Here is a 57,671-nt window from a genome sequence, read left to right on the forward strand (position 1 = left end):
CGAATCTGGTGTTATGGACGCCTTACAACGTGTTGACCCAGATTTATACGAAATGATAATGGATATATATCAAGATAGGAAAGCACAATTAGATGAAATAAAAGAAAAATGGAAGAAAGGAGAATTAAACGAAGACGAATTACCTGATAGTTGGTTAGATTTATAATTAAACTTTTTTTATCAAAATAGATTATTCTTGTAATTTTTTAAAACATTTAATTGCTAGTTTAATAAGTAAAGTTTTTATTCTATAATTCACCACATATATAATAGGGTTTATACATGAGTGAACAAGTAGATAAAAAAATTGAGGAAGGGATAAAAGAAGCATTCCCGATGGCAGATACTACTGATTGGAACGAAGTTTATCAAAGAATAATATACAGATACAGTACACCACACGGTTTACAACATGTAAAAGAAGAATTATACAAATTAGAAGACGAAGGAGAAATAATAGTACATCATATAAAACCATACAATGACCCCGTTAAGATGCAATCCTTAAATGGAGAACCTAAAATTATTCCAACTAACAAATTATGGCACCATAAAAGCTGTGGACAATGTGGTCACATTCCAGGATATCCTACTTCAGTATTCTGGATGATGAATAAAATGGAGATAGATTATTTAGACGAACCACATCAAACCTCTTGCACAGGATGGAATTATCACGCATCTGGAGCTGAGAATCCAGTAGCATTAGCAGGAGTATATGTAAGAAATATGTGGAGAGCATATGAAACTGGATACTTCCCATTAATTCACTGTGGTACATCGTTCGGGCATTATAAAGAAGTAAGAAATATGATTGTATTACATAAAGAGATAAGAGATAAATTAAGACCAATAATGAGAAAATTAGACATGGATATTGTAGTACCAGAAGAAGTAGTACATTACTCAGAATGGTTATTCACAATGAGTAAGAAAGCAGCAAAACAGAAAAAATATGATTTAAGCAACGTAAAAGCTGCAGTACACACTCCATGCCACGTATATAAGTTAGTTCCAGAAGATACAATTTATGATCCTGAGGTATTCCAAGGAAGAAGACCAGCAGCACCAAGCGGAACAGTACAGAATTTTGGTGCTAAATTAGTTGATTACTCAACATGGTGGGATTGCTGTGGATTCGGATTTAGACACATTCTAACAGAAAGAGAATTTTCCAGAAGCTTTGCATTATTCAAGAAAGTTATTCCAGCAGTAGAAGAAGGACATGCTGACGTATTTGTAACATCTGATACTGGATGTGTAACTACATTAGATAAGAGCCAGTGGGCAGGAAAAGCACAAGGATTCAATTATAACTTACCGGTATTAGCAGATGCACAATTCGCAGCAATAATGATGGGTGCAGATCCTTATACAATAGCTCAAATACACTGGCATGCAACTGATGTAGAAGGATTCTTAAGGAAAGTAGGAGTACCAGTAGATGACTATAAGGAGAAATTCATACAATACTTAGCTGACTTAAGAGAAGGAAAAGCTCAACCACAGTACTTATATACTCCACACAGAAAAATAGACTTCTACATATCAGTACCAGAAAGAGTAAAGTGGTATAAGAAGGAAGTACCAAAATAAAAAAGATGGAAAAGTAAATCTTTTTAATTAATTTTATTAAAAATTAATATGTGGGTGAATTGATTGGCAAATGAAAAAGTTCTCGTAATTGGATCCGGTCCAGCTGGATTATCTGCAACAAAAGAATTGAGAAATATGGGCGTTGATGTAGTTCTAGTAGAAAAAGAAGCTTATCTAGGTGGTACACCTAAAAAATTAAAGTATAGTTTACTATTTCCTGAATTAAGACCAGCTACAGAAGTTCTAGATCCAATGATAAAAAGTGTTGAGGATTCAAAACCAAAGATATATATGGAAAGCATAATAGATGGAGTAAAAGCTGAAGATAAAGGATTTACAGTTTCAATAAAGGATAAAAGTGGAAAAGTTACCACAGAAAAAGTAAATGCTATAATAGCTGCTTCTGGTTTTGAACATTTCGATTCAAGAAGAAAGTATGAATATGGATATGGAATAATTCCTAATATCTATCAAATTTCAGATATAGAAAGAATGTTATCAGAAAATAAATTAGTTACAACAAAGGGAACTCCACCAAAAAGAGTAGCAATATTATTATGCGTAGGTTCAAGAGATGCTACAGTAGGAAATACTTACTGCTCTAGAGTATGTTGTGCAGTATCAACAAAACAAGCAATGGAAATTAAAGAAAGAGTACCTGATGCAGTAGTTCACATTTACTATATGGATATTAGAACTTATGGATTAATGGAAGATAAGTTATACTGGAAATCACAATTAGAGTATAGAGTAGGATACATAAGAGGCAGAATTTCAGAATTCATGAGAGGACCTAACGATACTGTAATAATTAAGGGAGAAGATACTATGAACTTAAACAGAGCATTAGTAATACCATATGATATGGTAATTCTAGCTAACGGTATGGAATTAGGTCTAGGTTCTAAACAAGTAGCAAAAGCATTAGGCCTAGATTTAGAAGAGCATGGATTCGTTAGACCATTAGATCCAGATAGATTGCCAGTACAATCTACAAGGAAAGGAATATTCCTAGCAGGAGCTATAACTGGTCCTAAGACAATATCAGATTCAATAACTGAAGGATATGCTGCAGCAATGAAAGCTTATGAATACGTAACTAAGGGCGTATGGGAGGAATCAGATTTCGCTAAAAAGGCAATCGAGGTGAAATCTCATTAGCCTCGTTTTTTTAAATATAGATTACGTGCGTGAAATTTATAATTCTATGTTAAAAGTAGATGTAAATAACACCGTAGCAGATGATACAAAAAAATCATTGAACTTAATTATTGAAGCAATGAAAATGAAAAGTCAAGAATTAAGAAAACTAGATATCCAAACTGAAGATGATGCAAAGAAACTGTTTGATAATATATTTTACTCCAAGAAACATTATCAAGACGTAATATCTAAAACTAGCATACCAGAATTGCAGATAGCTTACAATTTTTTAAAAAATACTAATGCAGGATACAATGAAAGAGTTGAAACTTTCGTCTCTAAAGTAAAAGGTGGAAATAAGGAAGATTTAGAAGATATGGCAAAAGAAATTATACACTTTTTAGAGCCAGAGAAGTATCCGTTATGGACTAAATGGATATGGAACGAAAAGAGACAAACAGGTTCCATAACTTATATATTGAAAGATGAAACAAAACTCAATTCTCAGTCAGATTTCTTTGCAGCAGTAGATGAATTGAAAAAAGTACTTGATATTTTTGGTTTAAGTAGTTCAGATTATTATTATACTACAGCTTTTTTAGTTTACGCGTATGTGAGGTATTTGGATTACACAATGCATCTCGCGGTAGATAAGAAAGCCGCGGGATTGCTTCCAACTCACCTCACTACAACAGCCCTAGTATTAGGGCTAAAACCATATCTTAAGGTGATCAGATTTGCCAATACCTGAATTAGAAAAACCCATAATTAAAGGTTTAATTGAAAAAGATAAAGTAGTAGTAGATGGAGTAGAGTTAGATGGAACTTGGAACGCCTTCATGATAGAGAGAACACAGACTGGCTACGATCCTTCAGTATGGGACGAAATAGCTAATACTATAGAAGGAGCTACTATCTCATTATGCTGGCAATGTGGAACATGTACATCAGGCTGTACAATGAGAGAATACGATCCAAACTACAGTCCAAGAAGATTCATAGACTTAGCTAGAAAAGGAGATAAACAAAGTTTAATAGAACTTCAAGACAGTCTATGGAGATGCGTATCATGCCAGAAATGCACTCATAGATGCCCCAAGGGAGTATTAGTAGAGGAAGTAGTTCATTCAATACACAATTACTTATTAAAACATCAATTAGTAAAACAAGATCCAGGAACAAAATTCGATGAGTTATTCCTCGATACAGTTATGAAAAATGGAGGAAGAATTTCAGAATTATTGCTAGGAATGGAATCAGCAAAAGTCGGATTCGTGACATTAAGCATAAAAGATTTGATAACAATGAGTGGACCATTACTAAAATCTGGATTAATTAAAGATTTAATGAAGCCAAACAAGGTAAAGAATTGGGATAAAATAAAATCAGTTTTACAAGAAGCAATGAAAGAAGAGGTGACACCAGAATGAGTAACCCAAACCCATATGGTAAAGTAGCATTATATCCAGGTTGCGCATTAGACGGTTTAGGAAAAGGCTATGATGTATCACTAAAACTAGTAGCTGAGGATTTAGGATTACAATACGAAAAAATTGAAGATTATAATTGCTGTGGAGCATTAGAAGTAAAGAACGTTAATACAATGGCTGGATTATTACTACCAGCAAGAAATCTCTCAATAGCAAGACAAATGGGAGCTAATGCAGTAATGTCTGCATGCCCTGGTTGCCATTATTCGTTATCAAGAACACAATACTTTATGAGCAGATATCCAAAATTAAGAGAAAAAGTAAATGTCTACTTAGAGAAGATGGGAGAAAAAGGCTATGACATGCAATTATTAATGATTCATGCAGTTGAATTCTTCTATAATACAGTTGGTCCAGAAGGAATAAAAAGCAAAGTAAAGAGGCCATTAACAGGATTAAAAGTAGCTCCATATTATGGATGTTTATACACAAGGCCAAAGGCATACACGTTAACAGGATATATGAAAATGAAAGATGATCCAGAGAGACCAGTATTTATGGACGAATTATTAAAGGCATTAGGAGCTGAAGTAGTTCCATTTGAAGCAAAGACTATGTGCTGTGGAGGACCACACGTTTACTCTGATGCACCAACGTCAATACATCTAGAGGCTAGAATACTTAAAGAAGCGAAAAGAAACGGAGCAGAACTACTAATTACTGACTGTCCATTAGGTCACGTAGCAATTGAAACTAATATGAATAAAATAACTGATGCTTATGGTCAAGATTTGAGAATGCCATTAGTATACTTTACTCAGTTAATGGCGTTTGCATTTGGTCATTCTCCAGAAGAGGCATTATTAACGGCAAACTTAACAAATCCGATGTCAGTATTAAAGAGATATCTGTAAATATAATTCCTTTTCTTTCTCTTTCTTATTTGTTTCTAAAAATCTTTAATCTTTTTCTAAATGTTTTTTAATAAAGGTTAAAATTATAAGAGAAAGTATACTATTTAGAAATTTTTAGTTTTATGTAATGGAAAAATTTATAGTAATTTCATTTTGAGCATCATATTCCCTAATTCTGTTAAATCTTTAGAATAAAGGAATGGACTATATTTAGAGCAGTCTGAGTATCTTTTTACACATAGTACTTTTATTCTAGAATCGTAAAATCTGGCTGAAAGTAAATCTAAAGGTGAAGAACCAATTACTATGAGATCTAAAGGATCTGCATCTAGTTTAGTGAAAGGCTCTTTTGATGGTTTAGTTTTTCCTGAATTAGGTATATACTTCAAATTTAGGTTAATTTTTTTCAAAATTTCTAATGTAGTTTCTTTATTATATGGTGACATTATAATGATATTTTCTTCTCCAACTTTTTTCAATGTAGAATAAAAGTTACTCCAATCTTCATGTACTTTGAGACTAATTGGTATATTTACGTTTTGATTATTCTTATAAATGGAATATAATGCCTCTGTAGTATCTACATCTAAGATAACGCCATCTAACCATATCGCATATTTCATGGATTTTTTATATATTAAACAAGATTTATAAGTTTTGATTTTTAAATTACTTATATGACCGAAGTTTATGGGTTCAAATTTCCGGAAGACTTGCTATACGATGCAGAAAAACACGTATGGGCTAAAGTAGAAGGAAATGTAATTACGTTAGGAATAACAGATTTGGGGCAATATATGATTGGAAGAATTTTTTCAGTTGAAGCCAAGAGTGTAGGAGATAAAGTAAACTCAAGAACACCAGTATTTACACTGGAAAGCGCTAAGTGGGTTGGAAAGTTTAGATTTCCAATGGAAGGAGAAATAATTGATATTAATAAAGATTTGACTGAACATCCAGAGAAGATTAATGAAGATCCTTATGGTGCCTGGATAGTAAAAGTAAAAGTCGAGAATGTGCCTAATAATTTTAAGCCTTTATCAGAAGTCAAGAACTATTTTGAGAAAGAGGGTCAAAGAATTGCTAAGCGATAAAGATATTGTTCTGTCGGTAGTAGAAACTTTAGGTAAATGGGATATAATGCTAGCAGGAATTAAGGGAAACGAATTGCTGATGGTTATTAAAAATAGAGAAAAGAAGGAATATCCTAAAGATCTAGAAATTGATGGCAAGAAATTTAATATAAATTATTACGATTCAGAAGAGTATTTTACATTATTAAAAGATGACGAATCAATTTTTAGAAGTTATAACATAGTTTATTTCGTAAAAGTCTACATGAGAAAAGTATTGGATACTCTAACTTATTTAGAAGTTGAAAGATTAAGTAATGAATTTCAATCTAACAACGCTTAGTCTAACATTCTTATAGGATTTTTAGAAACTATTCTTTTTAGTAAATTTTAAATCTAATTAATTTATTAAGATGATATGGATAAGTTAAGTAAATTAACTTTCATTAGTCTATTAATAACTTATTTTATAGGAGGATTAGAATTAACAGTAGCTGGAAGTTTAAATCAAGTAATAGCAGATTCGTTACATTCTAGCTCTTTTGCAGGGACTGTCCTTTCATCTTACTTAATAGGAGGAGTTGTAGGTTCATTTTTCTTTGGATTTTTAGCTGATAAATTTGGCAGAAAAAAGACATTAGAAATAGGTTTGCTTCTTTTTGTAATATCATCGGTTATAATAACTGTTTCACAAAATATATTCGAAGTTATTATTCTTTTAGCTATTCAAGGGTTTGCTATTAATGGAGATGGAGTAGCAGGATCTTCACTAATAGTAGAAGAATCACCAACTAGATTAAGGGGTAGGTTATTTGTCGTACTTTCTACTATATGGTTTTTAGGCGATATGGTAGCGAGCTTATTAGGGCTATATTTACTTTCAGCTTTTCCTTCTTATCTAGCCTGGAGGATAAGTTTTGCAATTGCTGGAGTTATAGTTGTTCCTTTCTCCCTCGTTAGATTTATGTTAAAGGAAAGTACTGTATGGGAGAGTTTTGGAAAAAGGAAAGTATCTATTGGAAAAGCAAAAAATCTTCTCTTATCTTTGATAATAATATCTTCTATAGATTCAATTGTAACTTATGTGTTTCCTTTCCTTATTATACCAGACTTTATAGGTCCATCATTAGGTTTCAACACGGTGCAGTCAGCTAAATTCACGGATGAAGCAATTGTAGTTGCTACAATACTTTCTATTATAGGGGGATTTACTGCAGTTCAGTTTTTAATTGATAAACTAAGTAGAAAGAATTCTGTTCTTCTAGGTCATCTTTATATGTTGGGTGGTTTTGCAATAATGTTAATCGGTTTAGGAAGTTCTCTCTTTGTCATAGGTGATTTTGGTTTGATTTCATTCTTATCTCCTTTAGGCTTGTTTGCAATTTCTTTGCTTAGTGTAGAATCATTTCCTTCTTCAATAAGGGGTAAAGTTAATGGATTGGTTTCAGGGATTTCTAGTATAGTGTCTTCAATTTCTCCTCTCATCTATTACTATTTGGGAGGTATTGGAGTGAGAAATTTAGTTTTATCTTTAGTTGGTTTAATAGGTATTGCTGTAATAACAATATTTTTTGCTGAAATTAAAGATACTAGAAAGAATGAAATAAGTGAAATAGAGAAATATTATAACGAAATTAAAACATAAGAAAAACAAAACTGAAGAATACGATACTTAAATCAAAGTTTATATACTTAATTAATTTTTTATAAAATATGCTAAAAGTTAATATAGCTCAATTCTTCGGATATCTTCTAGATTCTTATGATTTTACAATAATTACTATTTTATCTCCATTTTTTGCGAAACTTTTTCTTCCTTTAGGGTTTAGTTTTATCAGTATATTATTATCGTATGGTTTTACAGTAATTTTCAGGCCTTTAGGTTCAATAACTTTAGGAATATTAGGAGATAAAATAGGAAGAAGAGACTCCTTAGTTATTTCCATGTTAGGAATAAGTGCAAGTATTATACTTACTCCTTTTATTCCTCCTTATGATAAGATAGGAATATTATCTTTGGTATTCTTCATTTTAGTAAGGATAATGGTAGGAATATTTACTGGAGGAGAGTATTCTAATGGTTACACTTTTGTGGAGGAATGGAGTAGTAAACAAAATAAAGGAATTTCAGGAGCTTTTGTTCAAAGCGGTTTTGGAATAGGATCAGTATTGGCTACACTTTTGATAATTTTAGCTGAAACTTATTTTGGAAAGAACTTTTTCATTTATGGGTGGAAATATCTTTTTCTCTTAGGTTCGTTAATAGCTATTATAGCTTTTTGGATAAGACTTGATACTCAAGAAACTCCAGAATTTAAAGAGGCTAGAAAAGATAAATATCCATTTAAAGATTCTATAAAACAAGGAAGAAAAATAGGTGTTCTTCTATTTTGGTTTGCTGGAATGATGGCTCTTGCCTTATCTTTCTTCCAATTCACTCCGGTTTTATTGGAAGAAAGTTATGGAAAACTTGGAGAAATAATATATGCTATAGCTATGATTTTCACTTTTCCTTCAGTGATATTATTTGGAAAATATTATACCACAAAACTTATTTCCTATTGGGGTATTTTGGTAGCTATACTAGCAATACCTTTATTCTATTTGTTACATTTTAATAATTTTTTATTAGACTTAGTTGTGTCATCAGTAATAGGAATAACTACGCAAGCAATTTGGGGCTCAGTTCCTTCTTTAGTTACTTCAGCTTTTTCAACTATTATAAGATCCACTTCAACTGGTTTGACAGTTTCTCTTGGAATGGCATTAGGTTTATGGTACACTTTTGCAGTATCATTAACTGGAGACATCTGGATATCATCTGGAATATACTTAGCAGTTGGAGGTCTCCTAGTATTCTTATCCTCTAAGAAATTTTATATCTTAAACTCATAATCTCTGAGAAGACTTCAAGCAATTGTTCTTTATTAAAACCGTAGATTTTAGGATTTTCCTCGAACTTTGAAGAAATAACATTTTCATATTCAGTTAACTTTTTGCCAATTAGCGCTTTTTCTAGCTCAGTTATAAATTCTCTAGGGATTACGAAGAAATCACCTGAAATCTCTACCTCAGAAAACTCATCATCAATGATTTTAACTGTTACACGAATCAACTTATCAAATTTTTTATCAATATGACATAAAAATACTTTGCTAGAAACTTTAAAGCAAGAATTAACATCATTAAGTTTATGTCTATCACCTTGTTCTTTCTTTAGTTCATTAATGAAATTATTCCATGCTTGGAAATCCTCATCTTGTAGTTTGTATTCTTTAGGATTCCAATATTTTTGGAAATTTTGTATAAGTCTCTCTCTAAAATTAACAGTATCATGTAATTCATCAAAAATCCCAGTTATCCATTCGTCCATTGATTTAGCTATTTTATCTTTGAATTTTTCTTCTGAAATTTGTAGACAATCAACATATCTTGTTAAGTCGTTCCTGAGTATAACGCTACCTGTAATTACGACGCTATTTTCTAAAGATACTGCTCCGTTTCCACTAATTTTCTTTTTGTTAACTAAGATATCCTGTCCTCTTAATTCTGCTGGTAATCCAAAATCTCTAATAGTTTGAAGAACTGGTTGTAAATACGTCGAATAAAGCTCTTTAATTGAAGAGAATTTTTCTTTAATTGCTATTCTATAACCTTGTTGATTTTTAGTTATTATCACTGTTCCACCACCGGTTTCTCGCCTAATAACTGGTATTTTCAAATTGTTACAAAGTTCAACGTTGACTTCTCTACTAATGTCTTGATGATATCCTACGCTAATAAATGGAGTATCAGTAGGTTCAATTATCCCTATTATGTTCCCATCAAGTTTTTTACTTAACATGTCAACTAAGCTTGACGCTGTCATCATGTGCCAAGGACTTACTTTAGGAAAGAATGTAATGTACCAATTCACGAATTTAATAATAAGTAATGATATCTAAAAACTTTAGGTTTACTAAAATAGAGAATATTTAAAATATAATCCCAATTCCTTAAATATGTAGAGATAATAAATTATATATAAAATAAACAATAATAAATTACCATTCTCTATTTCAATTTTAACATTTTCTGATTAATTGGATGAAAGTCCGTATCTGTAGTAGTTATGAGTATCACCTTATAGAGTAGTTCACATAAGGTACTAGAGTCTTAGAATTGTATTATACTTATTTTTCCTATCTAGAACATCTTTTAACATTAATGCACTCTAATTTAACACATATCATTTTTAAGTTATATTAGTTTATCTTATTTTTTAGAATAATATTTATATATTAATTTAAGTAACTATTTTATGTGCAGGAATTTAGGTTTATAGTAGAGAGAGGAACTCAAGACAAGATATTAGCTGGAGAAGAAGCATTGCTAGAATCAGTAGCTTCTGGAAATAGCCCAATACTTAGATTTGTTATATTTGATCCAACTGCAGTACTTTTAGGATACCATCAAGCTGCAGAACAAGAAATTCATCTTGATAAGGTGAAAGAAAAAGGTTGGTTAGTAGGAAGAAGACCTACGGGAGGAGGAACTATAATAATGGGTCCAGACCAGTTAGGATGGGAAATATATGCAGAATCAAGTCTTCTAGGGGGAACAGTAGAATCTGCTATCCAAAGATCAGCAGATGGAGTAATAAAAACTTTGGAAAAACTCAATATAAAAGCAAATTTCAGACCTAAAAACGATGTAGAAGTAAATGGTAGAAAAATCTCTGGAATAGGCGCATTTTCTTTCGGGAAGTATATGGCAGTAACTGGAACAATCCTTGTAAATTTCAATGTAGATGATATGGTAAGTACAATGAAGTTAAGCTCTGAGAAAATGAAAGATAAAATAACCAAAGATTTTAAGGAAAGAATAACCTGGATAAATAAAGAATTAAATTCCAATATTTCAATGAATAACGTCATTGAGCTAGCTAAATCCTCCTTCGAAGAATCTATGAACGTGAAATTGGTAGAATCTTCTTATACACAAGAAGAAATTGAAAATATAAAAGATTTACAAACTAAATATTCATCATATGAATGGATATTTGGTTTAAGAAAACCACTAGAAGGAGAAGGATTAAAATATGGAGAAATGAAATTCCCTGGAGGATTAGTAAAAGCTCAGGTAAAAATGGCTGGGAAAGACATAATAGAATCCATACTAATTACTGGAGACTTCTTTGTAGAACCTAAGAGAGCAATATATGATCTAGAAGCAAGATTGAAATGGAGCAAAAAAGAAGAGATTCCTAAGGAAATAGAAGATTGGTATAAGGATGTTAAGATTATTGGAATAACAAAAGATCAATTAATACAGTTTTTGGAGGGAGTTTGTAAATGAAACCAGTATTCTTTTATGCTCCTGCTCTTAAAAAATATGAAACAGACTATATAACTTCAGAAAAAGGTTGGAAACCAATATCAGTTACTGGCAATTATTGTGCATTTAACTGTAAGCATTGTGAAACAAGAGTATTAGAAGGAATGGAAGATGGATCAACTAAAGAGAAATTTTCAAATTTAATGGAAAAAATATATAAAGAAGGCTATGAAGGCGTAATTTTGTCAGGAGGTTCGACTCCTAGGGGAGACGTGCCTATATGGAAATATACTGAAATATTAAAGAAATATCCAATTACAAAGATTGCTCATACTGGAGTAATAAAGACTCAAGAGATTGCAGATAGATTGAAAGAAGCTGGAATACAAATAGCATTACTGGATATGGTTGGAGATAACGATACAATTAAAGATATTTTAGGTCAGCCATTTACAGTAGAAGATTATTTAAATTCTTTCAAATTCTTAAAAAAAGCTGGAATAAAAATAGCTCCTCACGTTATAATGGGGTTAAGTAAAAAAGGATTTGAAGGAGATATGCATGCTTTAGATTTACTAAAAGAAGTAAATCCAGATGCAGTAATAATTGTAGGATTAATGCCATTAGTTGGAACTCAAATGAAAAATGCTAGAGAACCTTCACCTGAAGAATTATCCCTTGCCTTAAAAAAGGCAAGAGACTCATTTAATGTTCCAATCATGTTAGGTTGTGCTAGACCAAGAGGAAAAGCCTATGCTAAAGTGGAAAAAGAAGCCGTAGAAGAAGGAATAGAAGGAATAGCATTTCCAACAGAAGAAACTATAGAATATGCTAAACAAATTGGAAGAAAAATTATTTTAAGTAATGCTTGTTGTGGAAATATTATTCATGACTTCTTATTAAGGGTGTCCGTATCATGAATGTAATAAGTAGTCCGGATTGGGTTAGACTAAGTTTTGGAGCAGATATGGTACTAGGTTTTTCTCCAGGTAAATTCTTAAAAGGGGCATTAAATACTACAATAAACCTACTACAATACTATCCAGACGGATGTAAAGCAAACTGTCTATACTGTGGGCAAGCTAGAGAAGTGGCTAAAGGAGCAGATTGTAAAACATTAATAAGAGTAGACTGGCCATTAAGGCCATTAACGCAAGTTTTAGATAGAATTAAAGAAAGACAAGGAGATCCAGAATACGGCTTACAAAGAATTTGCGTAGGCCAATTAGCTCATCCAAGAGCATCTCCAGACGCTATTGAAATTACTAGAAGAATTAGAGAAGAAGGAATAGAATTACAAATATCCGAATTAGTTACTGCAACTTATACTTTCAAAAATCATATGATAGAGATGAGAAAAGCCGGAGCTGATATGATAGACGTAGCAATAGATGCTGCAAGTAAAAGAGTCTTCGATTCTGTAAGAGGAAAGCCAGTAAGAAGTATGCATAATTGGGATCGTTACATTAAAGCTATTGACGAAGCAGTAGAAGTTTTTGGCAAGAAAAATGCAGGAATTCATCTGATAATAGGATTAGGAGAAACAGAAGAAGAGGCAGTAAATCTAATGTTATACGCTCATTCGCGTGGAGCTAAGATTAGCCTATTCGCGTTTTATCCAGAATCGTCTACTCCTATGGAGAAAAAGAAACCAGTACCACTTAATGTTTATAGAAGAATGCAATTATCAAGATGGTTAATAGAAAACGATCTAGTGAAACCAGAAGATTTCGTATTTGAGAACGGAGTATTAAAGGACATAAACTTACCATCAGATATTTCAGTAAAAGAATTATCGCCAGCGTTCATGACTAGTGGATGTCCGGGATGCAATAGACCGTATTCTAACGAAAAACCTGGAGATAGATTAAAGAATATTCCATGGTATCCATCAGAATCTCAAACGATATCTGCATTAAAAGCTACAAGATTAGAGAGCGTGAAAAGGTTAATCGATAATGAAATTGCAAAATAAATATCTTAGTTTTTTCTCTAGTGGATTTCCATCTCACGTAAAAGTCAAAGCAATAGATATAGGAGAAGAAGGAAATATTTTTCATTCTCCTTTTAAAGGAGAAATAATTTCTATAACTAAATTTAAGTTAGGAAGACCAAATAAATTTGCTAAAACTGATTATGATGTTCAGATTTTTCTAAATACAGGGAAGAGAAAGATAAAAATTCTACACGTTAATCCTTACAAACAAGAAGGAGAGTATATAAAAGAAGGAGAAGCATTAGGAGAATTTATTTCATCACCTTATACTGGTGGTGATTTTCCTCACGCGCATATAGAAGGTGTAAGATTAATTTTTCCAAAAATTACTAAATACGAAGAAAAAGCCATAGGAAAAGTAATTCGAAAAACTCCTTATTACCTAGATGTAGAACTAAAGACTTACGCAGAAGCAGGAAACTTTAGAGGATTAGGATGTTGTGGAGGGATTATAAACGCTAGCTTCCCTTATGCAGGTTATGGAGGAATAATAGGCTTAAAACTCAAAGAAGAAAAACTAAATATCGTTAACCAAAAATACTTAGTCTACAGAACAAAAAGGAAAAATCTAACTATGTTTGAAATGAAAAAAGGTTTAATAAAAAATTGGGAATATGAATCTTCGTTTAAAGTTATGAGGAATGAGCCTGTTGGTGGATTACCAATTTTTGAAAGCATTCTATCGTATAATGGTCATCCTTTGGTTAGAATCTTTAATTATAAAAAAGATATTCATGAAGAAGAAGAGGTAGACGTGTGGGATTTGATTAAGAAGAGAGTAATTTCTTAGCCTCTTCTACTTCTTTCTTATCTGCTTCTTTATAAGTTAACCACCACGCATATCCTTTGAATTGTCCTAATCTTAGCTTCGAATCCTTAACTGTTCTAGGTGGAGGATTTAACACATTATCTCCAATAATTTCATTGTTTGGCCAATTCGCAGGCATTACGCTTCCAGTTTTGTCTATAATTTGCAAAGCTTTTAGACTTCTTAGAATTTCGTTAATATTTCTGCCTAATTCTAGAGGATAATACATTATTAATCTAACTATTCCTCTATTATCTATAATGAATACTGCTCTTACAGTAGAAGTTGAAGATTCAGCATGAAGCATACCTAGTCTTTTCGCAACATTACCCATAGGGTCAGCTATTATTGGAAATGGTATTTCAACTTTCAAATTTTGCTCTATCCAATTTACCCATTCTATGTGGCTAATTGTACTGTCAACTGATAATCCGATCAATTCAGTGTTTAAATTTTTGAATTCTTGATATTTCTTAGCAAAGCTGACAAATTCTGTAGTGCAAACTGGTGTAAAATCTCCAGGGTGAGAAAATATTATGAACCATTTTCCAGCGAAAGCGTCTGGCAACTTTATCTTACCTTGCGTAGTATCTACTTCCATTTCTGGGAATTTTTCTCCTATTAATGGCAATCTAAATTCTTGTTGTTCCATTATTTTTCACTAATATATAATTTAGATAAAATAGTATTTAAGAGTATCTTCTATTTTAGAAGAAATACTAACTTAAAATTCTTCTTTATTAATACTTATTTAAGCTCTAGATAGAGAGAAAGTATAGATGCTAACAGTGACTTAAGAAGACATAGCATCTAAAGGAGTTTCTTTATGAACCTAATTTCTAAGGTTATTAGTTTTTATATAAACTGGATAAGATAAACGTATGAAGAATGCTATTGAACCATGGGGAGTAAATGTACCTTACATTTATCTATCTATAGTAATGTTTACTCTTGGAGGATTATCCTTATTTTTAAATAATTATCACGGTTATCTGATGAGTATTGGAGCTTATTCTCTCTATTTTGGGATGATTCAAAGACTATTCTTTCCAGCTAAAAAGTACATTTATACTCAACTATTAGCCTTATTTTCCTTAGCTATTCCCTTCTCTCACTATTTTCAAGCTTTAGCTTCTGTCTTTTTAATTATAACCGAGATTTGGGCTTTGAAAGATGTTAAAAAATACGGTAGTAAATTTCCAATAAACTATTTGGTTCTATCTTCTCCATTCGCTTCTTTTATTTCTTGGTTATTCTTTGTAAATTATTGGATGCTAGTTATACCAATTTTTATATATATCCTAGGTGTTAACATAGGAGTATTCGCTGCTACACTTAACGCTAAACCATTCTTTGGTTATAAACAAATTCCAGTCCTTGTTCTTACAGTTCTTTCATATTTCTTTAAGATATTTTTCCCTTTAACGTTAATAGTGTATTTTAGTATGCTCTTTTCCAGGAGAATAAAACCAAATTTAACGTCATTTTCAGTGGTAGTGATTTCCCTAGGATTAGCTTTATCGGCAATATTTCTTCATGAGTATATTCATGCTTTTTATCTTGGATCTATGGCTACTTTCTTCTTTTCGTGTATAACTTATTCCACTGCAAGGTATAATCATGATAAGGTATTCTATTCAGTTATCTTGTTAGTTCCTGCATATTTTTTAAGATTTATTAATTTGGACGTATCAGCAGTTTTCTTTCCTTTATCTTTTCTTCTTTTCTTGTATCTTATTAAAGATAATTTAGGAATTACAGGTATTAAGACTGGAATGTCGAAAAAATTTTTGATTAAATAGCTAATTGTTTCTACCATCTTTTTTTATTTCGATTTTCGCTTTTTATGTTTTAGATTGGTAAACTCTTTATTTTAGATTTTTTAATTAAGTTTAAGGTGTAAAAGATTTGAAAGAGAAAGTAGGAAATTTAGAACTTGAAGTAGAAGCAATAGTCGATGTTGAAGGTAACGAGTACAAAGTAGTTAACGTTCCTAATCCAGATGAGTATAAAGGTTTTCCTCCATCATGGGAATTCGTTAAGAATTCCATGCTTACCTGGAGGCCATATTTTAAAGGTAAAATGATTGAATTTAATAATCAGTTAATTCCTGCAGTTGGAGAATATTTACTTAATTTAGACGAAGAAATGTATAATTTTATCATGGAAATATATCAAGTCTTTAAAGTGAACAAGCCTTCAATTGAAACGAATATTAGTACCGTGATTACTGATCAAATAAACGAAATTGAAAGAAAAATAGGAAGAAGTTTAAAAGAAGAAGAAAAGACTTCGCTTTACATTAGGTTTGCAGTAGAAGCAGCTATATTTAAAGATATTGGATTATTAAATTAAGTGATAAAAAATGATGACTTTTACAGCAGAAGGAAAACTTGAAGGGGACGTAGCAAAAATTTCAATAAACTGTAATGAATATCAGATAGGATTATTTGGTTCAGATTATCCTACACCAGAAGAAATGCTTTTAGGTTCAGCCTTATCATGTCTCCTACTTACTATATACTACGTTGCAAAAGAAAAAGATGTAAAGATAGACGAGGCATACGGCTATATAGAAGGTACAATGGATCCTAGAGGATTCCAAGGAGATCCTAACGTTCCCCCAGGTTTACTTGAAGTTAATTATGAAATTACAGTTAAGAGCAAAGATGATAGAATAAAGGAAGTATTAGAAGAATCTGAAAAAAGATGCCCATTGAAAGATACTTTATCTAGGCCAATAAAAATTAATGTAAAATGGAATTTGAAAAGCTAAAATAAAAGAAAGAGAAGAAGAGAAAAAATCAGCTAACAGGAATTTTTGTGATTTTTCTCTTTAATAGATCTTCTACTGCGCTAGTTACTGCAGCTGCTGACACTCCTACAGGAATTTCTCCTATACCTTTAGATCCCATAGGAGTGAAAGGAGAATATTCTGGAACTATATTAACTTCAAATTCAGGCATTTCTACGGCTGTCGGAAATCCATAATCTGATAAACTAAGAGTTTCGAGTTGTCCTTCTTTAGAATATCTGTATGCTTCATATAATGCAACTGATACTCCTATAAAGGAGCCTCCTATAACTTGTTCCTTAACAACATCAACGTCCAGAGGATTTCCAGGATCAATATAGACTATTAATTTAACTGGTTTAATTAAACCTGACTCATCTAGTTTTACTACAGCGATATCTACAGCGAAAGGATAGGCGTTAAATCTAGTTTTACCTTGTAGAGAATATACGTAAGAGACTTCTCCTTCTAAATCTAATATGCTAGTTTTCCTATCTCCTTTAATGAAATAGCCATCTTTAAACTCGCCATATTCTCTAAATTGTCTCTGTAGTTCTTCTACTGCACCTTTTATTGCTCCAGATAAAAATACTGACATTCTACTTCCGCCAGGTCCAAAACTAGAAACTGATTCTAAATTATCTAACACTTCAATTTCTATCTTATCCATTGGAATATGTAATAATTGTGATAAAAGTAATCTGCCAACATGTTCGTTTCCTTGACCTTCTGGTCCATATCCTATTCCTAAGTATACTTTTCCATTTTTTACCCTAATTCTTACCCCTTCTTGGCCTGATGGTGTACTTGGATCAGTTGAAGATGCTATCCCTATACCGTATCCTTTTTTCCTTAATTCGAAAATATCTTTTCTTGACAACGCAATTTCCATTAATTTTTTAGGATTTCCAGAATCGTAAAATGCGTAAGGTGCTTCATAAGGAAATTCATCGATAAAATTCTTCATTCTTATTTCTGCTCTGTCCATGTGTAGTTCGTCAGCTATTGCATCTACAGTTCTTTCTAATGCCCAAGTATGTGGTGGTGTTCCTGCTCCTCTAAACGCTCCTGCAGGATTTTTGTTAGTTGAAAGCATTTTTACGTCATATCTTATGTTTCTTATTTTATATGGACCAGCTAGTATACCCATGGGCTTTAATGCTTGTCCATTAAATATAGTAGCTCCAACATCTTCTAAAACTTTAAAATCCAATCCTGTTATTGTTCCGTCTGACCTAAAATAAGCTGTAATGTTGAATTTCCTTTCTGGCCCAGAACTATTTGAAGCTTCTAGATGCTCAGTTCTAGTTTCTATCCATTTTACTGGAACTCCGAATTTTTTAGAAGCTAAGCCCAGAGCAATTATGTAGTTAGTCACGGAAAATTTAGAACCAAAACTTCCTCCTTGTCTAGTTGGTATTAATCTAACTTTTCCTAAATATTTTGAAATAGTTTGAGATTGAAAATACGATGCTTGAACGTTAGAGTAAATAGTTAACTGATTGCCAGGATACACTATTACTCCAAAAGTTTCAATTGGATTTCCTGAGGATCTACTCCAATACAGATCTAAATTTATGCTATTATCTGATGTGGGTAAGTTTCCATACTCATAAACGTTTTTATATACTACATTAGTTCCTAATTCTTCAAAAAGAATTGAATTATCTTTTAATGCTTCATCGACTGAAGTTACTGGAGGTAAAGGCTCATAATCAACGTTTATTAACTCACCTAAGTCTACTGCCTTGTAAGGGTCTTCTGCTAGCACTATAGCTATTGGTTCTCCTACATATCTTACTTTTTTATAAGCTAATGGGAGTACAGTTGATGAGCCTTCGCTTTCAGTTTTTGTAGTTTCTATAGAAACTTTTAAATCATCACCAGTAAGGATTAATGCTCCTCTATTTTTTGCCTCATCTACTTCAATTTTTCTTATTTTAGCGTGAGCGTATTGGCTCCTTACAAAGTAAGCGTAATAACCAGAAAATGGAAGGTCATCTACATAATTTCCTTTTCCTTTTAATATTTCTCCTAGATCTGTACGTTTCATATTAATCTTTTTATTTTTTAAGATATAAAGTTTCGGCATTAAAATGCTAATTAGAAGATTTTATATTCCTTTTAATCTACAATTTTTCCTTTATTATTCTTTATCTATTAATTTTTAGGTTAATTAAAGGTAATAGCTAATTTAAAAATAAAAGCCAACAATAATAAAGGAAAAATTTTTAGTATAGTTTTTAGTATAAGTTAAATAAGTGGGAAATATATGGTAACTGAATCGAATTGTGAAATCCCCGAAGATCTTCTCTATTATATAGAGGGGAAAAATACTGTATGGGCAAAACAAGAAGGAGATTTAGTTATAGTAGGAATAACTGATGTAGCACAAACAATGGCAGGAAAAGTTGTTAAAGTTAGAATAAAGAAAAAAGGAATCAAAGTAGAGAAAGGAAAACCAGTAGCAACAATGGAAAGCGGAAAATGGGCAGGACCAGTTCCAGCTCCAGTATCTGGAGAAATAGTAGAGGCAAATACAGAAGTAGAAAAAAGCCCAATCCTAGTAAACCAAGATCCTTACGGAAAAGGATGGCTAGTAAAAATGAAGCCATCAAATCCAGAAGATCTAAAACAATTATTTACTGGAGCTCAAGCAGTTCAAAAATTGAAAGAACTCATAGCAAGCGAGAAGATATCATGTAAGAGGCTGTGAAATGTCTTGGAGATTTATTGAACTTCCTCCCCAAGACGGCTATCATATGATCACTTCTTTTGTTTCCGTAGCAGATTACGTAAGTAGGGGAGGAAAAGATACTTTAATGTTATTTTCTTCAAAAACCCCTTTCGTAAATGTTGGGGTTCACCAAGAAGTATGGTTAGAAGTAGATTTAGATTATACTAAGTCTCATAATATACCAGTTGTTAGAAGAGATTTAGGCGGAGGAACAGTCGTAATTACTCCTGGAGAACATGACTACTTTATTGTCATAAGAGAAGATGAAGCTCCCAGAAATCCTACAGAATTATATACTAAGTACCTAACGCCAATAGTAAATGTACTAAAAAGCTATGGAATTAACGCTACATTAAGGGATCAAGATATAGTAGTTAACGGTAAGAAGATAAGCGGAAATGGAGCAATGACTTACGAAAAAGCAGTAGTAATAACTGGAAACATTCTAATGCACCTAGATATAGATCTTATCAGTAAATGCGTAAGAGTTCCAGATGAGAAGTTTAGAGATAAAATGGCAAAAGATATGAGAGATTGGTTAACGTCATTAGAAAATGAAATAGGAAGAGTTCCATCTAGAGAAGAATTAAATAAGAAAATAAAGGAAGAATATGAAAAAGAGCTAGGAATAAAATTTGAATCCTCAAGTTTAACACCAGAAGAAATAGAACTTTGGGACAAATTAGCAGAAGAAAAGAAGAATGAAGAATGGATATATTACAGAGATAATAGACATCCTGACTTAAAAACAGAAAGATGCGTAAAAATTTCTTCTGCAGTGGCATTATGTCACCTTGACTATAAAGCAAGAAAATTAATAAGAATAACTGTAAAAATAGTAAATAAGAAGATTCAAGAAGTATCTATTTCAGGAGACTTCTTTATAATGAGCCCAAAGGATTTCCTAGATTACTTAGAAGATAAACTAACTGGAGCAGACCCAGAAAAGATACCTGAAATAATAAACCAGACATTTGAAGAAAAGAAACCAGTAATCTTCGGATTTACAAAAGAAGACCTAAACACAGCATTTCAGAAAATCTTAGAAAAACCAGAAGTTCAAGAAATCTTATAAACAAAAATAGCGTCAATACACTAAATTGTATAAAAATTTTTATTTACATATTTGTTATCTTTCTATTCTTTTCCCTTCTATCTCTAAAAAGGAAATAATATGCGTACATAGTTGTTTATATACTATTTATTGGATACTACTGTTCTTTTGAAAGTTGGTCTAAGAGTAAATAGAAGATCAATGAAATAATATACATTTTTATAGTATTACTTATACTGAAATATTTAAAATAAGGTAGTACATATATTATTATATGCCGATTATTGGAAGGAAGAGTCACACAAAAGACGGTCAGAAAATTTACATAAGAATAGGAGAAAGTCCTCCAGCAATTAAAGATGGTAAAGTGCAAGAGGGAGCATTTTTTATAATTTTGGGCGACGATATGGGAGAGAAAAGCATAAGGTTAACAGATCAAGAGGCTATAGATTTAGCAAATAGAATAATCACTATTTACCAATTGCACGTAAGAATGTACAGAAAGTTAGATAAGAAAACTTATGAAGAATATAAACAATCCCATACAGCTAATAATGAAAAAATAGAACATGAAATAGTAAAGTTTCTTTTAAAATCAGGAGGGCAATGTACAATTGAGGACATAAGAGAATCATTAAGTGTTAAACATGCAGACTATTTAACGCATTTAGAGAAAGAAGGTGTTGTAAAGATTAAAGGAAACAACGTATTCTTGAATTTTGGAGAAAGAGAAAATGAAAATGATATAAACGATAAAAGTACCTAGATTATGTTAATAAGCCTACTTTCCTTTTCATATCAATTATTAATAATTATTTTGTAAATTATGCTAAGTTTTACAATTAAATGTATCTGATCTACGAATATTTTTAACTAAATTTATATACTTAATATTTGTTCTTAAACATTGAACATCTTTTTTAGAATAAAACTTAATTAACTATTTTTGATATAGCTGAAATATGGATTCTAATTGGTATTCATGCTACAAAAACGTTAGAGAAGGTATTAGATATCTGTCAGCTCAATTTTATCCAGAAAAAATAATGAATAGGTGGTCAGAACTAAAGAGACTATCATTTAATGCAGCTAAAATAGTCAAACTGTATTCTCCACAACAAGTTATTGAAGAAATAGAGCACTTTGACTTCTTCAAAGAGTATTTTAAAGATGACCCATTAAATACTGTAGATTTGCCTCAATCATATATTAAATTATTTGATGGATTAGTAGAGGATTTTAAGACTAGTAACTGGAGAGATAACGTAGCAACAAGATTTCACATGATAACTGAAGGAATACTAGCTACAGTAGGTCTAAAAATTTTAAATGAAGTCTCAGCTAAGAATAATCTAAAACAGTTCAATCAAGGAATTAAAACAATAATAGAAGATGAAGCTAGACACGTAAATTTTGGATTCTCCTTGATTCAGAATAAAGAATATGCAGTTAAAAGAATAGAAGAGCTTTATCCGCTTGCAATTCAAATAGTACATGAAGGAAAAGATAAAATAGAACCATTAGGTTATTCAATGACTGAATTAGAGAAATTAATGGAAGAATTGAAAAAAGCAAGAATAAAGAGAATAATGGAAATTAATTAGAGTTTTTATATCAGTAAAGGCAAATAAAGTATTATAATTTATTTTTAAATATTTTAATTTAGAGTGCTGAGGTTCTCTACCAATAGTCTACGTTATTAAAAATATAAAATAAAATTAAGAAATGAATTAAGCCTGGCAACACTTTATTTTTCTTGCTACTTCAGTTACTCTTTTTCCAAGAAACTTTGCAATAGTTCTTTCGTTCTCATCTAGTTCTTCCTTCGAGCCTAAATGCGTAGCTCCATATGGTCCTCCACCAGAAACTGTTTGCGAAATTTCTGGAATTTTGTATCCTAATGGAACTATGATCATTCCAAAATGGTATGCATAAGTACTCATTGTTAGTATTGTTGTTTCGTGACCACCATGTATTGTTGAGGCCTCCGTAAAGAATCCTACTGGTTTACCGTACATAACATTATCCTTCCAAAGAAGAATAGTCTGATCTAAGAACGTTTTTAATCCTCCAGCCATATTTCCGAATCTAGTAGGAGAGCCCATAATGTATCCATCTGCCCATTTCATGTCATCCAGTGTTGCTTCAGGAATTTCTTTAACTTTGTCTAAAGGAAGTCTTGATTGCATTTCGGCTGGAAGAGTTTCTCTTACTCTTCTGATTCTAACTTCCCCATTTTCTTCTTCTACTCCTTTTGCTATTTCTTTAGCTAATTCTACTATGGATCCATACCCATAAAATAGAACTAAAACATTTGGTTTACACGACATATGATGAAGAGCATTACTCTTTTTAAAAATCTAACTTTACTTTTAGAAATCTAATTTATTCAACTTTATATCAAAACTAGCTAATGTTACCAAGTTCATTATAGAAATTATCAGGCATAGACTTAAATTCTGAAAAAGTAAAATTATTGTAATACTTCTATTAAATAGAGATTTTTTATCTACTCAGACAAATTATTATAAGTTATTTGAAAATTTTATACCTTATTTTCCCATGCTCTTCCCTTATTTTTAACTTTATGCTTGATTTTATTTATTGACAATTGTTAATTAATGTTATATTACTTTTCTTTTAATAGAATGTAACTTTTATAACTAAAATATAGCGACAAGTTTATATTTTGATTTGGTAATATTACCATATGTATATATATTTAAGCAGATATAATAGATACGTTTTATCTTCATTACTTTTAGTTTTGTTTTTATTGAGTATAACGTCATTAGCAATTTCTGTAAGTAACATAAGCAGTGGTGCAGGTCCAAGTTATGGAGTTTACGTTAATGGGGAAGTATATTTTGTAGCTCAATCAGCTAATGAATTGCAAGTTATTAAAGGTGATAGTATCGTTCAAACTTATCCTTTACCGCATTTCGGAAAAGCAGTTCCTTTCAAAATAGCTTATGGCGATGGGTATTTCTTTATAGCTTATGAGAAAGGACCTTTTATTCAACTAAATAGTAAATTACACGATGTTAACAATTATACGATAAATGAAATAGGAAACTATCCAGATATCATTTATGCAGGTAATTATGCTATAGTTACTGCATCTTATGGAAATTCTGTCTACTTTATTTCTCCTTCAGGAAAGATAACTGAAGTTACTGTAATGAGTTCTCCTCAAGCATTAGCTTATGATAATTACACTAACATAGTATATGTAGGAGCTTACAGTAATAATTCAATTTACGGAATTTCTCTTTCCTCTTTATCTGTGATAAAGAAATTTACTATAAATGATAGCACAATTGAATCTATGGCTTTCGTTCCTCCAGATATATTAGCTGTAGCAACATATGATCAGCAAGTTGAGTTTATCAATTTAACAAATGATAAAATTATCCATACAGTTACATTTACTGGAGGAATTAATGGGTATTCTCAAATAATATATGCAAATGGTTTTCTATATTTATCATTAGCTCATCAAAATGATCAAGTAGCGGTTATGAATACGTCTGGAGCACTTATTGATCTGGTTACAGTAGGTAATGGTCCTAATGGTATTGTATATGACCCTAGTGATAATGATATTTATGTCATGGCATATAGTTCTAATCAAGTTAATTATTTTACAGCATTAACTCCTTCAGTACCTCATACTACAGTTCATGTATCAACAATAAACTATCCTCTTATTGCAGGAATTGCTGTAGTAGTTTTAGTTATCATAGGAATAGTAGTTTTCATAAGGAGGAGGTGAAATAAATGGTCGGTCTTGAACCTGGAATTACGCCTCTTCCTATAATAGTAGCATATTTTATTATTGCAGTAGGAATTGCTTTTTTTATAATTAAGAAGAGTAGTAAAAAACTAAATGCTATTGATTTAGCTATCGTTGGAGTTGGAGGAGCTTTAGTAGCGATAGCTGATCATATTGTTGGAGATGCTATATTTTTACCTTCTGGAATATATCCTATTATTAATCCTCCGGTATGGTTTAGAATTTTTGTATTTTTCATAGTAATTGGTGCTGTAAGGAAAGTTGGTAGCGGAATGCTTACTATGGCAGTTTTCGATATAGTAGGAGATCTTATTCATTTCAGCTTTGTTGGAGAGCCTCTATGGTTAATAGAAGATGTGTTTACTTATGGTCTAATGGCAGATATAGTAATTTTCTTGACAGGAGGAAAGATATTTGCTATTGGAGAGAAATTAAAAAGCCGTTTTGATTTCTTACTTATATCTGCATTAGAAGGTGGCGCATTAGGATTTTTCTTCTCTTTTGTTCATCCTTTCTTTACATATGGCTTTATAGCGCCAGAAGTGTTCGGATTTGTTCCAGATCAAGCTGAAATAACATATCTGTTCGTAACTTATATACCTGGAGATATACTTATAGGTGCTATTTCAGCTATAATTGCTAATAGAATTAGTAAAGTTATAAGATAAGGGAAATCAAATGTCTTTTGTTTTTATAAAAGATCTAGAGGTGACTTATCCAGATAATGAATATCCAAGTATCCAAATTCCAGAATTGAAAATTAATGAAGGAGAATCAGTTCTAATAACTGGAAAATCAGGTTGTGGAAAATCTACTTTAATAAACGTGATAAATGGTATTATTCCGAAATTAATTGAAGCCGATGTTAAAGGAGAAATAAAAATATTTGGAGAAGATATTTCTTCTCTTTCTGTTCATCAAATTTCTAAAAGAGTTGGAACATTACTTCAAGATCCAGATAGTCAGATTTTGAATTATTTCGTGAAAGATGAGATAGCTTTTCCTTTACAGAATTTGAATTATTCTAAAGAAGAAATCTTAAAAAGGATAAACGAAGTGACTGACTGGGTAGGAATAAAACATCTTTTAAATAGGGAAACTTTTACCCTTTCTGGAGGAGAAAAGCAAAGAACAGTATTGGCAAGCATCTTGGCAATGAATCCTAAGGCTTTAATTTTAGATGAGCCTACTTCAAGCTTAGATTCTAAAGCTACTAAAGACGTTATTGATAAAATTAAGGACATAATAAAAAGCGATGGAGTAAAATCTAGAAATGAAGAAAGGGTAAAATCTATAATTATTGTAGAGCATAAAGTAACTAAAGTCTTACCTTTTGTTGATAGAATTTTAGTAATGGATAAGGGAAAAATAATATATGATCTAAGAAAAAACGATGCAATACTAATGGCAGAAGAATTAGAAAAAATTGGAATTGAAATGCCAATAAGAAGAAAAGAGAACATTCAAAGAAGAGAAGGAAAAATTGTATTAAATGCAACAATAAAAGTAACTAAAGATACTCATTACTTGGTAAATACGGAAGTTTCATTATCAGAAGGAATAACAGCATTAATGGGAGTAAACGGTAGTGGTAAGAGTACTTTACTTAAAGCTATAGCTGGACTACTTCCTAAAGATCTAAAATTTGAAGGTTCAATTTCTATAGAAAATAAAAATAATATAGAGAAAATGAAAATTGATAAAAGAGGAAAATTAATAGCATATTTACCTCAAGACGTGGATCTCTTATTTATTAAGAGAACTGTAGAAAAAGAATTAGCTTATTCTATGAAATTACGAAATAAAAAAATTAATGAGAGTATTTTGCAAAAATATTTGAATGATTTTTCCTTAACAGAAGTTAAAGATAGAGATCCTCTTCTTCTTTCAATAGGGCAAAAAAGAAGAACTGCATTGGCTATTACAATGATTTCTAACGTGAAAGTTCTGTTGTTAGATGAACCTACTACTGGACAAGATTGGTATCATAGGAAAATGTTAGGAGAAGATTTAAGGAAATTAAAAGGTGTAGCAATACTTGTAGTAACCCACGATCCAAGATTTACTTACTATTATACTGATAACGTTTTACTTATGGATAATGGAAAAATAGTTTACTCTGGAAAACCAGAAGAAGCATTGAAAGTAGCTAGTAAAGAAGAAATAATATCAGAGGAGGAACTAAAAGAAATAGAAGGATGAGACATGAACTTAGTAGACGTTGTAATTAGTTGGTTTTTTGTCATATTTGGTGCTTCATTTCCTCTGTATCTTCTCCTTGTAGCAATAGGAATAAAAGGATTTGAACAATTAACCCATTATGTAGAGAAAAATACTATAATGCATAAAGTAAATCCTCTAACTAAATTAATTATACTTTTACTAATTACTATCGTAGCATCTCAATCAATATGGTGGATAGGATTTATGCTCGGGTTAATAGGACTTATCTTTTTTATCCCATTGCAAAGAGTAAGGTTGATTATTCTTTTTTCAGTGACGCAAATTTTTGGAATGACATGGGGATTTTCAGTGTTTACTCCACCTTCTCTCTTGTTGGAGATATTTCATAAACTTAATGTTATTTGGACTTTTCCGTCTTATTTTCAAATTATGGGTTACGTACCTGACTTAACTATACAAGCGTTAATTTATGGCTTCCAAGTTTCAATGAGAGTTTGGGGAATGTTTATTTTTTCAATGCTAGTTCTTTTAACAACTACGACATCACAGATGATTAATGCGTTAAGCAAATTCAAAGTTCCATTAGGTATAACTTTTGCTGTAACGATAGCCATGATTTCTATACCAAGAATATTTGAAACAGCGGATACAGCGTATAAAATACAAGTGATGAGAGGAGAGAAAAAGATTATAGCTTTATTTCAATCTATTGTGCCTACAACAATATTTCTATTTAAAAATGCAAAAATAACAGGGATTTCGGCAGAAACAAGATGCTTTATGGAGAGCAATAGTAGAACAGAATTAGACGAAATCAAGCTAAGCGAAGTAGATAAAATAATAATTTCCCTGGCTATAATTCTTACGATAGTAGATTTATATTTTGTAGCTATAGGCTTAATACCAGCTATACCTTTGCATGGATAAGCAATATATAGACATAACTTATTTTTATAAAAAAGAAGAAAAACGTTTATCCATATCTATATGATACGCCATTTTCTGGAAAATGGAATTTTATGGCATGATAAGGGCAAATAACTAAAGCTCCTCCGCACTCCAGACATCTTTCATAATGAACAATTATTCTTCCGTCTTTGTCTGCTTCATAAGTTCCAGCAGGGCATGATACTATACATGGTTTATCCTTACAAGTTAGGCAAATATCCGTATTAACTTCTATGTGAGATTTTTTATCTACGTTATAAGTGTTCAATCCTAGTCTTTTTAGTAAATCAATCATCTTACTTCACACCTCTCCATAGATCAATAAGTAATTGACCTAATGATATTCCTTTTTCCTTTAGTCTACTTAAAGCTTCATCAATTAAGTACTTCCTCTCTTCACTTACGGTAAACATTGACGATAAAACTTCGCATATAACCTCAGGGTAAATTGAAAGCGTTCTATCTTCCTCAATTAATTTAAATCTATTTAAGGCTAACTGTAAATGTTTTAATACAAAACTCTCTTTTAATAGAGTATAATATATTTCTGTGTTTTCATAATTTTTACTTTCAATTATCCTCTTAGCTGATATGCCAGCAATCATTCCAGAACCTATTGCTAAATCCATCCCTCTTATTGTAAACCCGTCATTAATCAAAAAACCTGCAGAATCTCCAACTGCTATTACGTTTTTATCGTAAATTGGAGGTAAATTATCATAACCATAATATGGTATTGCGTGGGCTGAGTATTCTAGAACTTCACCTTCAATTCCTTCTCTTTCTCTAAAAACTTCTACTAAATCTTTAGCTGGAACTTCAGATTTTGGTAAAGAATCAAAAATTACGGCCATTCCAACAGAAAGCGTATCCTTATTTGTGTAAACAAACCCTCCACCCTTTACTCCCTTAACTGCTCCTATTACCGTTTTTGCCTCTCCTTCTTCGTTTTCCTTTGATTTTATAATCTCTTTAACTCCTAGCATCCATTTCTTAGGTGAAAAGTTTCTTAACCCTAAGAATCTAAAAACTACTGAAGTAACTCCAGAGGCATCTATAACTAATGGAGCTTTTAAACTTCCTCTGTTTGTATCTAGAACAATTCCATTTTCCTCTCTATAAGCATTAGTAACTAGGGTAGAATAAGAAATTATAAGACCTAAATTTTCAGCTTGTTGAGCTAACCATCTATCAAATTTAGATCTAAGTATACTGTAACTATTATCTGATTTTTCCTCAAAAGAGAAATATAATTTCCTATTATTACAATGTACTTCAAAACTTTCTTTGCTTATTGGTAGTTCTAAAGGTGCATTCTCTATATCCGGTATTAATTTTCGTAAAGCGTGAACATACATTCTTCCTCCAGATACATTTTTAGCTCCACTATAATCTCCTCTTTCTAGTAAAATAACATTAAGGCCTTCTTTAACTGCAGTTATTCCAGCGGATAACCCTGAAAGTCCTCCTCCTACGATTATAAGATCTGCATCATAGCTCATGATATAAAATTTATTTAATTAGTTTATAAATATTGTTTCCTATCGAATCTAACTAAACTAGTAAATGTTTTCAAAATATTAGTTTAAACTTTTTAAAATCTTTGCTTTTAATTAAGACGGAAAAAGCAAGACCAAAAATAGATTTGTTATGGGATAGCTTTATATTTATTACTATCGAAATCGATATTATGTTTAGTTATTCACCAAAAGGAAGATTAAAGATGATAGTTTTATGGTTACTCAGCGAATCTCCAAAGAAAGGAATAGAGATAATTGATGATATATCAAAAATGACCTGGGGAATGTGGAGACCATCTCCAAGTTCAATTTATCCAATCTTAGCTTCATTAGAAGAAGAAAAAATGATAGAAAAAACTCCGGACGGAAAATACAAATTAACAGATAAAGGAATTGAAGAAATAAGTGATTATCTTCCACCTAGATATAAAGGAACAATAGATACAGCAGTAGAAGAATTAGAGAGCTTAGTAGACTTTTTTGAAGACATAGGAAAAGAAAGCCTAATTCCTTACAAAGATAGAATATCTACATCTATAAATAGATTACAAAAATTAATTGAATAAGGTGACAAAAATGATAGCAATAAAAGCAATTAACCTCACTAAAAAGTATGGTAATTTTACAGCAGTAGATCACGTGAATTTTGAAGTAGAAAAAGGAGAAATATTCGGTTTTTTAGGACCTAATGGTGCAGGAAAATCAACCACAATAAAAATGTTGACTACATCGTTAAAACCTACAGAAGGAACAGCATTAGTTAATGGTTACGATATTGTAAAACAACCCTCATTAGTTAGACAATCTATAGGAGTAGTACCTCAAGAATACACAGCAGACGAAGATCTGACAGGATGGGAAAACATGATGTTTATGGCAGGAGTATTTGGAATACCTAAGAAAATAGCAGAAGAAAGAGCTAAAGAGCTTCTAGAAATGGTAGACTTAACGCAGGCTGAAAAAAGAAAAGTTTCAGGCTATTCAGGCGGAATGAGAAGAAGATTAGAAATTGCAATGTCATTGATAGGAAGACCAGCAATACTATTTTTAGATGAGCCAACATTAGGCTTAGATGCTCAAACGAGAAACGCTATTTGGACTTATGTAATGAAATTAAAGGAAGAATATGATATGACAATATTCCTTACTACGCATTACTTAGAAGAAGCAGATATGTACTGCGATAAAATTGCAATAATTGACAAAGGACATATACTGAAAATCGGAAGTCCAAAAGAATTAAAAGAAAGCCTAGGAGGAGACGTAGTTTTATTAGAAACAGACAATCCAGAACAAGCAATAAAAATCATATCAGATATAGAAGGTGTTGTTCAAGTAAATCAAATAAATTCTGAAATAAAAGCAAAAGTTAAAAACGGAGAAGAAATAGCTCCAAAAATTATGGAGGTATTAGTAAAAAATAAAATAAAAGTAACTAAAATCTCTATAACTCAGCCAACAATGGACGAAGTTTACATGGAATACACAGGTAAAAGCTTAAGAGAAGAACAAGCAAGTTCTGCAGAAATGATGAGCATGATGAGAACTATGAGGAGGGCGAGATCATGACAGAAGTACAAACAAAAGAAGGGAAGGAAAAAGAAGAAGAAAAAAGAAACACTACAATGTTACATGGATTCTGGACATTAACTAATAGAGAATTGAAAAAATGGTATAAGGCACCAGTAATTTTACTCCTTTCATTAATACAACCAATATTCTGGATAATATTATTTGGAAAATCTATGAACCTTGGAAAAATATTTACTTCTACTTCAATATCAATACCCGGCGTTGATATACCTAAAGCTGTAATTGATCAAATAGGAACAGAAATATTAAAGGCTACATTTGGAACATCAAATTACTTCTCATTCCTAGCTGCTGGAATGCTATCTTTCATTGTACTATTTACCTCAATGCAGAGCGGAATGTCAATAGTATGGGATAGAAGATTAGGATTCCTAGATAGATTATTAACCACCCCGATACCTAGAGGAAGCATAGTAATGAGCAAAGTAATGTCATCAGTTATAAGATCATTAGTTCAAGCGTCCATAGTTTTAGCAGTGGCAACATTAATGGGAATGACATTTGCTTCAAACATTAGCGTTATATCATTCTTGCTAGCTTATGCAGCATTATTCCTAATGTCATTAGGACTTTCAGCCTTATTCATTATGTTAGCTATAAGAGCAACAAGTTGGGAATCTCAAATGGCTATAATGAATTTACTTAACTTGCCTTTGCTGTTTACTAGTAATGCATTTTATCCAATAAGCGAAATGCCATCTTGGTTAAAACCAGTAGCAGAAGTAAATCCATTAACTTATAGTAACGAAGCAATAAGAAGCTTACTCCTAGGAATACCTAGTAACTTAGCAATAGACTTCGGATACCTAGTAGCGTTTGCAGTAATATTATCAGCTATAGGAATGATATTATCTTGGAAATATCTATCCCAATAACTTCTTTCAATTTATGAGTAAAACAGTATTATATAATAAAAATTATCTTTTTCCTATCTGTTTTTATTCTGCTTTTTCTAAATATTATTTTCCTATTAATAAAAGGACTACGTATAGTAGATAAATATTAATTTATGAGATTGAATCACCTTATCATGTATTCTAAAACAATATTAAAGAGAGTGAAAGAATTTCACGAAGAGCTTTTAGGCAAAAAAGACGGAAAACTAAGCTTTCTTTATACTTATCATTCTTTACAATATGAATCTTACTCAAAAAGCGGAAGGCCATTTGAACAAGCATTACTCACAATATTCTCTCCAATTCAAATTCCAGAAAAGGAAATAAAGGGAAAATTTGGAACTTTTTACATTGATGAACAAAATAAAAGAAAAGTATACGTTTATAAAAATCTAGTAATCGAAGACAAATTAGGGGACATAAAAGAAATAAAAGAAAATGAGGAAGGCTATCAAGAATTTTTGATGATATCTAAAATACTTTCATATCCACCTACAGGAAAAGTTTACATAATAAAAGATGATGTAGATGTAATTTTAGATGAAGTAAAGAATTACTTTATAAAAATGCATGGAGATGACGGAAAAAGAATATACTACTCTCTGTATCATTATGCACAAGCAGAGGCAATAAAAGACAAAGAACAAAGTTTAAAGAATATCCTTAAGGATAACGTAGTAAAAAACCTAGAATTAAAAGGAAATCCGTTACCCGGAAAACTTGGGACATTCTATATAAATGAAGAAGAAAAAGAGATAGGTTATCAATTTGAAAAGCTAAAATTCGTAATAAAATACGAGATTGAGATGGAAGATTTCAAGAAAATGGAGACTTACGTGCAAAATCACAGAGAATTAATTCCTAACGCGCAAGGAGATACTGAGGATTGGATAATAAACATATTTAGAGCACCATTTGTTAATAACGCCAAAATATATATCTCAATAGAAAAATAATTAAAGAATGAGATTTTTATTAGTATTTTTTCATTAACTTAAATAAAGTCTGGCGATATTCTTCATGAATTGAATTTAGAGAGCACTGAAACCGTACCTTTTAATGGCTGTTATTCAAAGAACTCTGATTCATCAAATATTAATGATCCAACTATCACAGAAATAAAAAGTAGCATTCCATACAATTCCACATACTATGATAAGCAGGAAAAGTGTTTATACCAAGTAAGAGACTTACTATTGCTCCTAAAGTAGCTGAATGTCCTATTCCAAGATTTCTAGGTCTAGTTAGAACTAGGAAAGCGTAACAAAAAATATCACTATAGATATAGCAAATAGATTCATAACAATTACCTTAATATAAGGAATAACGGATAATGTTTTGAGGGATAAAAAATGTTCCTCTTTTAATAAGATTTTTGTCTATATAATTAACTAAACGATTTATCTCTTCTATATAGGAAGAAAATTACTAAACTCTACGTTAACTTACCAATTAATCTAGAAAATATTCATATATTTTTTAAATAAAAATTCCGATTTATTACTTTTTTTCTTAAATCTTATTTGATATGCTAGCTATCTATTTACATTTCCAAAAAAGAAATATAGAAATATCAATTATCTCCTTGCTTTTTTCTAAAATATTATAAATTCTAGTAAAGCTTTTAATTTGGTATTGTGCTATTATATAAATGCCAGAAGAATTAACTCCTTTAGAAAAATTGCAATTAATGGTTCCAGGTTATAGAGGTTATAAGGCTAAAGACTTAATTAGGCAAGATGATTTTCTAATTAGGCAAGCTGTTATTCAGAAATTGGAAGCGTCGATAAATAACTTAAGTAGATTAGAAGGTGAGATAGTAGCAGATGATCCTTTTTCTCCACTCCTTAAAAGAATAGAATCCATTATTTCTAGCATAAGGACGCTTATAGGGACTACATTGACTTTACAAGGCGGTGGAGGCGATGTTTATGCTCGTTATAAAATACAAACTGAACAATTAGATGAAATAGTTAAAAATGACATGAATATGATAGATATTGGTAATCAAATACTAAACTTATCTTCAGATGCTAATAATTTAACAGCAATTTCACAACTTCTTGATAATTTAAGGAATATTATATTGAAGAGAAATGAATTATTTTTCCCACCACAAGATAGATAAATTTTTTGTATTACTTTTACTGAATTCTTCTTTCTATTAGTTTAATGCAATATATTAATAATTCCTAGTACAGAACTTTTCGAAAACTTTATTAGTTGATAGAGAAATTATATTTCGAGTAACATGTCATTCAGAGGTCAAGTTATTTCAACAGAATTAGAAAATGGAGCTTCTTTAATGACTATAGATACTATAGTTTTTAGATATCCTAAAGAAAATATTACATCTAAATCAATGTTTGTAGTACAACCTAACGAAAGATGCATAGTTATTATTCAAGGACAAGTAGCTGGAGATTTACCACCAGGAACTCATAATATTCAATCGCCTAATAATGCAATTTCTCAGTTCCTTTCTAGATTTAGATATAGTCAATTACCGTATGATACAGTAGTATATTTTGTTTCAACAACAAGGCATGAGGTTAGAGTTGCAGGAGTAAGTCAAACTGATGATTTAGTTCCTTTAGAATACGAAGTAGCTACTTATTATAGAGTTCAAAATCCTAGCTTACTAATTTCTAATATTCAATTTCAATCTCAATACTTTAAAGATGGCGATCTATCTGCCTATATTTCTCCAGTTGTAGATCAAGAAGTTAGTTCAATCCTAAATAGAGTAAAAATAGTAGATGTGTTTAAGAGATTTTCAGATATTACAACTGCAGTAGCAGCTGCGTTAAAACAATTCTTATCTGAAATAGGAATAGAGCTAATCTCAGTTAGAATTACTAAATTATTCCCACAAGATCCAGAATTAAGGAGAATATTACAATTGATCGATTTAGGAATTAACAGCAATGATGCAATAAGATTAGGTTTAGCCAGAATATTAGCTGAAAAGAGCGATCCTGCAAGCGTAAATATGGCTCTTGGAATACCATATTATCCAGCTTTATCAGCAATAACAATAGGATATCCATTCTTCTTCCCACAGGGCAGAAGTGGACCAGCAGAAGCTGGTACACAGCTTAATTTACCTACATTGTTACAGCAAGTCTTTGGGCAGTCCAGCAATCAACCAGCTCCAGCGCAGACTACAGCGCAACCTAGACCAGCTGGTGAACCACATCAATGAATTCTAGAGATTTTAGTTGGAATATCGCGGCTAGTATAGGTTTTTCTTTCATTTTAACTATTGTAATGGTTATTATTTCATTATTAGTTAAAGCATTTTATCCTCCAAGTTTCTTTTCTTTTTCTCCAATAGAAAGCTTAATCCATTCTCCAGTAGAAGGAATTGTTCAGTTGATAATTCTAGGATTATTTGTAGCTTTTACCTATCCAGTTAGGACTAGAGTAGAAGAACAACAACTTCTTATAATTAGAAGAGTCTCCGCATATACTATAGCTGGATATATTGTATTTTCTCTTTTACCTTATGCTATAGTTACACCTTATATACAGACATTTATTGGATTAATAATAGCATTTAATATAATAAATGGTGCCATTGGCGGAGGAGCAGCTAGTATTCTTAAATGAAAATTCTTAGAGAAAATCTAATAATATATAACTGTTTATTTTCCTTATAAGAATAATCAAATATAATCTTATAAATAAAGTAAAAATTTGATATATTATAAAAAAGATTTAACTTGGAGGATTAAGAATTTTCTTCCTTAACGTAAAGTAATGGCTCATTACTTATGCTGGCAGTATGAGCGTGCTGCGATACTTGATAAAATATTTGGATACTAATGTTATAGTTTCCGCTAGGAATATACATTTTGTCGCTTTGATGATGCTCCTTGGTCAAAATTATAGTATAGTTAGCAAATTTCAGTATAACAGTAAAGTTGCTAAATTCTCCTCTTAATGCTCCATTATTTAGCATAAATGTATAATTTCCGCTTGTCTGTAAATTCATTTCTGCATTAGCTGTATAATTACCCTTCATTCCAGCTGTTAAATTTCCTAGATTAATATTTGCTGGTATAGTATAATATTCATGGTTACTAGATGTTATGTTATAAGATATATTTGCTAAAGTTCCAAAAATTGTATCACTTAAAACTATTCCTCCAATTATTAAAGGCACTATTAGTCCTATTAACAGGAGTTTATTCATTTTTCCTCTGATCAAAAATCTCATGTAATCTATAAAAGGAACGCGTTCCGGAACTTGAATGAAACAAAAATTAATCCTTTTTAATAACTTGATAGTAAATTTTTCCATTCTTTCTGACTTCTTGAATATAACCTAGAGAAACCAATTTTTTCACCCTTCTGTAAGCAGTTGTTTTTGGCAATTTAGTTACTTTGATAATTTCAGATAAAGTAGTTGCACCAGAATTTATTGCATTTAAAACTAGTAAATCTCTATCATTTAAAGTACTTTCTACTACCTCTTTAGATTCTCCTTCTTCTTCTTTTTCCTTATCCTCTTTCTTAATTTTTCTAAATAAATATAAAACATATCCTAAAACAGAATTAGTTACTACTAATCCTGAAATTGTAATTAAGAGAAGAAAGTTAAATCCATTTTCATGATCTAGATTAGATATAGATGAAGTAGACGAAGAAGGCAAAGAATATAGTATTAAAGCATTAGAAGAATAGAAAGTAAAATTTAGAAAACCATTTTCCTCAGCAAAACTTAGAGGTGCAGGACTAACGTAGCTTATATCTGAGTTAGGAGGAAGCAATACACTTAAAGTAAAATTGTAAGGCTCATAAATTTTGATTACACCCGTTGGAAAAATAGCATGATACTTTATTTCAGAATAATTGGAAAGATAAAGAGTATTATTTTCCCTAGAATAATTTCCTCCAATCACAATAAGATCTGTTATATTATTTCCAACTAAATAGAATTCTCCCTTATTTGCATAAGCAATAACTGAACCATTGTAGTAAACTGTGATGGAAGAAGAGTGAACAGCAAAAGAGAGCAGTGGAATCACAAGCAAAAGCAACAGAAGCTTCATATGCTAATTTAAGTATCCTAACTTATAAATGAAGATTTTTTCCGAAGTGTTCCTTATATAGTCCATCAATTAAAAAATAATATATGAATCAGAATACGTTGATAGCACTTCTGATAATCACATTAATAGCTAACGTTATATTAGGATTTGAATTATATTCAGCGTTACATCCGTCAATAATAGCAATACCTAGTAAAGAGACGTCTACTAAATTATATACTAATTCTACGACTTCTGCTTTTTATTCCTTTTCATTTAAAATAGATGAAAATCTAAATATTGACCATGAAGGAAAATATTTAATACAAATAAATCCTTCAAATTTTAAAGAACTATTTGTGATAATTTATTTTAGTAATGGAAAGACAGTACAGCTAAGTCTGAAAAATACTGAAGTAACACTTCATCTTAACAAACACGATTCTAACGTGACAATATACATTACAGGAGAAGCCTATACATTTTTATCAGAGAAGCAAATACTTAACGATATTAATCTAACAATTACTAGAATATCTGATTAATAATAAATGTTAAAAAATTCCGAATAAATTAGATATGTTTACTGGCAGTATAAAAATTATATATTAGATGTTTCATTTCTTTAGTTTTTCCTTAATTGCATTTCTTACATCATAAAACAAAATATTATTATGAGGGCATGCTTCAACGCAGTCTCCCACACCAACACATTTGAAAGACTTAAATTCTCCTCTCTTTATAAAGCTTGATCTCATGTCAGTTAACCCTACAGGACAAGCGTTAGCACAATCTACTGTTTTGCAACTTAAGCATTGTTTTGGATCTACTGCCTTTAATTTAAAGAAACCAAGATAACCAAATAACTGATTATAACTACCCCAAGCACATACTCCATGATTAACACAAGCGTAATTCCCTACAAATGGCATTAAGAAAAACTGAAAATACCAGATGAAATTAAAATATAGCATGACATAAAATACTGTTGGATCATTACCAAAGAATGTTATATTTGTTATTCCTTTACTATTTAAAAATGAAATTATTCCAAATATTATTAGTGAACTCCAAGTTATTATCATTATGACTTTATACCAAGATGCCAATTTAGACGTTAAAGTCTTCCTTCCCATTTTTGACATTCTATTATATTTTTTTAATGAATCTTGAAAAGTACCTTGAAGCATGAATGGAGCAGTACACGTTACAGAGCATATCTGCCTACCTCCAAAAAGTAAAGATAGAATAGCAGTGACTATAAAAGTTCCAATTATTCCATCTAACAGATAAGATGAGAGAACAGGTCCATAAGTCCCTAATCCATTAAACCACATGTAAGGAATATATTGAACTTTATTAGCCAAAGGAGAAAATGATGGAAGCCACGTACTATAGAAAGCATAAGCAAAAATCATTAGAAATATTCTAATTTTATTCTCAGTATTTTTAACCTCTATAAGTCTAAAAATTGCTAAAACTCCTAGCCAAATTCCCATAGTTATCATGAACCATACACTAGAAGTGACTGTAGCAAAAGCAGATATAAAATCAAAAAATATCATTAAAGGATTATCGGGACTAAAATACCCCAAAGAGAATATTGAGCTTAAAGAAAGATAGCCTGTTATAAAATCAAGGACACCAGAGGAAAACCAGGCTATTATAAATCCTAATAACAATAAAGAGAACGCTATTTTAGAATTCGAAAGATAATTCAATTTCATCATATTTTTCTCATCAAATACGCTATTTTTACTAGTTAATTTTTTACTAGTAATTTTATTATCTATTTTTATTAAAATCTCGTAAATAGATAGTCCTATTGGTATTGACAATATCAAGTAATAATAAGGTGAACTAATAGAGAAATACAATTTGAAGAAATACCATACAAATATGGTTCCAATATAACTAAGTAACTCCAAAGATATTTTTGTATATAGAGATTTCTTTAACGTATTATATAAATTTTGAAATATAAATCCCACTATAACTAAAGTTATTATAGTCAAAGGAATAGTGAAAAAAGGTAACAGAAAAGCTAATAACACTATATAAACCCAAATGAAATCTGAAATTAATTTATCTAAAAATTTTATTCTGAAATCTGAAAATTTTATTTTATATTCGTTCATTTATTTCACCCATTAATCTTAATATAATAAAAAAATAAAAAAACTTTTTTATAATAAAACTTTTTACACTGGATATGGAAATACTGGAGGATCGCTAAAGAACAATACCATATTAGAATTAGTAGTATTAAACAAGTCTGCTGGCGAGCTTATTCCAGGAATAACTACATCGACACCGGGTTCTCCTAATGTAGTCCATATTGGATTCTTGGCATTAGCCAATGGGACAGCACTATCATAAGTAGTCATAGCAGCTTCAAGAGCATTTATATTATTTAAACAATCTCCTGTAGGATCGCTTACATTAGATGGAACAATTTGAGTACATTGACCAGTTATTGGATTTGGATATATATTAGGGTTAAATACTAGAACTATTACTAAATACCATGGTATAGAAGTATTAGTAGTAAAAGTAACTAAATGCTCGTGAGCTGGAGTAGGCAATACACCTTCTGGTAATCCAAAAACTCCATTGTATATACCTAAATGTTCTTCAACTGCAGTAAATGCTGGAGAATATATCAAACTCATATGATCAGGACATGCAGTAGGAGTATCAGCAGCACCACATTGAGTTAATATAGTATATGTAGTGTTATTGTACGTAAACGTTGGAAAACCTTGAGCAGTTGCACCTAATTTCTGAACACCAAAAATTGACAATCCTGCAAAAGCTGGAACTAACACAAACATAGGAGCAGCACCCTTAGGAAAATCTGAAATATTACCTGCGCCTACTTCACATCCTTGAGCAACACTTATATTACTGGCAGCATTAGGGAAAAATACAGACCCATTAGGAGTACATTCAAATTGTGCAGTATACATAAATGTTATTACTTTACCATCATAAAATGCTCCGCTAGAGTTTACAGTTACTGGAATAGTTTTAGTTACAGTAGAAGTTGAGGTTACAGTAGATGTTACAGTAGAGGTTGAAGTCACAGTTACACTTGAAGTTTTCGTGGTTACTACCTTAGTTGGAGGCTTAGTAGCATATAATCCAAACCCTACAGCAGCAACTACTATTAGTAGAATAACAACTCCTACGAATACTATATTAGATATAGCTAATCTCTCCTTGTTTTTCTTTTTAACCTTTTTATCCATTTTTATCCTCTTAGTGTAACATTAAATTTTATGTTTTAAGAGTTAGTTAAAGAATATTTAACAGTTGGAAGCTAAGATTACTTTATTTAAAGATGTGTTAAAATTCATTAAACAGTTATTATGTAGAAATAATCTACTAGAATAGGTTTGAATAGAATATTTAAATATTTAATTCAATATAATAGTGATATACCAAATAATTATAATTTATTTAAAGTCTATAGTATATTAGAGAATGAGGACCAACTATGATATTCTTATTGCTAAATACTTCTTTTGCTTTTAGTTCAGAATTCATCTATTATAAAATCGATTATTAATTTTATGGACTCTGATAAAAATATTTTAGCCAAATCTCAGTAATATATCAGTTAAAAATCTCTAAAAAACGTATATGGTACAATATCAATAATATTCATAAATGACTCATTTTATATGTGAGAAGACTAGTAAATATATAAAGCTAAGTAGTTCACCTTAATACTAAGACATAATAAATTTACTTATTTTTTAAATATAATTGCTTTACTTAAATTTAATAAAACCTATACCACGAAATACTGTAAAAAATAATCTAACAATAATTAATAAAGCCTTTACACTATGAACAGTTATGAATAAAAGTAAGAGGATAAGGAATCTCAGTATAAGTATTCTAGTAGTAGTTGTAGTCATGATAGGAATAATAATACTTTCTGATCTTCATAGTACATCCCAAGATGCTAGCATAATAGGAAAGCCAATATCTCAATCCTTATATAATAATTTAATTCAAATAAGTAATTCTGGATACAATATTTCTGTAACAAATACATCATTACTTCATGTTATGCCATATAATTTCTCCTCTGATGGAAAACCAGCAGTAATATTTGTTGGAGCAGAGTGGTGTCCATTCTGTGCGGCAGAAAGATGGGCATTATCAATTGCGTTAATGAGATTTGGAAACCTTTCAAACTTAGAATATATGCTCTCAAGTTCATCAGATATATATCCAAATACACCGACATTTACTTTTGTAAATTCTTCATATACAAGTAAATACATTACATTTATACCAATAGAATACGAAAATAGAAACCATCAAACATTACAACCAGTACCGGAAAATGTATATAACGTATGGACAGAATATGGAGACCAGTCAATACCATTTATAATTATAGGGAATTACTATGAAGTAGGAACTCCAATAGATCCAGGCTTACTGTCTGGCAAAAATTGGACGTACGTCATCAACCAACTCCATAATCAATCATCAGAAATATATAAGCAAATTTATGAAGAAGCAAACTTACTAACGTACGCAATATGCCATGTAGACGGAGAAAAACCATATAGCGTATGTCATCAATTTATTCAAATACCACATCCTAATACTACACAAGATAGCCAGACTCAAACTAATGATAGATTGAAAAATCAAGCCTATCAACAATTAATTATTGATGATAAAGAAAGAAAATATTAATCAACAATTAGTGATTGCATATTAGAATCAATTAATGATTTAATTACATTCTGTATCTAAGAAAATGCATTTACGTAACATCCGTATTAAATAAGAGTGTTAAGAGAATTTTACGTCATTAGTTATTTACAGAAACATTTCCTTTATCCTCTAGATTAAGGACAAATAATAGGACCATTTAAGTTATTTATACATAGTATCCATAGATTAATCTTACCTTTCAGACGAAATCAGTGAATTTTCTCCACTACAATTGTAAGACTATTCAGTCTCTAAAAGCTTACTTAACCCTTTAATTAGATGTTCAGATTCACTTATTGTTTTTCTTCTTACAGAAACCATAACGTAAAATGTTAGACTAAAGTGATCAACACTGTAATCTATTAATTATAGATAGATGGTAAAGCGCTATTTTTGTCAGGATATTTAGGTATTAGCTTCATTTTTTATCACTAGTCTAGGATCTTCTCCTCTGGTAATGTAATCGTCTAAATCAGACAAATTGATGCTTTAATCCAGGTTTAATAACTATTCCTACTAAAAAGAGTCTAGCTACGTATGACGAAAATGGAAATTTGTTACCTTCATGGTTTGATGATAATCGAGTTTATGTAAGAGTTAATACTCCTACTGACATGTTCTTGTTAGATCTTCCAGAATATAAAGGAAAGGATTCTAGTTTATTTTCCATATTTTTTAGCAAGGAGAGAACAGAAAAATTTGATGTAGTACGAATTAATAACGAAGATGTTTATATTTCAAAAGACGAAATACCTGTTCCATGCAGAATAGTTATTTATGGTTATCTTGGATCAGGAAATAATGTAATTGGTTTCACACAAAATAAAGAAATTATTAAACTAACTTGCGATACACCTAATCAGTCTCAGAACATACCTAACGATGAAAAGAATAGACCACATCCTATAGAAGGAGAAAACAATAACAAATTAATCTTTGTGAAAGAAAATGGTGAATGTAAAGAACTAGCCAAATTACCGAGAGATAATTACAAGCTTGTTATTGATGACTCAGGGAAAACAATAACGTTTAATCAGAAAATTCTTTTTATGGGCATTACAAAGTCTTTAATAGACTTTACAAAGCCTACTTATATCTATTTTACTAATGCTATCCAACAGCTTATGATTATTAAAAAAGAATTTCGTGAGATCGATAATTTATCTTCTTATCAAGTTGGATTTTCTCAAATAAAATTAGAGAATTTTAAAGGAATTTTAGAAGGGGAAATAAAGGATTTACAATTATGTAACGTTATTTTAGGTTCTAATAATGCAGGTAAAACTACACTACTTGAAGCTCTTTATCTGTTAAGCGACATGGAGCAAAAACCACCGGGTTTTAATAATTCTTTTGAATTACTTAATTATCTTCATGGCAAAACAAGAACCAAAAAGTCAAAAATTGATATAAAATTCTTGTCAAGATTTTATTCAGGTGACATTAGAATTAAAGGAGATGAAAAATATGTTAATATATATGATGACAGAATTAATATAAATGGAGAAAAATATAAAGATGTTCAAGACTTAATAGTACCTGAAAAGAAAGAAATAGATACATTATTTTTCTCTCATAGACTTATTATTCCTTATATGAAGTTTATTATTAATAATTGGTCTAATCTGAGCAATAGAATAGACATAATTCAGCCTGTTCTTGACCAAATAAATAAGATGAGTAATGAAAAATATATTCTACTCACGTTAGAGCCTTACAATGAAAATTTAAGCCTTTATATAGTCAGAGAGGATAAAAGAAAGGTAAGATTAAACGATGTTGGAGAAGGTTTTCAGAATTTCATAATCTTCAAATTATTAGTCTCATACTTTTCACCTTCTATGATTTTGATAGACGATATAGAGAACCACATTAATCCCCTTTTAATGAGTAATTTCATTGAGGAGTTATCTCAGTTAGTTCATAAAAACAGACAAGTATTTGTGACTACTCATAACTTACTAGTAGCTAAGAATTTGCTTGAAGGATGTGGTGGAAAAGGAATTATCTTAGATATTGACGAGAAAGGAAAACTGAAAGAATTAAGTTTCTAATCCTATAAATCATATATCCATTCTCACGTGAAATATATTAAAGATTAGCATATTGAGGAAGTGAAATCTTTAAGTCTTTCTTAGATTACCTAAACAAGAGAAAGCTCAGCACTTATCTGTAAAAATCTCTCTAGACATAATAAGCTTCTGCTCTTACTGAAATAAAAGCCGTAATAGTTTTAAAAAGGAAAGAATTAATTTCTTTTACCCTTCAAGAATGAATAACTTTATATATTATAGTCCCCTCAGACTAGTCCTATGAGACTAGTCCTAAAAAGAAAAGAATGTGATGAACTAAGAAATGTTGAGTATTGGTTATTGCTTTACGGTAGAAGAAAAACTGGTAAAACTACATTAATAAAAAATTGCATTAAATATGATTATTTTGTAACATTAGCAAACGAAACAGAAGGATTATTAGAAAGCGGTGAAAGAATAAAGATAGAAGAGCTGTTAAAAGAAGTACGTTCTGAACTTAAAAAAGGAAGCAAAGTAGTTATCGATGAATTTCAAAGATTACCTGAAAAATTTTACGTAGACATTTCCACTTTTGATAAAAGCGGAATTTTAATTTTGTCCGGCTCTAGTTATGGAATTCTTAATAAAGTCTTTGATAGGAACTCTCCACTTTTAGGGTTAATAACCCCAAAAGAAATTCCAATTATCAGCTATGAAGAAGTCTTATCCCAACTTGAAGATCCGCTACTTTCTACTCTTTTTAGAGATCCATGGATTATTCCATTTATAAACTCTTATGAAGAATTTGTAAACAGAATAAAAGAATTTTCTTTAATTTCAAAAGGATTAATAGGAGAAGTGTTCAAAGAAGAAGAAAGAAGTTTGACAGAAATATATTATCAATTACTCTTAAGAGTAGCAGAAGGAATTTGGAAAACTTCAGAATTGGCTGGAATTTTACAAGTAAAAGGAGGAGAAGCAACTGTTTCTTCCTTAATGAATAAACTAAGCAGAATGGGATTGATAAAGAAGATTAGAACTTTAGGAAAAGAATACTATTATAGACACGTTTCTCCAGTAATTTCCTTGTCCTTATATGCTGAATCAAAATATTTGATTACAGAAAGAGACGTCAGAGTACATGAATTACCCATAGGGTTAGAAGTCCAATTTTCTATAGGCGAAATGATCAGTAAATATTATGGAGGAGATTTCGTTTACTCTCCAAAAGAAGATATTGATATTATAGTTATGAATAGAAAGAAAAGAATTATAGCGTTCGAGGTTAAAATGGGAGAAATAACCAAATCAGAAGCTAAGGAAGCAATAAAGAAAATGAGTAAAGTTGCGGAAAAAGTAGGGTTGATAAGCTTGAAAGATAAACCCCCAGAAATTGGTGATGTTTCAATAGGCCCTAAGGAACTGATAGAAATTTCTAAAGAATTAAACAAGAAAAAAGAAGAGAAATAGATACTAGGAATTTTTAGTTCTATATTGAGAGTTAAGTTCTTGAAAGCAGTTTACGAGTAAGTTTAAGCTTATTCTGATTAACTAATCACACTCTTTTAACTGTTTATTATAAAATTCATACTTTATTGAATCTTTTTGATCAGACTGATTAATTTCCTTTATAATTATGAAATTGATTCTGTTTTTTGTCTTTAAAATCTTGAAGATAGAAGTAGAAAATAAACGTTTAAATAAGTATTCTTAATAATTCTCTTTCATAGACTACTGTAACTAATCTATCATCTTTGTCAACTACAGCAATTACCGGAGCTTCAGTCTCTCTAAAATTCCTTATAACATCAATAACCTTAGACTTCTCGTCCATTATGTCAACATCATATTTGTCTAAATCCCTAACCTTAAGAGTCTCATACTCTGAAGGATCAATTTCTATAATTTGAGTAACAGAAATGTATCCTATAGGTCTATTATCTTCATCAACTACTACTAACGCCCTATATCCATTAGCAGACATTTTACTTATAACCTCTCTTAGAGTTTCATCTTCCTTGGCCACAATCATATTACTAACAACTTTTCCTATTTCCTGCGTATAGTATATCTTTTCTTTCCTTTGAGTCTTAGGCTTTCCATATCTAAATCTAAAAATTAGAGGAACAATCAAAGATGATAAAGCAATAGCCAAAGAAGAAAAAGAATAAGCAAAAGGCGAAATCAAACCAGCGGTTACAGCAGTTATAAGTAAGGATACATCAACGCCACCTTTTACAGAAGTCCCTAAAGAATTTATTATCCTATCCCAACCATAAAAATTCGAAGAAACAAAACCTGAAGCAATTTTAGATCCCAAAACTACTGCCAAAATAATTCCAGAGATTATAAGCAAATTCAAACTAATTCTCACGAAATATAAGCCTATACTGACGAAAAACAAAGGCTCAAAAAACCCATAAGTAAAACCATGTAACCTTTCAAGAATCTGAGGTCTATCCTTTAAGTAATCTCTAAGCAGAAAACCCAGAAAAAGCGCAGTAATTGCAGAATTAAAATCATACAATTCAGCTATAAATCCAACTATCAAAATTAGGGATATAATACTAGCAAATTCTATTTCTCTTACCTTAATGTATTTCTCTATCAACTCCAATGTTCTAGCGATTGACTTTCCCAAAGCAAATATCATTACGACTAATATAGCTATACCAACAATACTGGAAGTCCTAAAATTAGAATAAAATAAAGCAAATATTATTACAGAAATTATTTCATTAATCATAGATTGATAAAAGATAGAAATTCCAATCTTTTCCTTAACAATATTCAAATCAATTAATAACCTAGTTAAAGGACCAACACTAGTCATAGCTAAAGGTATTAAAATCAGAGGAGAAAATTCATGCAAATAATATAAAGTAAAACCAATAGCGACGATTGGTATTACCAATTCTATATCTGCAGAAATTAAGTCCTTAAGATTAAGCTTTATCCCTTCACCTAACTCCTCAGCACCAGCCAAAAATAAGAGAAAAACTATACCTAGGGACGTTATGAAAGAAATTATAACATTAATCTTTACGATATCAAGAACACCTTGACCTAGAATTATTCCTACAAATATTGGTCCAATAAACCTAACTAAGTTAAGCCTGCCTAACGCTTCTTCAGCTAACTTAGCCAGAATTAACATTATTCCGATGTAGAGTAAGCTTATTACTGAAATACTCATGATCCATATCTCGCATGTTAGCTTAAATGCTTATACTTAATATAAATTTAAAAAATAATAGAAGAGACTTAATTATAATTTTAGTTTGTTTTGAACACTTTCAATTCTTTTATAAAATTCTGTAGATAGATATTAATTTTACATGCATATTTTTCTCCAAATAAAGATATAAATAAGTTGAGTTTATGAAAATAACTTTCTAACAAAGAGCTGTTAACTTCAGCAAGCCTAAACTAGTAAATTAAATCTGCTACTTCCCTAAGAGCTTTGATAACACTTAGAGATTAACGAATCATAGATCCTTTCCTTACAGTTTGTTTTTACGCTAAATAAAATTGTATTAAATTAATTTTCCGCCATCGGAATTATTCCGTTACCGGAAATTTAAAATCCTTATAGTTATAAAGCAGACTCAGACTACTTAAATACTCTTACATTTGTAAGACATAGCATACTATTACACATTATTTAGCCTATCAAATTTTATTTCTCATTTCTTGTAAGCTAGAGAGGAATTTCTTTTTGACACTCAAGTTAAGATATGGATTTTGATTTGCTTCCAATATTACTTTCCCGTTTATCAATATTATTCCAATAGGTGTAAGCTTTGAAATTAAATACGCTCTAGAGTCTTTCGGTTCATCTGGTAAAAGTATGTAAACTTTATCACAGAATCCTCCTTGATTTTCGATCTCATTTATCAAATAATACATTGCCTCTCCTAAAGCAGTGTATAAATTCTTAGTTTCAGAAGAAGATTTTGCTTCAAAGCATAACACTTCCTCTCCTTTAACAGCAATTAAATCAATATCTGGGAATGCAATAATTGATTTAAATCTGGGTATTTCCTTTACATTTTTAAAGCAGGAGTATCCCTTGGACTTTAACATACTAGCAAATTCTCTAATGATTTCACTCTCACTTCTTGGTGCCTTCTTTTTACCTTCAGTAATTTGCAAAAGATTAAGAAAGGAACAGTTGTTACTTAGTCGCTCAAGAAACTGAGTTACTTCATCATTTTGAAAGACTGGATTACCCTTAAGTCCTACAATCACTTTCTCTCCGTAGAAAACGAATAAAGAGAAGGAAAGATCTTTATTCTTCCCACTTTTGAACTTATCTCTTGGATTTTTAATTGAAACATTTATTCCGTTTTCAAAGAGGATTTGCAGGTTATCTTGTAATAAATAATTATTTTCAAGATAGTTAGTATAAAATGATTTCTCTACCTCAATACTTAAGTCCCTACTTTCTACTTCTATTCCACATTTCTCTTTAACTGTTTGCAACATTTTCTCTATCTTTGCATCATACTGAACAAATATTGAGATTGAAAGAGGAATTTCAGTGTAAGTAGATCTAAAGTACAGTAGCTTAAACACAAATAAATAAGGAGCAATGGAGTTTAAAAATACCTTATTTCAATTGAGTTCAGTTTCAATAATAAGTTTCAGTGTAAATATCTCAAACAATATAAAAATTATTATTCATAATTAAGATTTCATCTTACAATTTAATAGAAGATGACGCAGTTTTAGTGACTAAAAATGTAAAGATAATATAAAGTAAAGCAACTTCTATTTTTTAGAGAGTTTTAAAGTTATAAACTAATATCATTATTTATCATAATCTTTTTCAATAAATCCATTTCTAATATTCCAAAACAGTTTGGAATCTTTAGGTAATCTATCTTTTTCCTCCTCATCAAGAACTATATAATCAACTCTACCAGATATATACTTTGAAATCATATTCATCCTTTCAAATACGGTTAATTTTTTAATTCCTCTCAATACAAATACAAGATCAATATCACTAGAATCTAAGTAATCACATCTAGCTCTACTTCCAAAAATATAAACTTCAGTTAGAGGTAAATCTTTAGCTATTTTCAATACTATGTTCTTGGCTAGATCTATCATTTTTTTCTGACTTTCTATTGCACTTTTTCCTTTACCCATTGTATCACCTCCTTAGCTCTCTTCAATAAATCTGTAGCCATGCTCTTACTGTATTGCTTGGCTGGTACTCCATTAGCAGCATCTGGATATCTTGATATAATAAAATGAGGTGATAGAATCATTGCATCTTCCTTAATATTTTGGGGAACCGAAACTCCCTCATTTTCAATTAGCTCTACAAGTTCAGTTAGGGAATTCATATCAGGGTCTTTGCCTAAATGTAGAAGCAACGCCTTTAGAATTTTTTCTACAGCTTGTTGGGAATAATATGCTGAGGCAAAGTATTTTCCGTTGTTAAGCAAGATCTCAGAAGCACTTAGATCCTCGTTAGCTTGAGCAATCCAATCAGTGTATTTCATATTAATATCTTATTGTAACAATAAAAAATAAACTAATTCTTATCGTTACTTCAAGTCCTCATCTACTTTAGAATTGGATTATCTCCTTATACCAATTAAGAAAAAAGAGAAATATTAATCTGAAACAAAAACTATTTGTTGAGTCTTCTTCTTATCGATCATCTATTTTATAATATCAATAGAAGTTTTCAAGTTCCAAATACAATCTACTTATAAACTTCTCCTTTATATATTTTCATCTAAGAAGATCTAAAATATTTCTTAATTTATCCAATCTACTATAATTATAATATATAATCTCTATATTCCCAAGTTTAGCGTTTCTTCTTAAAGTTTCAAGGTTCGCGGTTACTGGGTCTTCTTCACTGTAAATAAAAAGAGACTTAATTGTTTTTCCTTCTTTTATCTTTTTTATAGATTTTTCCAATTGTTTTGTTGCTTCAAAAAAGTTTACTCTTACTATCTTTTATTTCAATCAATATTGGATTAGAAAGTCCATTTTTAGTCTTTTCTACGCAATAAGCATCAGCACCTTCTCCGAAAATCCAGTCAAGCTTGACCCAAATGTAATTTTCATTCTGAATTATTGGTAGCATTACTAGATTCCTCGAAATTTCCGTTAAGCATTTCTTCTATAGTTTCATTTTCAATAGGTAAAATTGTCTCTAAGTTTTCTAATAAACCATTTTCATAAACCTTTCTTTCCTCAGCTACACCTTTTACTATTTCATAGATTTTGACTTTTTCTCTCAATAAATATCCTAACACCACGGGTATCCATACGGAGTGGGTAGTTATAAATAATTTTTTATTAAATTTTGCTATCTCCTTACCGACTTTAATCTGAGCGTCTGAATGAAGATTTATCTCAGGCTCTTCAATAATTAATCCTTTAATTGAAGGATGATTCGAAAATGCTTTAACCAAACTATACTGGTAAACTCCACTTGAAACAGCAGTGCCTATATTTTTATTATCCTTAAACACATCAAACCTTAACTGATTAGTTAAATCCCTACTTATAACAACCTTATGTCCTAGCACATCGAATTCTCCAGAGTAAACCCATCTTAAAGGATCTAAAATTAATGACTTTAACGGTTTGATAGGGTTAGGTGAGAAAACTGAAAAATTAATAAGCGGAAGCAAAGAAGGCAAGGCCATTCTTTCAGCGCTTAAATAAACAGAAGGGTACCATTCAGTGGAAAAGAATCTTTCTACTAAGACGGAAATGAACATTGATTTAATTTCTGTTATGTTACCCTTTACATGAATAGTTATATCTTTGGAAATAAATAAAGATATATTATCTTTATCTTTTGTTATTTCTAAAGAAAAACTATCTTGTTTAACCTCTATCTCATTAGAACCTAATTTTAAAGTATATTTATCTGTAGATATTTCTGAATTATCTCCAAATACTGAAGGATCAACAATTTTTTCCAAATTAGATTTAAGTACTTTAATTATCCTTTCTTTATTATCCTCGACAATCTTCTGAATATTTATTTCTACTTTATTTTCATCAAAGTTCACTTCACCCGATAAGGGAGGAAGAGAAGAAAACGGTGGTCCAAAAGGAGAAATAACAAAATAGAAAAGAGAAGATAATATCGTTTTTCCGGACGAATTAGGTCCTACAATCACTACTTTATCCCCAAACTCTAAATGCACATCCTCAATAGGACCTACCTTCTTAACTTCAAATTTCATAATTCTAAATACTCTTTGAAAATAATAAATTTAAAAATTAATGAAGCATATTTCGAGTATTTTAACTGCACAATAATAAAAAGATAGAAGTAGCATTCTTAATTCTCAAACATGGAATAACTGACGTGAAACCATGTAATAACCGTAAAAACTAACTAAGTTAGAGATATTTTTAAAGATTAAAAAATCTAAAAATTAGCAGAATACCATTCATATACGTCAAAGAGAAAAACGCAGAAACTTAAAACATCAGCAAATAATATAGATAACTAAAAAACCAGTTTCTTTTAGCTTTTCTCCCCAATCTTTTCCACTAATTCGCTCTCTTTACTAGCCTCTTCTAACGATTTCCCTTTAGTTTCTGGAACTCCAAACCAAGTTAACGCTGCTGCAATAAGCATCAACACTCCAAAAAATACCATAGCAACCTCCTTACTTACTGAAATGAATAGGACAGGAAATAAGAATGACGCGATAGCAGCTCCAGTTCTCCCCGAAGCTACAGTCATTGCTTGAACCAAACCTCTAACCTTAGTAGGAGCAACTTCAACACCCAACATTCCAGCGGTACTTATTATACCAGGCCCAACGCTCCCGGCAAATTCATGAAAACCGTATATTAGCAAAAGAACTATAGGAAGAGCGCCGATAGGAAGCAGAAAACCAAAGACCATTAAGAAAACTCCTTCAAATAAAGATCCTAAAGCTTGCAAAGGCTTCCTTCCAATCCTATCAATAAACGAAATCCCAGTAAACTTACCTGGAAAACCGAAAATAGCTGAAATCATCAAAGAGAAAATAGCAGGATTATAAATTCCTATAGACCTAGCGATCAAAGTTGGCCCAAATAATCCATTAGCATACCCTGTTAAATCAAACAAAAACCATAAAACAGCTGCAACAGCAAAAGTTCTTCCAGCCTTAGCGAAATAACTCCTCATCGATGCGCTATCTTTCAAATTCTCTTTAACTGCTACGTTAGTTTTAGTAATTTCCCTAACTACTTCATTAAACTTATTTACATCACCTTTAATTCTCAGCAAAAATCTACTAGTTTCTGGAACTTTTCTCCTTAAGTAAATTACCGAAGCTGCAGGAATCGCACCAGCAGCCAAAATAATCCTCCAAAGCATTGTTGCAGATATAAAAGGAGAGATTCCTACATAGAGAAGAGAAGCAGTTATATCACCTAAACTCCACATTAGACCAAATCCTATAGCAATTAACTTTCCTCTATCCTTAGCGTTAGAATGCTCTGCCATAATTAAAGGAGAAAGCACATAGTCAGCCCCAGTTCCTATCCCAACTAAAAATCTAACAATAGCTAATTCAGCAGGAGTTGAAACAAAAGCTTGCATTAATGCTCCTATAGTCATTATTGCTACATCCACTCCATAAAATGTTTTTCTACCTTTATTTGACAAATATCCAAATAGAATCGCACCTAAAGCTGCTCCTATAAATACTGAACCATCTAACATTCCTAACCAAAATTCGTACGAAGAACTACTCTTAGTTATTCCAAAAGTACTTAGTACGTCTAGGATTACCAAGCTAATAGAAGACAATAGATATCCGTCAGTAAAGACTCCCATTCCTGTAGTAAATAACGCCTTTATATGAAACATATCAAACTTTTTGCTATCCAACGGTTTAAACACATCTGTTAGTTTCATAAATTAAAACAAAATTAATCTTTTTTAAATATATCGTATTTATTTTATATATAAGATAAAAAAGTATATAGTACGAAATAGGATATATAGATTTTAGACTCATTAATCGATAAAATATTATTTCTAACTTTGTTTTCGAAGTTTTGTTTATATCACCTATAACATAAAAATGAAGCCAATAATATTATCAACCGTTCAACCATTTTTAATAAGGTTATAGACAAGAGTACATCAAAAATTTTAGAATTATCAAAATGTGAAGATTATTCGTATGAGGTTTGGGTCTCATTGAATTTCATATATTTTGTATTCAATTCTTAACCCTTGGAGTTCATCGAAGTTAAGTATGCTCATCCATCTCCCTCCAATTAGGGGTAACCACGCTCATCCGTAGAGGGTGATGAAACCCCCACATCTTGGCTGTTCATTCTTACCCCATTCGGGAATTTCCCATCCACATCTAGGGTAAGCTTCCCTAATTTTGTCTTGCATGCAAAGTATACAATTTTTACGCTTAAATGGAAACAGTTTGTTACGGCAGTTTACGGAAATTATGTTTTAGCTTAATTTGCGATGAGTAATCAGTGTCTTTTTAATTATCCTTTTTAGTGTATAGCTTTATAGAGATATGTTTAAACTAATAAGACAAGTTAAGTTCTTAACATAAGCTTACGTTGCATCTTCACGAGAACACTAATTTGCAAATAGCAGTAAAAGAGATTTTAAAGGGGTCTATGTATTAATTTCTAACTAAACAAAAAATCTTAAATATCTCTTATAAAGTTTTTATTCTAGAAGTAAGATTTTTATAATCTGGTATTATAGCTCCTTTTCTATATTTAACGCCGGTCAATTTATAGAATTCCTTAGCTAATTCCTCTGAAGTCTTCTTATCCAACTCCTCAATTAATTTTTCCAATCCCTTCTTAACATCTTCAAAAAACTTTTCATCACCTTCTACAGGCACATCTTCATCAGTATGATAATAAGGAATTAAATCATCATTATAAAGTACAATTCCAGGATATCCCTCTAAAATATAAGAAAAATGATCAGAAAAAGGAGAAGGCATCTCCACCCTCTTTACCTTAAAATAGGAAGAATAACTCCATAACTCAGGGGTAGAAGAAAAAACTACCCTATTTGGGAAAAGCGCATCTAAAGAGATTGCTACGAAAGTATCATCCTTCTTCATCTGCATAGAACCAGTACAGCACTTAGGACCCTCCTCAGAAGAAAAGAAAACCAGCTTAACTCCATGATTTTTTACTTTAGGTCTAAGAGATAAAGCCAAAGAAATACTAAACAAATTATCGTGAAAACCAGTCAACCAATGATCAACATGAGCACCAATTACAAAATAATCGTTATACCTCCCCTCAGAAAGAGTGACCTCCAAATTATAAGAAGAAGACTCAACCAAATCTCCCTCACCACATAACTCAATCTCATCATCATCTTTAACATCCTCAGTTATAACAAAAGAAACAGGTCTTCGATAAGGCATTACAATCCTTCTCCTCCTTTTATCTACGAGTATATAACCTTCAAAATCAGTAGAACCTTTTACATCAAAAGGATGAGAAGGCATATACTCTTTCTTAAACTGTTTATTAACCTTACCTTTTAAACAACCAGAAGTGTAAGGCAGGAGGCTAGCCTTTATTTTGTTTCCATTTACATAAACGTCTTCCCTTTTTATATTCCAGAATTTTGTTGAAACTGGATATCTTTTGATGGGAAGAGAAATACTTTCTTCAATTTTCTTTAAAATTTCCTTTTCTTGAGCTCCTCCATGAATAGCCTCTCCAAAGGACAAAAGAGATTTAGAAAAATTGACATCCATGGTTTACTCTCTAATAATTTTATATAAAAACATGATAGCTAATAGGACGTATTTCACTCAGTAGTTTACGGAAAAATTCCTTAATTATCTTTTTCATTAAAAGATGATGAAGAATTCTCTTGACTAAATTAGAATTTTTATCTTTGTTGTATAATTATAAAAAGAATATCCTATTTAAATCTTTAATTAAACTATGTAGTGTGTGCACTATTTGAACACTTTATGTTAATTCTACGTATTGTTCTATTAGAGAGAATAGCCTCATTTTTCAGATATTCCACAAGCTATAAACGATGTTATTAAAGTGTTAATTTCCGTAAGCTACTATAATATTCCCAGTGCATTTGCGATAATATACACTTTATATCATACTAGAAACTGAGTTATTTGATATAATAAAATTAAATATAATAAAAATTGATAAATTAAATTATAATAGTATGCTTACGATGCTTGACCATTTACCGGAATAGTATAAGGTGGAATTAACGTCGTAACTGTCATTCCATAACCGTTAGGTTCTAATAGTGTCATATAGAGCTCAATATAATCAACAGTAAAGCTTTCTATTGAGCTGTACTCCTCTTGTTGACTTGGAGTTGGAGGAAATACGCCTGGAGCAAATATTGAATTAACAGGAATACTTAACGTCAAAGTATATTGCTTTACACTTAATGGCGGAACTTCAATAGGATTATTTAAATTATTTTGAGCACTACCATATAATGTTGCTTCTACAGGCTGAGAACCTGAAGGTCCATTAGGACCTAGAAGCCCAAATTGATATACTTCATCTGCCTTCATGGAAATTTGAACAGCATTAAATTCTAAAGTTTGGTTGCTAGGATTACCTATTTCCAATTGAACTTTGACAACTAGTGGAGTAGTGACATAATAATAATTTTGGTTACCAGATAAACTAGGGATAGAATATGCTGGAAATATTGAACCGTCAGTTACTTCGCTAGGATTTACTGATAGAGTAACCGGTGAAACCCATGCGCCTAATTCATACCAGTATCCTCCTTCAAATTCACCATTAATGCTCCCGCTAAACGTTTGAAAACCATATGTAGCTAACGATAGAATTCCTCCAGGTTTAGAGAAATTTATAATTCCATCAAAAGTTCCATATCCATGATTATCAGATAAAGTTAGCATACCGCTAAAATCATTTATAGTAGTATTAAATGGAGCCGGGAAGAAAGACAGAAGACTAGTAGGAACTGAAGTAGCAATTACTTGAGTAAGGCTAGCATTACTAAACGTTCCAGATATTAAAGGAGAAACTGCTAAATTACCCAAAATACCATACATTCCACTACTTGTTAACTCTAAATTATCTATATTTCCTTGTATATATCCATTTTCATATCCATAAGATGAACTATATAGTGAATATAATTGGCCACTTTTAATAGTACCATTTATTATTAAAGAGTCAATATCGCCAGATATTGTAGTAGTTTTACCTTTATCATTTATTGACTTGCCATTCACTACACCAGTTACGTTACCATTAATTTCCAAACTACCATTAAGGTTTTCTATTTTTATGTCATGTCCTTCTCCACTAAAAGTGATATTTAATCCACTAGCACTACTTATAAAATAGTTATTTAATATATTACTAGGTATACATATTTCTCCACTAAAGTTACCGTATATAGAACCTATAATAAAACTATTATTGAAAGTTATACTGCTAGCTGTTCCCTTTTCAAAATAAATTGGATAACCTTGGTTACTTCCAATACTACCTGTGAAGCTACCAGACAATGTTAAATTACCACCGACAAAAACACCATTCATTTCTCCTTTAAATATAGGATAGGGCAATGTAGTCAAATAACCTGATTGTTGTGGTGTAGTATATGCAATTGGTCCATACCAATATCCATCATAGCTAAAAGATCCTGATGAACTACTACCTAAATATGCCCATGTAAATACCATAGTATTGGAATTTTGACCATTAACATCATGAATGAATTGGAGTATTGGAATTCCATCTCCTGTTTCGCATATTATTTTAAATTCTGGTTCTTCTATTACACTAAAGTTGTATGGATCTATTTCACCTATTCCTACAGGTTGTGGTAATTTGGTATTAGGTAAAACATAAGGCGATGATGCGTAAATTATATTTCCGAATTGAGTAACTGCAGCAACATCAGATGCTTCAGCTACGTTTCCGACAGGTATCTGTATTGCTGGATATCCATCAAACGTAGATTTAGCATTTGATAAAGACACTGTTATTGGGTGATCTATAGTAGTCCAAGTTGCTCCCTTAAATACTTCGAAATAGCGAATTTCTAGATTAACTGGCGGATTTTGATTATTTACAAAAACAAAATATGCAGAACCATTACTATATATAAAGTATACTGGAGAAACTGATACTCCAGCAGCGCTAAGTTCGGTGGGTTCGAAATCTCTAAATTGTTCAGTAGCTAAATCCTTATAAGAATTTGCATTTTCCGCTTGTTGCGCTTCTACAGTAGGCTGAGAAAACATGTAAACTCCTAATGGTATAAGCACTGCCAATACTATTATGAGGAGAATTAAAAAACCAATTATTTCAGATAATCCCTTTGTATTTTTTATGTTTTTCATAACCATTGATAACCCACCTCTATATATTTACCTTGGATTTGTACAAAAAATAGAATAACAGGAGAATACCCTTTTTCATTGGAAAATGTTATTGTTTGAGGAGCTCCTACAATACTCTTCCAAAGAGTAACGCTACCTGAATACATTTCTTTAAGATTAGTGAAATAAAGCGTAGCTGAAGTAGGCGTAGGGGAAGTATCATTAATATTAATATTTGACTGTATAGATGGGTTTTCATACTGTGGAGTTACTAAACTACTTCCATATAGAGAACTAGGAGCATAAAAAGCAGTAATATAAATAGTTCCATTATAATTGAAATCTTGTGGAACTATAAAAAGTGATTCTTCACTTCCTGTAGTAATATTATTACTGATTTGAAGATACAATCCGCTCGAGATGTCTTGAGCTTGATTTTCAATTGTGACACTATTGAATTGATTACTTGCATATACAGATGATAAACCAAATATAACTAAACCTATCAAAACTGTGGCAACAATAATGAGGAAAACACTAACAACATTCTCCATAAATTACACCCTTCTAATTAAATACTAGTTTTACTTCTCTTCTATATAAATATTTGCTTTTAAAAAGTATAGTAAGGTTAAATATGTCATCTTTTATGATTATTTGTTCAATCTGAATTTTTGTTTATCTGTTGAATAACAAGAGATATAATATTTAAAAAATGTTTCTAATAGGAAAT

Annotated in this window: 57 protein-coding genes (1 of these 57 running past the window's edge); 36 read left to right on the plus strand and 21 right to left on the minus strand. The window is 30.9% G+C overall.

The annotated features are described in order from the left end of the window. The 6 genes from B6F84_RS12600 to B6F84_RS12625 form a co-directional block, all read left to right on the plus strand. Positions 1-166, plus strand: the 3' portion of a protein-coding gene (locus tag B6F84_RS12600; RefSeq protein WP_148692563.1) for a 4Fe-4S dicluster domain-containing protein. 671 nt of this gene lie to the left of the window's left edge; only the last 166 of its 837 coding nucleotides appear in the window; the start codon falls outside the window, past its left edge; its stop codon occupies positions 164-166. 116 nt (positions 167-282) lie between these two features. After that, complete coding sequence (locus B6F84_RS12605; protein ID WP_148692564.1) at positions 283-1,596, plus strand: CoB--CoM heterodisulfide reductase iron-sulfur subunit B family protein; 1,314 nt, start codon at positions 283-285, stop codon at positions 1,594-1,596. A gap of 63 nt (positions 1,597-1,659) precedes the next feature. Next, positions 1,660-2,757 (plus strand): CoB--CoM heterodisulfide reductase iron-sulfur subunit A family protein, encoded by a 1,098-nt coding sequence (locus B6F84_RS12610; protein ID WP_148692565.1) that lies wholly within the window; start codon positions 1,660-1,662, stop codon positions 2,755-2,757. 46 nt (positions 2,758-2,803) lie between these two features. Next, positions 2,804-3,490, plus strand: a complete 687-nt coding sequence (locus B6F84_RS12615; protein ID WP_148692566.1) for a hypothetical protein — start codon at positions 2,804-2,806, stop codon at positions 3,488-3,490. Then, positions 3,477-4,169: a 4Fe-4S dicluster domain-containing protein gene (locus B6F84_RS12620; protein ID WP_148692567.1), complete on the plus strand. Its 693-nt coding sequence runs from the start codon at positions 3,477-3,479 to the stop codon at positions 4,167-4,169. The genes B6F84_RS12615 and B6F84_RS12620 overlap by 14 nt, the downstream gene beginning before the upstream one ends. Then, positions 4,166-5,083: a CoB--CoM heterodisulfide reductase iron-sulfur subunit B family protein gene (locus B6F84_RS12625; protein WP_148692568.1), complete on the plus strand. Its 918-nt coding sequence runs from the start codon at positions 4,166-4,168 to the stop codon at positions 5,081-5,083. The genes B6F84_RS12620 and B6F84_RS12625 overlap by 4 nt, the downstream gene beginning before the upstream one ends. 137 nt (positions 5,084-5,220) lie before the next feature. Here the strand turns inward: B6F84_RS12625 and B6F84_RS12630 are convergent, their stop codons facing one another. Continuing rightward, a complete protein-coding gene (locus B6F84_RS12630; protein WP_148692569.1) occupies positions 5,221-5,706 on the minus strand; it encodes an HAD family hydrolase in 486 nt (161 codons plus the stop codon). 54 nt (positions 5,707-5,760) lie between these two features. On the opposite strand from B6F84_RS12630, the gene B6F84_RS12635 reads away from it, so the two are divergent. The 4 genes from B6F84_RS12635 to B6F84_RS12650 all read left to right on the plus strand — a co-directional run bounded on the left by B6F84_RS12635 (position 5,761) and on the right by B6F84_RS12650 (position 9,051). Continuing rightward, the gene (locus B6F84_RS12635; protein ID WP_148692570.1) at positions 5,761-6,177 is read left to right on the plus strand and encodes a glycine cleavage system protein H; all 417 of its coding nucleotides are present in this window, start codon (positions 5,761-5,763) and stop codon (positions 6,175-6,177) included. Then, positions 6,164-6,499 (plus strand): hypothetical protein, encoded by a 336-nt coding sequence (locus B6F84_RS12640; RefSeq protein WP_148692571.1) that lies wholly within the window; start codon positions 6,164-6,166, stop codon positions 6,497-6,499. The genes B6F84_RS12635 and B6F84_RS12640 overlap by 14 nt, the downstream gene beginning before the upstream one ends. A gap of 75 nt (positions 6,500-6,574) precedes the next feature. Then, positions 6,575-7,801 (plus strand): MFS transporter, encoded by a 1,227-nt coding sequence (locus B6F84_RS12645; RefSeq protein WP_148692572.1) that lies wholly within the window; start codon positions 6,575-6,577, stop codon positions 7,799-7,801. Between the two features lie 68 nt (positions 7,802-7,869). Further along, the gene (locus tag B6F84_RS12650; RefSeq protein WP_148692573.1) at positions 7,870-9,051 is read left to right on the plus strand and encodes an MFS transporter; all 1,182 of its coding nucleotides are present in this window, start codon (positions 7,870-7,872) and stop codon (positions 9,049-9,051) included. On the opposite strand, the gene B6F84_RS12655 is transcribed toward B6F84_RS12650, so the two are convergent. Next, positions 9,023-10,072, minus strand: a complete 1,050-nt coding sequence (locus B6F84_RS12655; RefSeq protein ID WP_148692574.1) for a lipoate--protein ligase family protein — start codon at positions 10,070-10,072, stop codon at positions 9,023-9,025. The genes B6F84_RS12650 and B6F84_RS12655 overlap by 29 nt on opposite strands. Before the next feature lie 386 nt (positions 10,073-10,458). Here B6F84_RS12655 and B6F84_RS12660 point away from each other — a divergent pair, with 386 nt between their 5' ends. The 4 genes from B6F84_RS12660 to B6F84_RS12675 are packed head-to-tail and all read left to right on the plus strand — an operon-like array spanning position 10,459 to position 14,258. Further along, complete coding sequence (locus B6F84_RS12660; RefSeq protein WP_148692575.1) at positions 10,459-11,493, plus strand: lipoyl protein ligase domain-containing protein; 1,035 nt, start codon at positions 10,459-10,461, stop codon at positions 11,491-11,493. Beyond that, positions 11,490-12,392, plus strand: coding sequence for a radical SAM protein (locus B6F84_RS12665; RefSeq protein ID WP_148692576.1), 903 nt, complete (start codon positions 11,490-11,492; stop codon positions 12,390-12,392). Before B6F84_RS12660 ends, B6F84_RS12665 begins: the two co-directional genes overlap by 4 nt. Further along, on the plus strand, positions 12,389-13,447 hold the full coding sequence (locus tag B6F84_RS12670) for a radical SAM protein (protein ID WP_148692577.1): 1,059 nt from the start codon (positions 12,389-12,391) through the stop codon (positions 13,445-13,447). Before B6F84_RS12665 ends, B6F84_RS12670 begins: the two co-directional genes overlap by 4 nt. Further along, positions 13,431-14,258, plus strand: a complete 828-nt coding sequence (locus tag B6F84_RS12675; protein ID WP_148692578.1) for a DUF8155 domain-containing protein — start codon at positions 13,431-13,433, stop codon at positions 14,256-14,258. The genes B6F84_RS12670 and B6F84_RS12675 overlap by 17 nt, the downstream gene beginning before the upstream one ends. Here the strand turns inward: B6F84_RS12675 and B6F84_RS12680 are convergent. Continuing rightward, positions 14,236-14,928 carry a peroxiredoxin gene (locus tag B6F84_RS12680; RefSeq protein WP_148692579.1) on the minus strand — a complete coding sequence of 231 codons (693 nt, stop codon included), beginning with the start codon at positions 14,926-14,928 and terminating at the stop codon, positions 14,236-14,238. The genes B6F84_RS12675 and B6F84_RS12680 overlap by 23 nt on opposite strands. 229 nt (positions 14,929-15,157) lie before the next feature. On the opposite strand from B6F84_RS12680, the gene B6F84_RS12685 reads away from it, so the two are divergent. The 3 genes from B6F84_RS12685 (at position 15,158) to B6F84_RS12695 (ending at position 17,052) form a co-directional block, all read left to right on the plus strand. After that, positions 15,158-16,078, plus strand: coding sequence for a hypothetical protein (locus B6F84_RS12685; protein ID WP_148692580.1), 921 nt, complete (start codon positions 15,158-15,160; stop codon positions 16,076-16,078). Between the two features lie 106 nt (positions 16,079-16,184). Then, positions 16,185-16,631 (plus strand): hypothetical protein, encoded by a 447-nt coding sequence (locus B6F84_RS12690; RefSeq protein WP_148692581.1) that lies wholly within the window; start codon positions 16,185-16,187, stop codon positions 16,629-16,631. A gap of 10 nt (positions 16,632-16,641) precedes the next feature. Next, positions 16,642-17,052: an OsmC family protein gene (locus B6F84_RS12695; RefSeq protein ID WP_148692582.1), complete on the plus strand. Its 411-nt coding sequence runs from the start codon at positions 16,642-16,644 to the stop codon at positions 17,050-17,052. A gap of 28 nt (positions 17,053-17,080) precedes the next feature. Here the strand turns inward: B6F84_RS12695 and B6F84_RS12700 are convergent, their stop codons facing one another. After that, positions 17,081-19,123, minus strand: coding sequence for a xanthine dehydrogenase family protein molybdopterin-binding subunit (locus B6F84_RS12700; RefSeq protein WP_148692583.1), 2,043 nt, complete (start codon positions 19,121-19,123; stop codon positions 17,081-17,083). A 219-nt stretch (positions 19,124-19,342) separates the two neighbouring features. On the opposite strand from B6F84_RS12700, the gene gcvH reads away from it, so the two are divergent. The 4 genes from gcvH (at position 19,343) to B6F84_RS12720 (ending at position 22,465) form a co-directional block, all read left to right on the plus strand. Then, positions 19,343-19,786 carry a glycine cleavage system protein H gene (gene gcvH, locus B6F84_RS12705; RefSeq protein WP_148692584.1) on the plus strand — a complete coding sequence of 148 codons (444 nt, stop codon included), beginning with the start codon at positions 19,343-19,345 and terminating at the stop codon, positions 19,784-19,786. 1 nt (position 19,787) lies between these two features. After that, a complete protein-coding gene (locus B6F84_RS12710) occupies positions 19,788-20,882 on the plus strand; it encodes a lipoyl protein ligase domain-containing protein (RefSeq protein ID WP_148692585.1) in 1,095 nt (364 codons plus the stop codon). 253 nt (positions 20,883-21,135) lie between these two features. Next, positions 21,136-21,627: a hypothetical protein gene (locus B6F84_RS12715; protein WP_148692586.1), complete on the plus strand. Its 492-nt coding sequence runs from the start codon at positions 21,136-21,138 to the stop codon at positions 21,625-21,627. 196 nt (positions 21,628-21,823) lie between these two features. Continuing rightward, complete coding sequence (locus B6F84_RS12720) at positions 21,824-22,465, plus strand: ferritin family protein (RefSeq protein WP_148692587.1); 642 nt, start codon at positions 21,824-21,826, stop codon at positions 22,463-22,465. Positions 22,466-22,591: 126 nt separating this feature from the next. Here the strand turns inward: B6F84_RS12720 and wrbA are convergent, their stop codons facing one another. Beyond that, positions 22,592-23,191 (minus strand): NAD(P)H:quinone oxidoreductase, encoded by a 600-nt coding sequence (gene wrbA / locus B6F84_RS12725; protein WP_148692588.1) that lies wholly within the window; start codon positions 23,189-23,191, stop codon positions 22,592-22,594. A gap of 380 nt (positions 23,192-23,571) precedes the next feature. Here wrbA and B6F84_RS12730 point away from each other — a divergent pair, with 380 nt between their 5' ends. From B6F84_RS12730 to B6F84_RS12745, 4 genes are read left to right on the plus strand one after another with little or no spacing between them, the layout of a single operon-like run. After that, positions 23,572-24,636, plus strand: a complete 1,065-nt coding sequence (locus B6F84_RS12730; RefSeq protein WP_148692589.1) for a YncE family protein — start codon at positions 23,572-23,574, stop codon at positions 24,634-24,636. A 5-nt stretch (positions 24,637-24,641) separates the two neighbouring features. Further along, a complete protein-coding gene (locus B6F84_RS12735; protein WP_148692590.1) occupies positions 24,642-25,325 on the plus strand; it encodes a hypothetical protein in 684 nt (227 codons plus the stop codon). A gap of 10 nt (positions 25,326-25,335) precedes the next feature. Then, a complete protein-coding gene (locus tag B6F84_RS12740; RefSeq protein ID WP_148692591.1) occupies positions 25,336-26,859 on the plus strand; it encodes an ABC transporter ATP-binding protein in 1,524 nt (507 codons plus the stop codon). 3 nt (positions 26,860-26,862) lie between these two features. Beyond that, the gene (locus tag B6F84_RS12745) at positions 26,863-27,768 is read left to right on the plus strand and encodes an energy-coupling factor transporter transmembrane component T family protein (protein WP_148692592.1); all 906 of its coding nucleotides are present in this window, start codon (positions 26,863-26,865) and stop codon (positions 27,766-27,768) included. Between the two features lie 46 nt (positions 27,769-27,814). Here B6F84_RS12745 and B6F84_RS12750 read toward each other — a convergent pair whose 3' ends face one another. Continuing rightward, positions 27,815-28,084, minus strand: a complete 270-nt coding sequence (locus B6F84_RS12750; RefSeq protein WP_148692593.1) for a ferredoxin family protein — start codon at positions 28,082-28,084, stop codon at positions 27,815-27,817. Position 28,085: 1 nt separating this feature from the next. After that, a complete protein-coding gene (locus B6F84_RS12755; RefSeq protein WP_148692594.1) occupies positions 28,086-29,291 on the minus strand; it encodes an FAD-dependent oxidoreductase in 1,206 nt (401 codons plus the stop codon). Between the two features lie 188 nt (positions 29,292-29,479). On the opposite strand from B6F84_RS12755, the gene B6F84_RS12760 reads away from it, so the two are divergent. From B6F84_RS12760 to B6F84_RS12790, 7 genes are all read left to right on the plus strand, one after another. Continuing rightward, on the plus strand, positions 29,480-29,875 hold the full coding sequence (locus B6F84_RS12760) for a PadR family transcriptional regulator (protein ID WP_148692595.1): 396 nt from the start codon (positions 29,480-29,482) through the stop codon (positions 29,873-29,875). Positions 29,876-29,885: 10 nt separating this feature from the next. Continuing rightward, positions 29,886-30,878: an ATP-binding cassette domain-containing protein gene (locus tag B6F84_RS12765; protein ID WP_148692596.1), complete on the plus strand. Its 993-nt coding sequence runs from the start codon at positions 29,886-29,888 to the stop codon at positions 30,876-30,878. A gap of 56 nt (positions 30,879-30,934) precedes the next feature. Beyond that, the gene (locus B6F84_RS12770) at positions 30,935-31,777 is read left to right on the plus strand and encodes an ABC transporter permease (RefSeq protein WP_420807181.1); all 843 of its coding nucleotides are present in this window, start codon (positions 30,935-30,937) and stop codon (positions 31,775-31,777) included. A 155-nt stretch (positions 31,778-31,932) separates the two neighbouring features. Further along, positions 31,933-32,754: a hypothetical protein gene (locus B6F84_RS12775; RefSeq protein ID WP_148692598.1), complete on the plus strand. Its 822-nt coding sequence runs from the start codon at positions 31,933-31,935 to the stop codon at positions 32,752-32,754. Between the two features lie 695 nt (positions 32,755-33,449). Then, a complete protein-coding gene (locus B6F84_RS12780; RefSeq protein ID WP_148692599.1) occupies positions 33,450-33,926 on the plus strand; it encodes a hypothetical protein in 477 nt (158 codons plus the stop codon). A 123-nt stretch (positions 33,927-34,049) separates the two neighbouring features. Beyond that, on the plus strand, positions 34,050-35,003 hold the full coding sequence (locus B6F84_RS12785; protein ID WP_148692600.1) for an SPFH domain-containing protein: 954 nt from the start codon (positions 34,050-34,052) through the stop codon (positions 35,001-35,003). Then, positions 35,000-35,410: a hypothetical protein gene (locus B6F84_RS12790; protein WP_148692601.1), complete on the plus strand. Its 411-nt coding sequence runs from the start codon at positions 35,000-35,002 to the stop codon at positions 35,408-35,410. The genes B6F84_RS12785 and B6F84_RS12790 overlap by 4 nt, the downstream gene beginning before the upstream one ends. 121 nt (positions 35,411-35,531) lie before the next feature. Here the strand turns inward: B6F84_RS12790 and B6F84_RS12795 are convergent, their stop codons facing one another. Together B6F84_RS12795 and B6F84_RS12800 are read right to left on the minus strand one after the other, a co-directional pair. After that, complete coding sequence (locus tag B6F84_RS12795) at positions 35,532-35,996, minus strand: hypothetical protein (RefSeq protein WP_148692602.1); 465 nt, start codon at positions 35,994-35,996, stop codon at positions 35,532-35,534. Between the two features lie 70 nt (positions 35,997-36,066). After that, a complete protein-coding gene (locus B6F84_RS12800) occupies positions 36,067-36,855 on the minus strand; it encodes a helix-turn-helix transcriptional regulator (protein WP_148692603.1) in 789 nt (262 codons plus the stop codon). 83 nt (positions 36,856-36,938) lie between these two features. Here B6F84_RS12800 and B6F84_RS12805 point away from each other — a divergent pair, with 83 nt between their 5' ends. Continuing rightward, on the plus strand, positions 36,939-37,379 hold the full coding sequence (locus tag B6F84_RS12805) for a hypothetical protein (RefSeq protein WP_148692604.1): 441 nt from the start codon (positions 36,939-36,941) through the stop codon (positions 37,377-37,379). A gap of 72 nt (positions 37,380-37,451) precedes the next feature. On the opposite strand, the gene B6F84_RS12810 is transcribed toward B6F84_RS12805, so the two are convergent. After that, positions 37,452-38,972 carry a 4Fe-4S binding protein gene (locus tag B6F84_RS12810; protein ID WP_148692605.1) on the minus strand — a complete coding sequence of 507 codons (1,521 nt, stop codon included), beginning with the start codon at positions 38,970-38,972 and terminating at the stop codon, positions 37,452-37,454. A gap of 63 nt (positions 38,973-39,035) precedes the next feature. After that, positions 39,036-40,085, minus strand: coding sequence for a hypothetical protein (locus B6F84_RS12815; protein WP_148692606.1), 1,050 nt, complete (start codon positions 40,083-40,085; stop codon positions 39,036-39,038). 613 nt (positions 40,086-40,698) lie between these two features. Between B6F84_RS12815 and B6F84_RS12820 the strand changes: the two genes are divergently transcribed. From B6F84_RS12820 to B6F84_RS12830, 3 genes are all read left to right on the plus strand, one after another. Next, complete coding sequence (locus tag B6F84_RS12820) at positions 40,699-41,556, plus strand: DUF929 family protein (protein ID WP_148692607.1); 858 nt, start codon at positions 40,699-40,701, stop codon at positions 41,554-41,556. A gap of 575 nt (positions 41,557-42,131) precedes the next feature. Further along, positions 42,132-43,631, plus strand: a complete 1,500-nt coding sequence (locus tag B6F84_RS12825; protein WP_148692608.1) for an ATP-dependent nuclease — start codon at positions 42,132-42,134, stop codon at positions 43,629-43,631. A 258-nt stretch (positions 43,632-43,889) separates the two neighbouring features. Further along, positions 43,890-45,059 carry an AAA family ATPase gene (locus B6F84_RS12830; protein WP_148692609.1) on the plus strand — a complete coding sequence of 390 codons (1,170 nt, stop codon included), beginning with the start codon at positions 43,890-43,892 and terminating at the stop codon, positions 45,057-45,059. A gap of 226 nt (positions 45,060-45,285) precedes the next feature. On the opposite strand, the gene B6F84_RS12835 is transcribed toward B6F84_RS12830, so the two are convergent. The 10 genes from B6F84_RS12835 to B6F84_RS12875 all read right to left on the minus strand — a co-directional run bounded on the left by B6F84_RS12835 (position 45,286) and on the right by B6F84_RS12875 (position 57,492). Further along, positions 45,286-46,785, minus strand: coding sequence for a cation:proton antiporter domain-containing protein (locus B6F84_RS12835; protein ID WP_236748972.1), 1,500 nt, complete (start codon positions 46,783-46,785; stop codon positions 45,286-45,288). Between the two features lie 476 nt (positions 46,786-47,261). Beyond that, on the minus strand, positions 47,262-48,167 hold the full coding sequence (locus B6F84_RS12840) for a PDDEXK family nuclease (RefSeq protein WP_148692610.1): 906 nt from the start codon (positions 48,165-48,167) through the stop codon (positions 47,262-47,264). A 234-nt stretch (positions 48,168-48,401) separates the two neighbouring features. Further along, the gene (locus B6F84_RS12845; RefSeq protein ID WP_148692611.1) at positions 48,402-48,746 is read right to left on the minus strand and encodes a nucleotidyltransferase domain-containing protein; all 345 of its coding nucleotides are present in this window, start codon (positions 48,744-48,746) and stop codon (positions 48,402-48,404) included. After that, positions 48,722-49,105: a HEPN domain-containing protein gene (locus tag B6F84_RS12850; protein WP_148692612.1), complete on the minus strand. Its 384-nt coding sequence runs from the start codon at positions 49,103-49,105 to the stop codon at positions 48,722-48,724. The genes B6F84_RS12845 and B6F84_RS12850 overlap by 25 nt, the downstream gene beginning before the upstream one ends. A gap of 440 nt (positions 49,106-49,545) precedes the next feature. Then, complete coding sequence (locus B6F84_RS13935; protein ID WP_187152699.1) at positions 49,546-49,701, minus strand: hypothetical protein; 156 nt, start codon at positions 49,699-49,701, stop codon at positions 49,546-49,548. Next, on the minus strand, positions 49,679-50,818 hold the full coding sequence (locus B6F84_RS12855) for an AAA family ATPase (protein WP_148692613.1): 1,140 nt from the start codon (positions 50,816-50,818) through the stop codon (positions 49,679-49,681). The genes B6F84_RS13935 and B6F84_RS12855 overlap by 23 nt, the downstream gene beginning before the upstream one ends. A 287-nt stretch (positions 50,819-51,105) precedes the next feature. Further along, the gene (locus tag B6F84_RS12860) at positions 51,106-52,494 is read right to left on the minus strand and encodes an MFS transporter (RefSeq protein WP_148692614.1); all 1,389 of its coding nucleotides are present in this window, start codon (positions 52,492-52,494) and stop codon (positions 51,106-51,108) included. Between the two features lie 775 nt (positions 52,495-53,269). Continuing rightward, positions 53,270-54,340, minus strand: a complete 1,071-nt coding sequence (locus tag B6F84_RS12865; protein ID WP_148692615.1) for a M28 family peptidase — start codon at positions 54,338-54,340, stop codon at positions 53,270-53,272. A gap of 444 nt (positions 54,341-54,784) precedes the next feature. Further along, the gene (locus tag B6F84_RS12870; protein WP_148692616.1) at positions 54,785-56,959 is read right to left on the minus strand and encodes a bactofilin family protein; all 2,175 of its coding nucleotides are present in this window, start codon (positions 56,957-56,959) and stop codon (positions 54,785-54,787) included. Further along, the gene (locus tag B6F84_RS12875; protein WP_148692617.1) at positions 56,956-57,492 is read right to left on the minus strand and encodes a hypothetical protein; all 537 of its coding nucleotides are present in this window, start codon (positions 57,490-57,492) and stop codon (positions 56,956-56,958) included. Before B6F84_RS12875 ends, B6F84_RS12870 begins: the two co-directional genes overlap by 4 nt. Positions 57,493-57,671: the final 179 nt, after the last annotated feature.

The sequence above is a fragment of the Acidianus manzaensis genome (assembly GCF_002116695.1).
GTDB lineage: Archaea > Thermoproteota > Thermoprotei_A > Sulfolobales > Sulfolobaceae > Acidianus > Acidianus manzaensis.

Coding starts and splice junctions, on each gene's coding strand:
- B6F84_RS12605 (WP_148692564.1), top strand. CDS start 283: ATGAGTGAACAAGTAGATAAAAAAATTGAGGAAGGGATAAAAGAAGCA.
- B6F84_RS12615 (WP_148692566.1), top strand. CDS start 2,804: ATGTTAAAAGTAGATGTAAATAACACCGTAGCAGATGATACAAAAAAA.
- B6F84_RS12625 (WP_148692568.1), top strand. CDS start 4,166: ATGAGTAACCCAAACCCATATGGTAAAGTAGCATTATATCCAGGTTGC.
- B6F84_RS12630 (WP_148692569.1), bottom strand. CDS start 5,706: ATGAAATATGCGATATGGTTAGATGGCGTTATCTTAGATGTAGATACT.
- B6F84_RS12635 (WP_148692570.1), top strand. CDS start 5,761: ATGACCGAAGTTTATGGGTTCAAATTTCCGGAAGACTTGCTATACGAT.
- B6F84_RS12645 (WP_148692572.1), top strand. CDS start 6,575: ATGGATAAGTTAAGTAAATTAACTTTCATTAGTCTATTAATAACTTAT.
- B6F84_RS12650 (WP_148692573.1), top strand. CDS start 7,870: ATGCTAAAAGTTAATATAGCTCAATTCTTCGGATATCTTCTAGATTCT.
- B6F84_RS12665 (WP_148692576.1), top strand. CDS start 11,490: ATGAAACCAGTATTCTTTTATGCTCCTGCTCTTAAAAAATATGAAACA.
- B6F84_RS12670 (WP_148692577.1), top strand. CDS start 12,389: ATGAATGTAATAAGTAGTCCGGATTGGGTTAGACTAAGTTTTGGAGCA.
- B6F84_RS12675 (WP_148692578.1), top strand. CDS start 13,431: ATGAAATTGCAAAATAAATATCTTAGTTTTTTCTCTAGTGGATTTCCA.
- B6F84_RS12680 (WP_148692579.1), bottom strand. CDS start 14,928: ATGGAACAACAAGAATTTAGATTGCCATTAATAGGAGAAAAATTCCCA.
- B6F84_RS12685 (WP_148692580.1), top strand. CDS start 15,158: ATGAAGAATGCTATTGAACCATGGGGAGTAAATGTACCTTACATTTAT.
- B6F84_RS12695 (WP_148692582.1), top strand. CDS start 16,642: ATGATGACTTTTACAGCAGAAGGAAAACTTGAAGGGGACGTAGCAAAA.
- B6F84_RS12700 (WP_148692583.1), bottom strand. CDS start 19,123: ATGAAACGTACAGATCTAGGAGAAATATTAAAAGGAAAAGGAAATTAT.
- gcvH (WP_148692584.1), top strand. CDS start 19,343: ATGGTAACTGAATCGAATTGTGAAATCCCCGAAGATCTTCTCTATTAT.
- B6F84_RS12710 (WP_148692585.1), top strand. CDS start 19,788: ATGTCTTGGAGATTTATTGAACTTCCTCCCCAAGACGGCTATCATATG.
- B6F84_RS12715 (WP_148692586.1), top strand. CDS start 21,136: ATGCCGATTATTGGAAGGAAGAGTCACACAAAAGACGGTCAGAAAATT.
- B6F84_RS12720 (WP_148692587.1), top strand. CDS start 21,824: ATGGATTCTAATTGGTATTCATGCTACAAAAACGTTAGAGAAGGTATT.
- wrbA (WP_148692588.1), bottom strand. CDS start 23,191: ATGTCGTGTAAACCAAATGTTTTAGTTCTATTTTATGGGTATGGATCC.
- B6F84_RS12730 (WP_148692589.1), top strand. CDS start 23,572: ATGTATATATATTTAAGCAGATATAATAGATACGTTTTATCTTCATTA.
- B6F84_RS12735 (WP_148692590.1), top strand. CDS start 24,642: ATGGTCGGTCTTGAACCTGGAATTACGCCTCTTCCTATAATAGTAGCA.
- B6F84_RS12740 (WP_148692591.1), top strand. CDS start 25,336: ATGTCTTTTGTTTTTATAAAAGATCTAGAGGTGACTTATCCAGATAAT.
- B6F84_RS12745 (WP_148692592.1), top strand. CDS start 26,863: ATGAACTTAGTAGACGTTGTAATTAGTTGGTTTTTTGTCATATTTGGT.
- B6F84_RS12750 (WP_148692593.1), bottom strand. CDS start 28,084: ATGATTGATTTACTAAAAAGACTAGGATTGAACACTTATAACGTAGAT.
- B6F84_RS12755 (WP_148692594.1), bottom strand. CDS start 29,291: ATGAGCTATGATGCAGATCTTATAATCGTAGGAGGAGGACTTTCAGGG.
- B6F84_RS12760 (WP_148692595.1), top strand. CDS start 29,480: ATGTTTAGTTATTCACCAAAAGGAAGATTAAAGATGATAGTTTTATGG.
- B6F84_RS12765 (WP_148692596.1), top strand. CDS start 29,886: ATGATAGCAATAAAAGCAATTAACCTCACTAAAAAGTATGGTAATTTT.
- B6F84_RS12770 (WP_420807181.1), top strand. CDS start 30,935: ATGTTACATGGATTCTGGACATTAACTAATAGAGAATTGAAAAAATGG.
- B6F84_RS12775 (WP_148692598.1), top strand. CDS start 31,933: ATGTATTCTAAAACAATATTAAAGAGAGTGAAAGAATTTCACGAAGAG.
- B6F84_RS12780 (WP_148692599.1), top strand. CDS start 33,450: ATGCCAGAAGAATTAACTCCTTTAGAAAAATTGCAATTAATGGTTCCA.
- B6F84_RS12785 (WP_148692600.1), top strand. CDS start 34,050: ATGTCATTCAGAGGTCAAGTTATTTCAACAGAATTAGAAAATGGAGCT.
- B6F84_RS12790 (WP_148692601.1), top strand. CDS start 35,000: ATGAATTCTAGAGATTTTAGTTGGAATATCGCGGCTAGTATAGGTTTT.
- B6F84_RS12795 (WP_148692602.1), bottom strand. CDS start 35,996: ATGAATAAACTCCTGTTAATAGGACTAATAGTGCCTTTAATAATTGGA.
- B6F84_RS12800 (WP_148692603.1), bottom strand. CDS start 36,855: ATGAAGCTTCTGTTGCTTTTGCTTGTGATTCCACTGCTCTCTTTTGCT.
- B6F84_RS12805 (WP_148692604.1), top strand. CDS start 36,939: ATGAATCAGAATACGTTGATAGCACTTCTGATAATCACATTAATAGCT.
- B6F84_RS12810 (WP_148692605.1), bottom strand. CDS start 38,972: ATGAACGAATATAAAATAAAATTTTCAGATTTCAGAATAAAATTTTTA.
- B6F84_RS12815 (WP_148692606.1), bottom strand. CDS start 40,085: ATGGATAAAAAGGTTAAAAAGAAAAACAAGGAGAGATTAGCTATATCT.
- B6F84_RS12820 (WP_148692607.1), top strand. CDS start 40,699: ATGAATAAAAGTAAGAGGATAAGGAATCTCAGTATAAGTATTCTAGTA.
- B6F84_RS12830 (WP_148692609.1), top strand. CDS start 43,890: ATGAGACTAGTCCTAAAAAGAAAAGAATGTGATGAACTAAGAAATGTT.
- B6F84_RS12835 (WP_236748972.1), bottom strand. CDS start 46,785: ATGAGTATTTCAGTAATAAGCTTACTCTACATCGGAATAATGTTAATT.
- B6F84_RS12845 (WP_148692611.1), bottom strand. CDS start 48,746: ATGGGTAAAGGAAAAAGTGCAATAGAAAGTCAGAAAAAAATGATAGAT.
- B6F84_RS12850 (WP_148692612.1), bottom strand. CDS start 49,105: ATGAAATACACTGATTGGATTGCTCAAGCTAACGAGGATCTAAGTGCT.
- B6F84_RS13935 (WP_187152699.1), bottom strand. CDS start 49,701: ATGCTACCAATAATTCAGAATGAAAATTACATTTGGGTCAAGCTTGAC.
- B6F84_RS12855 (WP_148692613.1), bottom strand. CDS start 50,818: ATGAAATTTGAAGTTAAGAAGGTAGGTCCTATTGAGGATGTGCATTTA.
- B6F84_RS12860 (WP_148692614.1), bottom strand. CDS start 52,494: ATGAAACTAACAGATGTGTTTAAACCGTTGGATAGCAAAAAGTTTGAT.
- B6F84_RS12865 (WP_148692615.1), bottom strand. CDS start 54,340: ATGGATGTCAATTTTTCTAAATCTCTTTTGTCCTTTGGAGAGGCTATT.
- B6F84_RS12870 (WP_148692616.1), bottom strand. CDS start 56,959: ATGAAAAACATAAAAAATACAAAGGGATTATCTGAAATAATTGGTTTT.
- B6F84_RS12875 (WP_148692617.1), bottom strand. CDS start 57,492: ATGGAGAATGTTGTTAGTGTTTTCCTCATTATTGTTGCCACAGTTTTG.